We start from the raw sequence: 55614 nt of genomic DNA, 5'->3' as shown, positions 1-55614 counted from the left end.
AGAGGTCTAGCCCAACTCCAGGCTGGTGGTCCCGTGGATCCGCTCCTGGCGGACGGGCGGGACGGCGCCGGTGTACATCCGGGTGGACCGGGAGACGGGCACCAGGCCCCGTCCGATGACCCACTCCTGGGTGGCGGCGGCGGTTTCGGGCACATCGATGACGACCTCGGTGCCCGGGCCCGCGGCCGCGGCGAGCGCGTCGAAGAGCGCGGCGGCGTCCTCGGGGGTGTCGGCGAAGAGCGGGCCGATGCGGTGCCCGCTGCGGGCCGGGCGGATCACCCCGTAACCGGTGAGGGCCCCGTCGCGGAGCACGATGCGGACGGTGTGGCCGGGCGCGGTCAGCCAACGGGCGAGGAAGCCGTGCCGGTCGGCGGGGAAGCATGTCCGGTCGTAGGCGAGGACCGCGTCCCGATGGCCGGCGGTGAACGGCTCGGCGGCCGAGGCCCCGTCGGCCGGGGCGGGGCGCCCGGCGTAGCGGACGGATTCGTAGGCGGCGGTGAACCCGGCGCGCTCGTAGGTGGCCTTCTGGGCGGGGACGGCGTCGAGGCCGATGGTGCGGGTCCCGGCGTGCGGCACGGCGGCGCGCCAGGTGGCCAGGCCCAGGCCCTGCCCGCGGTGTTCGGGGTGGACGAGGTAGTAGCCGAGGAAGGCGTAGGTGTCGGAGTAGGTGACGACGGAGACGGCGGAGACGGTGCGGTCGCCGAGGCGACCGGTGAAGAATCCGGCCGGGTCGGTGGGGTGGAAGCACCCGGTGTCGGCGAGCCCGGGGTTCCACTCCTCGTCCGCCGCCCACTGCTCGACGAGCCGCCAGTCGTCCGACGAGGCGGCGGTGACGGTGAGTTCGCTTGACGGGGCGGAGGTGCCGGTGGAGGGCATCGGTGGCGTCCCTTCGGTCGGGGCCGGTGTGCGGCGGGGGTACGCGGCGGCCGTACGGCGCATCGCGTACCCCCGGGGGCCCGTGGTCGGACGGGGTGTCAGATGAGGTCCATGGCGGCGACCTCGTCGGGGCGACCGTAGCTGACCGGCCCCTGGAAGCGGCGGCGGGCGGTGGCGAACCACCAGACGGTGGCGATGACGAGGACCACCGCGAGGGCGATCGGCGCGTAGTTGAACGATGCCGCGGTGATCGGTGACGCCTGCGGCAGCATGAACAGCACATTGCTGATCACGATCCAGGTCACCGCGACGAAGGCGACGGGCTTGCCGAATCGCCCGAGGTTCCACGGGCCGGGCTGGAAGTCGTCGAGGCGCAGGCGGAGGAATATCGGCACACCGTACGCGAGGAAGAGGCCCACGACATTCACGCTGACGACAGCGGTGAACGCGGTGTGTGACCACCATCCCGGCAGCACCAGCACGAGCGGGCAGGCGGCGGCGAGCCATACCGCCTTGACGGGCGTGCGGGTGCGCGCGGAGACCGAATGCCACCAGCGGGAACCAGGCATCGCACCGTCGCGGGAGAAGGCGAAGATCTGCCGGGTATTGCTGGTCATGTTGGCGAGCCCGCAGAAGAGCATCGCGCCGATGACGATCAGCAGGAGCAGCTTGGCGGTGCCCGGCCCGAGCGCGTCGATGAGAATCTGCACGGGCGGCGCATCGGCGCTGGCCGCATGGCCGTAATCCTTGATCGCGTACACCAGTGCGAGCATGAGGATGAGGCCGGTGAGCGCGGAGTAGCTGATGGCGCGCATGATCCCGCGCGGGGCGTTGACGGTGGCCTTCACGGTCTCTTCCGACATGTGAAAGCTGCCGTCGAAGCCGGTGAACGTCCAGCTGGTGACCAGCAGTCCGAGCATTCCGCCGTAAAGGGCATGGGTGAAACCGGTGTTGTTGGCGAAATGGGTGACGAACGACGCCGGCTGGTGACTGTCGGGGATGATCATCAGCGCGGTGACGATCACCACCATGCCGATGAGCAGCCACCACACGGAAATACGGTTGAACACGGCAACCAGCCGCACGGTGTAGGTGTTGGCCAGCGCCTGGAGCAGCAGGATGACGGCGGTGATGCCGACGGTCTGCTGCGGGGTGGCGACGTAGGACGGCCACTGCATGGTGAGGAACGCCTGGATGAAGGTGGCGGCAGCGAAGTTGGTGGCCGCGGTGCCGCCGACCTGGCCGACGAAGTTGAGCCAGCCGGTGTACCAGGACCAGGCGCCGCGGTGGCGCTTGGCGAGCTTTCCGGCGGAGAAATAGAGAGCGCCGCTGGTGGGGTAGGCGGAGGCGATTTCACCCATCGCGGCGCCGACGAACAGCACCATGACCGAGACGCCGATCCAGCCGAACACCAGAATCCGCGGGCCGCCCGCGTTCATTCCGAATCCGAAGGAGGAGAAGATCCCGGAGATGATATTGATGATGGTGAAAGAGATCGCGAAATTGTCGAAGGCGCGGAATCTCCTGGTGAGTTTCCGTGGATATCCCATCGCATGCAGCGTGGCATCGTCATCGAGCGTCCCGGTATCCACCGGGCGGGGTGTTTCCGCGTGGGGCGGCGCAATGCGCTCGGACACAAACGTATCCTTTCTGACAGAGCTGATAGGGGGACTTCGGTGGGGGCGAACAGTCGCACTTTCGGCGCTATCGGTACACGTCGGACCTCACGCAGGTTTCCGCAGCGGAAGGAGAAATGCGCTCAGGCGGCCCCGGGGACCGGCAGACCGCACGAACGCCTGGCCTTCGTCAATTGTTCTTCGGGCGGCCCGAAAGCACTCCACGGCATACGGGCCGCATAGGGCCCCATCGCCGTGAAGACCTCGCGCGCCTCGAATTCACGCTTCGCCATGAACAGCGCATGCGCGAGATAGGAGAGGTCGACCACCGGCACGAAGCGGTAGTCGGCCACATGGGGGAACCAGTGGCGGTGGATGCTCAGCGCGGTGCTGGTCCACTGCGGCTGTTCCCAGGTGCGGTCGGCCAGCAGCGCGGTCGGGTTGTACTCGTCGACCAGCGCGACCAGCGGCAGCAGCCGCAGCGGCGAGGAGGCCGCGGCCCGCTGCCCGAGGAAGGCGGCAACGTCCCAGCTGGCGCTCGCCGAGCCGCCGTTGCGGCTGAAGAAGAAGGCGAGGAAGCGGTGGTGGGCCTCGCGGTGCCAGGGGTCGATGCGGAGGATGTGGGCGAAGAGGTACCACGGTCCGGCGGGCGCGGTGAGGAGGCCCTGCGGCGCCGGATCACGGGGGCGCTGAAAACGCGACAGCGCCAGCTGGCAGACCCAGGGCGTGGGGTCGTCGGGCAGCAGCTGGGTGGCGCGCTCCGCCGCCGTCCGCGCGATGCGCACCAGGGCTTCGTGCCGTCGGTCGTCGGTATCCGCCATGCGCAATGCCCGGATCATCGCGACCCGCGCCCACATGAGTGCGGCTTCCGGTCCGGGTTCTTCCGCTATCCAGCGTTCCGACAGGTCCGAGTCGGCGGCTTCCGATGCCAGCACCAACGACCGGTGTGCCCGGACCTCGAAATCCCCGCGAGCCTCTTTGAGTACCTCATGTGCGCTGAAGTACCGGCCGGCCCTGACATCCATACACGCCTGCGCCAACTGCCGGTCATTGGCCGCCGGACTCCACACGTACTGCCCTTCGAATGAGCCAGCCGCCATGAGCCCCTCCTGGTCCTGAAGGCGTCATCGTCCCCCGCTCACATTCCTTGCGCGCCTAATTAAGCCGGATCGTTTCCCCCGATCCGGCTGTGGCGGGGCACACCCTACTCACCTCCAAGTGAGAGCGAAAATAGTCGCCTGGAATATCGACTTCCGTACCTTTTGCCCCACCCATTCGAGGGGTTATCCCGCCACCCTTCGCACCATCGGACCGCCCTTCTTCACCATTCAATGACGGAGCTCGTCAACTGTTTGGCATATGCACTTCTTTTCATCATCTTCATATCTGATGATGTGTCAGACCAGGTCGTCGCCCTCGCGCCTCGCCCGTCGGCCCTCCCCGGGGAGCCTCGCGGGAGGGCCGCAGGTCAGGGCATCCCCCACACCCCGCGACCGCCGCCCCGTTGACCGGCGCGCGACCGATCCGCCGAGGAGGCACCCCCTTCGCCCCCTCCCGCACCACAACGGGCAGCGGGATTGCGCCAAATATGGCGCACGGGGTGGCATTCACCCGATCGCCGAATTGCCTTTCATTGACACTCACTTGGTGATTCTTTTACCTTCAGAGCGTGCGGTGGCGTACGCCCCCACGGGGCACGGGCGCCCCGGCCGCGCGCCGCCGCCCCGCGCCGGGCCGCGCACCCTTCCGCCCGTACGTCCGTTGACCGGTACACCCGACCACGACCGGCCCCGCAGGCCGGCCGAAACCGAGAGGCGATGATGCGCCGGGACAAGAACACGCCGGGCCGACGCCGTCCGGCCGTACGACCGATGACCACGCTCGCCGTGCTCCTCCTCTTCCTGCTGGGCGCCGCGGCGCCGACCGCCACCGCCGCGGTCGCGGCACCGGCGACCGCAACCACCGCGGCGGCACCGCCCGCCCTCACCTCGCCGAACTACACCAACGGTGAACTCGCCGAACGCGAGACGGAACGCGGCCACGGGGTGCGGCGCGGCCCCCGCCACGCCGCCCCGCCGCCGCCCCCGGATGCTCCGGCGGCCCGGGACCGCGCCCCGGCCGCCCGGGCACCCGCGACCGGCGGGCCCGGCGCGCCGCCGCGGACCGGCGACGGCAGACGGCAGCCGTCCGCACTCTCCGTCCTGCACTGCGTCTTCCGCTGCTGATGAGCACGCCACGGACCGACCGCACCACGCGTTCCCGCCGCCCTCGGGCGGCGTTCCACGGCCCACCCTCATCAGCAGGAGACCCCGTCCCCATGGACACCTTCATCCAGCACGCCCGGGGCCACAGTGCCCGTATCGCCGGCCTCCAGGAGGAGCGGGAGACGTACGGGCGGCTCGCCGCCGGTCAGTCGCCGCTCGCCCTCTTCATCACCTGCTCCGACTCCCGGGTCATCCCGTCGCTGATCACCGGCGCGCGCCCCGGGGAACTCTTCGAACTGCGCACGGCGGGCAACGCCGTGCCCCGCTACGCCCCCGGCCGGGCGGCCAGTTCCGAGGCCGCCACGATCGAGTACGCCATGCGGGTCCTGGAGGTCGCCGACATCGTCGTCTGCGGCCATTCGCACTGCGGCGCGGTCGGCGCGAAATGCCGTGGGGAGGACCTGACCGCGGCGCCGGACGTCCACGAATGGCTCAGCCAGGAACTGTCCGACTCGCTGCCCCACGACGTGGAACCGGCCGCGGCCAACGCCGTCCGCCGCCATGTCTGCGAACAGGTCGACCGGCTCCGCGCGTACCCGAGCGTGCGCGAACGGCTGGCGAACGGCTCCGTCGGGCTGCACGGCTGGTTCTACGAGGTGCACACCGGCCGGGTCACCGTGCACGACCCGGCGTCCGACTCGTTCCTCCCGCTGTGACCGCAGGTCCCCCCACCATGAATCGACTGCTCGTGAACCGACTCCCGTCCCTCCGGGCGGACCTCGCCGCGTCCCTCGTCGTCTTCCTCGTCGCCGTGCCGCTCTGTGTGGGCGTCGCGGTGGCCTCCGGTGTCCCCGCCGAACTGGGCCTGGTCACCGGCATCGTCGGCGGTCTGCTGACGGGCCTGCTGCCCGGCAGCAGCCTCCAGGTCAGCGGCCCGGCGGCCGGGCTGACCGTCCTCGTGTACGAGGCGGTGCAGGCGTACGGCCTGGGGGCGCTGGGCGCCCTCGTGCTGGCCGCCGGTGCGCTGCAACTGCTCATGGGCGCGCTGCGGTGGGGGCGGTGGTTCCGGGCCATCTCGGTCGCCGTCGTCCAGGGCATGCTGGCCGGTATCGGGCTGGTGCTGATCGCCGGGCAGCTCTACACCCTCACCGACGCCAAGGCGCCCGGTGACGGGCTCGCCAATCTCGCGGGGCTGCCCCGGCTGGCCTGGGAGACGGCCCGGGACGGCGGCGGCGCCACCGCCTTCGCGGTCGGTGCGGGCACCATCGCCGTGCTGGTGCTGTGGCCGCGCTGGAAGCGGGCGGCGCGGGTGCTCCCGGCGCCGCTGGCCGCGGTACTGCTCGCCACCGCCGCGGTGTTCGTGCTGGATCTGCCGGTGGCGCGGGTCGAGGTCAGCGGGCTGCTGGAGGCGGTGCAGCCACCCGGTCTCGCCGACATCGGGCGGCTGACCGAACCGCTGGTGCTGGGCTCGGTGGTGTCGTTCGCCCTGATCGCGTCGGCGGAGTCGCTGTTCAGCGCGGCGGCGGTGGACCGGCTGCACGACGGGCCGCGGACCGACTACGACAAGGAGCTGATGGCGCAGGGCGCGGGCAACGCGGTGTGCGGGGTGCTCGGCGCGCTGCCGATGACCGCGGTGATCGTGCGGAGCGCCGCCAATGTGCAGGCGGGCGCGCGGAGCAAGGCGTCGAGGGTGCTGCACGGGGGGTGGATCCTGCTGTTCGCGGCGGTGTTCCCGGCGGCGCTCGGCGTTGTGCCGGTCGCGGCGCTGGCGGGTGTGCTGGTGCACGCCGGGTGGAAGCTGATCCCGCTGCGCGAGCTGCGGCCGCTGTGGCGTGAGCACCGCGGTGAGGCGCTGGTGTTGCTGGTGACGGCGGTGTCGATCGTCACGGTCAACATGTTCGAGGGCGTGCTGATCGGTCTGCTGCTGGCCGTCGCCAAGACCGCGTGGGACACCTCGCAGGTGCACCTGGAGATCGAGGTGCCCGACGGGGACGTGCCGATCCGGGTGCGGGCCATGGGCAATGCGACGTTCCTGCGGCTGCCGAAGCTGCTGGACCAGCTCGCGGAGCTGCCCCAAGGCCGCGAGGTCGAGCTGGACCTGAGCGCGCTGCGCCATCTCGACCACGCCTGCGCCACCGCGCTGCACAGCTGGTCGGAGCAGCGCCGCCGGACCCGCTCGGAGCCGGTCCTGGCGTCGTGACGGGGCGTTAGCCGCCGCTGCCCCGGGCACGTCCCCACGGACGGTCCGGGGCAGCGGTCCGCTGCGCGGGCATGTGCGGTCCTCATCGGGTGTCGTCGGACGGCGGGCGGGGTGACCGTACGGGTGCGGCGGCGCCGCGTGGAAGAGCGCCTGCCGCGGCGGGACGGGGACGGCAACGGCCGTACGCCCGCGGGAAATCGGGTGTGCCGGACGGCGCGGGTCGGCGATCATGGGCGGCTGACCGCCGTCGGACGCCGAGGAGCCGCCCGCCATGCCTGTACCGCCCGACCCGACGACCCTCCACCCGATGCCCGGACAGCCGCGGGTGGTGCTGCTGAAGCCGCTGGTGACGTCCCCGCTGATCGAGGTCGGGGAGTTCACGTACTACGACGATCCGGAGGACGCGACCGCGTTCGAGACACGCAATGTGCTGTACCACTACGGGCCGGAGAAGCTGGTCATCGGCAAGTTCTGCGCGCTCGGCACCGGCGTGCGGTTCCTGATGAACGGCGCCAACCACCGGATGGACGGCCCCTCGACCTTCCCGTTCCCCACCATGGGCGGCGCCTGGGCCGACCACTTCGACCTGCTCACCGGCCTGCCCGACCGGGGCGACACCGTCGTCGGCCATGACGTCTGGTTCGGCCACGGCGCGACGGTGCTGCCCGGCGTCCGCATCGGCCACGGCGCGATCATCGGCGCCGGTTCGGTCGTCACCTCCGACGTCCCCGACTACGGCATCGTCGGCGGCAACCCGGCCCGCCTCCTGCGCACCCGCCACAGCGACGCGGACATCGCCCGCCTGCTGGCCGTCGCCTGGTGGGACTGGCCCGCCACACACCTCACCGCGCACGTCCGCACGCTGATGTCGGGGAGCGTCGGGGAGTTGGAGGCGGCGGCGCCCCGGGGGTGACCGCGCCGTGGACCGACGGCGCGACACGACTGCCCGGTTGGGGAGTGATCCGCGGGCCGCCGGTGTTGAGTGGGACGGGCCGCCGTGCGGCGGCGTGACGGCAACGACGAGGACGAGGAGCCATCGATGCCTCTTGAGGGCGAGTACGAGCCGAGCCCCACGCCATGGGTGCGCGAACAGGTCGAGCTGATCGAGAGCTCCGGCGGGCAGCAGGGCACGACCATGCGCGGGATGCCGGTGGTGTTGCTGACCACCCGGGGCGCGAGGAGCGGGAAGCTGCGCAAGACCCCGCTGATGCGGGTGGAGCACCACGGCCGGTACGCGGCGGTGGCGTCGCTGGGCGGCGCGCCCCGGCACCCGGTCTGGTACCACAACCTGGTCGCGGACCCCCGGCTGGAGCTGCAGGACGGCCCGATGCGGCAGGACATGACGGCGCGTGAGGTGCACGGCGCCGAGAAGGCCGAATGGTGGGCGCGGGCCGTGGCGGCGTTCCCGGACTACGCCGACTACCAGAAGAAGACGGACCGGACGATCCCGGTCTTCGTCCTGGAACCGGCCGAGCGCCCGCACTGACCGGCCGGGCCGACGGCGTCACAGGGCGACGAGGGAGACCTCCGTCGCCTTGACGCTCGTCCAGACGGCGACGCCGTCGGCCAGCCCCAGTTCGGCGGCGGCGCCCGGGGTGACCTCCGCGACGAGATCGGGCGTCTCCGGCGAGGCGATCTGTATCCGCAGTCTGCTGCCCGCGGCGGTGATCTCGCGTACGGTGCCGGGCCAGACGTTACGGGGGCTGCCCCCGGGCCGTTCGCGGTGGACGGAGACCGCCTCCGGCGCCAGGATCGCGAGCGCCGCGGTGCCTTCGGGGAGAGGGTCGGCGGCGATGACATGGCCGCCGCCGTCGAGGGCGAGGCCGTCGGCGGTGGCGGTGCCCGGCCAGGCGTTGCGGCCCAGCATCCGGGCGACCCACGGGGAGCGCGGGCTGCGGGTGACCTCGGCGGGCGGCGCGTCCTGGAGCGCCCGGCCACCGTCGAGGACCAGCACCCGGTCGGCGAGCGACACCGCCTCGACCGGGTCGTGGGTGACGATCAGACAGACGCCGCCGAAGCCCGCGAGGTGGCGGCGGAGGGTGTGGCGGACGTGGGCGCGGGTGGTCTGGTCGAGGGCGGCGAGCGGTTCGTCGAGGAGGAGCAGCCGGGGACGGGCCGCCAGCGCCCGGGCCAGGGCGACGCGTTGGGCCTGGCCGCCGGAGAGCTGGCCGGGGCGGCGGTGGGCCAGCGGGCCGACGCCGAGCCGGTCCAGCCACTCCTGGGCCGCGCGGCGGGCCGTGGCGCGCGGCACGCCGTGGGCGCGCAGTCCGTACGCGGTGTTGCTCAGGGCGCTCAGGTGCGGGAAGAGCGCGCCGTCCTGGGGGACCCAGGCGACGCCGCGGCGGTGCGGGGGCAGCGCGGTGGCGTCGCGGTCGCCGAGCCGCAGGCCGGCGCGGGCGCGCGGGGTGAGGCCGAGCAGGGCCCGCAGCAGGGTGGTCTTGCCCGCGCCGTTGGGGCCGACGACGGCGAGGGTGGTGCCGGGTGCGGCGTCGAGGGTGAGGGTGGTGAAGCCGGTGACGTCGGCGTGGAGGGCGTGCCGGTCCTCCGGTGCCGGGCCGGGGGTGTCGTGGCCGGGGATGTCGTGGCCGGCGCCGTGGCTCGGGTGCGTACGGCCGTCGGGGGTGGCGGTGGCGCCCGGCCGGTCGGCGGGGGCGGGGCGGCGGGGTGTGCGGCGGGCAGGCGTCCCGGCCCAGCGGCCGCGCAGGGCCACCAGGACGGCCATGGCGATGGCGAGCAGCAGCAGGGAGACCGAGGTGGCGGCCTCCGGGGAGTCCTGGAGCAGCAGATACACCTGGAGCGGCAGCGTCTGGGTGGTGCCGGGCAGGTTCCCGGCGAAGGTGATGGTGGCGCCGAATTCCCCGAGGGCCCGGGCCCAGGTCAGGGCGGCGCCCGCGGCGAGACCCGGCGCGATCATCGGGAGGGTGACGGTGGCGAAGACCCGTACCGGTGAGGCGCCGAGGGAGGCCGCGGTCTCCTCGTAGGCGGGGCGGAGTCCGGCGAGGGCGCCTTCGAGGCTGATGACCAGGAACGGCATGGCGACGAAGGTGGCGGCGACGACGGCGCCGGAGGTGTGGAACGGCAGGGTGAGCCCGAAGGTGTCCTCCAGCCACGGGCCGAGCACGCCGCGGCGGCCGAAGCCGAGGAGCAGCGCGACGCCGCCGACGGTCGGCGGCAGCACCATCGGCAGCAGCACCAGCGAACGCACCAGTGTCTTCCCGGGGAACGCGACGCGCGCCAGCAGCCAGGCGAGCGGCACCCCGAGCAGCAGGGACAGGCCCAACGCCCAGAAGGAGACCAGCAACGACAGCCGCAGCGCCTCGGTGACGCCGGGGCTGGTGAGGTGGGTGCCCAGCTCGCTCCAGGAGGTACGGGCGAGGACGCCCACGAGCGGCATCAGCAGGAACGCCACGGCCAGCAGCGCGGGCACCGCGAGGGCGACGGGCGTACGGGCCCCGGGCCGCCGGGACCGCGGAGGGCGGCGGGGTGTCATGGCGGCTCCTGTGACATGGCGGGTCGTGGGGGTTGGCGGACGGTGGCGGGGCGCTCGGGGCCTGGGGTGGTCCGGGCCGCGGCCGTACGGATGCGGGCGCGCGGGCCGGGGCGCCGGGACCTGCCGCGGCCCCGGCGCGCGGCGTCGGTCAGGGCTGCTGGAACCCGGCCTTGCGCAGGATCTGCTGGGCCTCGGGGGTGCCGAGCCACGTCACGAACGCGGCGGCGGCCGCGGTGTGCCGGGAGGACTTGAGGGTGGCGGCGGGGTAGTCGGCGACGGCGTTCTGCGCGTCGGGGAGGGTGATGGCGTCGACCTTGCCGGGTGCGGTCGCCGCATCCGTCCGGTAGACGATCCCGGCGTCCGCCTCGCCGAGTTCGACCTTGCTGAGCACGGCGCGGACGTTGGGCTCCTGGGAGACCGGCTTGACCGTCAGGTGCTGCTTGCCGAGCACCTGCTCGCTGTACCGCCCCACGGGCACCTCGGCTGCGGCGAGCACCACCTTCACACCGGAGCCGGTGAGGTCCTTCAGGCCGTGGATCTTCTTCGGATTGTCCTTGCCGACGGCGATGACCAGGCGGTTCCGGGCGATGACGGTCGGCTTGCCGGTGTCGGCGCGGAGCCCGTCCATGGTCTTGGTGTCGGCGGTGACCAACGCGTCGGCGGGAGCGCCCTGGCGGACCTGGGCGGCCAGTTCCTGCGAACCGGCGAAGGAGAAGTGCACCTTGGTGCCGGGGTGCGCGTGCTCGTACGCGGCGCCCGCCGTCGTGAAGACATCGGTGAGGGAGGCGGCGGCGAGCACCGTCAGATCGGTCCCGGCGGCGCCCTTGGTGTCCTTCTCCTTGTCGTTGCCGCAGGCGGCGAGCGGGACGAGCAGGGCGGCGGTCACGAGCGCGACGGTGGCGCGGCGGCGGGTCACGGCAGGCGGCATGAAGGGCTCCTTCGAAGCGGGGCGGGTCCGGGGCGCCCCGGACGGACGGGGACGGGCTGTGCGGCGCGGCGCGGCATCGCCGGGCGTGGCTCAGGCGCGGTCGATGTGGACGCTGGTGGCCTTGACCCGGGCGGTGGCCTCCGTACCGACCTCCAGGCCGAGTTCCTCGACGGCTTCCCGGGTGAGCAGGGAGACCAGGCGGTGCGGACCGGCCTGGATCTCCACCTGGGCCGCCACATCGCCGAGGGTGACGGCGGTGACGATGCCGGGGAAGGCGTTACGCGCGGAGGTGTGGGACCCCTCCTCGGCGGTGTCGCCGCGGCCGTTCTCGACGGCGAAAGCGGCTAGGTCCCGGCCGTTGATCATCCGGCGGCCGCTCTCGTCGCGATGGGTGGCGATCCGCCCGGCGTCGGCCCAGCGGCGCGCGGTGTCCGGGCTGACGCCCAGCAGCCGCGCGGCCCGGCCGATGGTGTAGGACTGCATATGCGGAAAGATATGCGGGATTCTCCCGCATCTGCAATCCCTTCGGGTCGACGACCAGGGCAGATGCGAGGTGCCTCGGAGATTCCGCCAGGCCCCGCGGGGCGGGCGCCTCCGGGCCGTTCGCCCGGGACCGTTCGGGGCCCGCCGCACTCTCCACCCGGCCTACCGTCGGTCGAACCGGCGCCGCGTCCCGTCGTCAGCAGGCAGGAAGGTTTCCAGATGCAGCCCCTCCAGGGCGGCATCGGTGGCGGTACTGAGGGTGGCGGAGGTGCTGAAGAAGCGGAGCGGGCTGCCGTCGGCGCCGATTTCGAGGGTGATGACCGGCCCCGCAGGAGGGGTGACCGTATCGGTTCCGCCGAGGTATCCGGCGATCTCCGCGGCCAGCTCGCGGTGGCGCCGGTCGTGGGTGCGCTCGGCGCGGTGGCTCACCTGGTGCAGCAGATGGCCGCCCCACTCCGCGAGATTGCCGATCCGGCGGGCCAGCCCGTCGGGATGGAGGCAGACCCGGACCACGTTGACCGGCGGCTCCAGCAGCTCCGGCGCGCAACCGGCCAGCAGCTGATCGACGGCGGCGTTGGCGTCGACGATGTCCCAGTGGTCGTCCAACAGGAGTGCGGGGTAGGGCAGATGGGCGTCGAGGAGCCGCCGCAGACCGTCCATCACGACCGCGAGCGAGGCGTCGTCCCACGGGCGGTCCTGATAGCGCGGTGCGTACCCGGCGGCCAGCAGGAGGCGATTGCGCTCCCGTAGCGGCACATCGAGGTTGTCGGAGAGGTGCATGAGCATCTCCGGTGTCGGGCGCGCCTTGCCGGTCTCCACCCGGCTGAGGTGCCGGGTGGAGACCCGCGAACGGTTGGAGAGTTCCTGCTGGCTGAACCTGCGGCGTTCGCGCCAGGTCCGCAACAGCGCGCCGACCGGCGGGGCTTCGACTGCAACGCTCATGCCCAGGAGCCTAAGCGGTGCGGTCCGGGCGGCCATGACCTCCGAGGTCATGGATCGGGCGGCGGCCCCGGGCCAGGATTCCGGGCATCAGCCGATCGAAACGAACGGGAGAAACACCATGAAGACCGTCGTTCAGCAGTACCTGGCCACCTGGAACACGTCCGGCGACGAGCGGGCGGCGCTGCTCGCCGCGCACTGGTCACCCGAGGCGACGTACACCGACCCGTTGGCCGAGGTCGCCGGCCATGAGGGGATCACCGCGGTCATCGACGGCGTCCAGGCGCAGTTCCCGGGGTTCGTGTTCACCCAGGTCGGCGAGGTCGACGCGCACCACCGTCAGGTGCGTTTCCGCTGGGGCCTGGGCCCGGAGGGCGCCGAGCCACTGGTGATCGGCTTCGATGTCCTGGTGCTGGACGCGTCGGGCCGGATCCAGGACGTCCACGGTTTTCTGGACAAGGTTCCTGCGTGAGGAGAGCCGCAACAGGTCCCGGTCACCGACCGCAGCAACAGTGAGTCTGACAACCGGTCCTGACGTGCGCTCACCCGATGTGCCCCGATCACCTCACCGGACCGACGGCCGCCGCCCTTCCCGAGAAGCAGGCCACCACGCCGCCCGTGGTGGCCTGCTTCGTTGCGAATGTCCGGGCCGGGGCGGGCGGGCGAGCGGGCCTGACAGGTCGTCGCCCGGACGGCGTCTTCCGGGACACCCGCGAGTGCGCCCGGGCAGCGAGCTGCTGTACGCGCTGTGCGGTGACGGGGCCGACGCCGGTGGCTGAGCGGCGGTCAGCCGTCCGCGAGGCCGAGTTCGCCGGGGCCCAGCGAGCGGAAGTGCCGGGCGACCTCGCCGTCGGTGACGTCCTTCAGACGCGCCGGTGACCAGCGGGGCGACCGGTCCTTGTCGACGATGCGGGCACGGATGCCCTCCACCAGGTCGGGCGAGGCGAGTGCCGCGGAGGCGATGCGGTAGTCCTGGTCGAGGACGCGTTCCAGCGAGCCGAGGCGGCGCACCCGGCGCAGCGCGGCGAGGGTGACCTTCAGGGAGGTCGGCGAGAGTTCCCGCAGGGACTGCGCGGCGCTCTTCGCCGCCGGCTCCCCGCTGTGCTCCAGCCGGTCGACGATCTCCTCGACGGTGCCGGCGGCGTAGCAGGCGTCGATCCAGCCGCGGTGGGCGGCGAGTTCGGCGGCGGGCGCGGGCTCGGCGTACCGGGCCACGGTCTCCGCCACGTCCCCGGTGGCGAGGCCGGCGGCGAGCTCCGGGAGGCGGGCGGCGGGCACGAAGTGGTCGGCGAGACCGCACAGCAGGGCGTCACCGGCGGTCATCGGGGCGCCGGTGAGGGCGAGATGGGTGCCGAGTTCACCGGGGGCGGCGGCCAGCAGATGGAGTCCGCCGACGTCGGGCACGAAGCCGATGGCGGTCTCCGGCATGGCGATGCGGGAGCGTTCGGTGACGATACGGACGGCGCCGTGCGCGGAGACGCCGACGCCGCCGCCCATCACGATGCCGTCCATGAACGCGACGAACGGCTTGGGGTAGCGGGCGATCTGCGCGTTGAGGCGGTACTCGTCGCGCCAGAAGGCGCGGGCGGCGGCACCATCGCCGTCACGGGCGTCGTCGTGGATGGCGCGGATGTCGCCGCCCGCGCACAGCCCGCGCTCCCCGGCCCCGGAGAGCACCACGGTGGCGACGCCGGGGTCCTCCCGCCAGTCGTCGAGCGCGGCCGACAGCTGCCGCACCATGCCGTGGGTGAGGGAGTTGAGCGCCCGGGGCCGGTTGAGGGTGAGGTGTCCGGCGCGGCCCTCGGTGCGGCGCAGTACGGAGTCGTCGGCGGCGGTCATCGGACGCCTCCGGTGCGCTGCGGGGTGGTGAACGGCATCTCTCGTCGGTCCTTCCAGCGGTACGGCGCCCGCGGGCCGCGGACGGTCGGTGACGCCCCCACTCCATCAGACGGCGCGCCTCCGCGGGCGGGTGCGGGACGGATTTCCGTACCCGACGGACGGCACCCGCGGGGGCCGTCCGTGGGCGCCGCCACCCGACTCCCCCACCACTTTCCCGCCCAAATCCGTCTCATTACCGCTGGGTTAAACTGCCGGGGCCGACAACGCACTGTTGTGCGGTCGCCACCCGTTCCGTGGTCGACGGTCGTACGCCCAGGACGACGGGAGGGACGGACATGCCGACCATCGCCTCGTCCGCCGTTGTTCCCGCCGCCGCGCACACCGCCCCCGGCGGCCGCCCGCGCACTCCCGTCCGCGCCGCGGTCCGGCCGCGCCGGGTCCGGCGGGCCTCCGCCCACGCTCACGGCTTCGTCCCGCACCGCAGGCCCCGCCTCGCCCCCTGCGCGCGCAGCGGCATTCCCGATATGCCCCGCGTCGGCTGACACCACGTCACCTCCTTCGGGGCCCGCTCCGCCTGGCCCCGGTCACCGGCGCCGGATGCTGCACAATGCCTGACCAGTGACGACCGGTCGTACCGGTCCGTCCGGCCAGGGGCCTCGCACGCCCGCACGCTGTACGCACCCCCGCAGGGAGCACCTCCATGGAGCCATCGGCCCACGTCGGCAAGACCGCCCTACCCGGGGTCGGCACCCGCTACGACCTCGACACGGACGGCGGACGACACGTCTCGGTCGTCGCCCACCAGGACGGCCGCCGCATTCTCGCCTTCCACGACCCGCAGGACGAGGACAGCTGCCAGGACTCCGTGGCGCTCACCCCCCAGGAGGCGAGCGCGCTGTCCAAGCTCCTCTTCCCCGACCCCGTCGCCCATCTCCACCAGCATCCGGAGATCGACCTGGTCACCGAGCACATCCCGGTCACCAAACGATCCCCGTACGCCGGGCGGACCCTGGGGGCCACCGCGGCCCGCACCCGCACCGGCGCGTCCATCGTCGCCGTTCTGCGGCGTACCGACGCCGTGCCCTCGCCCACCCCGGACTTCCGTTTCGCGATCGGCGACACCCTCGTCGTGGTCGGCACCCGGGAAGGCGTGGACGCCGTCGCCGCATTGATCACCGGAGGGTAACCGCCCGTGCACGACACCACCGCGCTGCTCATCGAACTCGGGGCCATCATCCTCGGCCTGGGCATACTCGGCCGGCTCGCGGGGCGGGTGGGATTCTCACCGATTCCGCTCTACCTGCTCGCCGGACTCGCCTTCGGCCACGGGGGGCTGCTGCCGCTCAACGCCAGTGAGGAATTCGTCTCCACCGGCGCCGAGATCGGCGTCATCCTGCTGCTGCTCCTGCTGGGCCTGGAGTACAGCGCCTCGGAGCTGGTCACCAACCTCAAGACGCAGTATCCCTCCGGGATCGTCGACTTCGTGCTGAACGCCGTGCCGGGCGCGGTGGCCGCACTGGTCCTGGGATGGGGGCCGGTGGCGGCGGTGGCGCTGGGCGGTGTCACCTGGATCTCGTCGTCGGGCGTGATCGCCAAGGTGCTCGGCGACCTCGGCCGGCTGGGCAACCGCGAGACGCCGGTGATCCTCGGCGTCCTCGTCATCGAGGACCTGGCGATGGCCGTCTACCTGCCGCTGCTCACCGCGCTGCTGGCCGGTCAGAGCCTGGCGGGCGGCAGCCTGACCCTGCTGATCTCGCTCGGCACGGTCGGCGCGGTCCTGTACGTGGCGCTGCGGCACGGCAGACTGATCAGCCGGGCGGTCTCCTCCGACAACCCGGAGATGCTGCTGCTGGTGGTGCTCGGCCTGACGGTGCTGGTCGCCGGGGTCGCGCAGCAGCTTCAGGTGTCGGCGGCGGTCGGCGCGTTCCTCGTCGGGATCGCGCTCTCCGGCGAGGTGGCCGAGGGCGCGCACCATCTGCTGGCGCCGATGCGCGACCTGTTCGCCGCGGTGTTCTTCGTCTTCTTCGGCCTCAACACCGATCCGGCGGCGATCCCGCCGGTGCTCGTCCCGGCGCTGATCCTGGCCGTGATCACCGCCGGTACCAAGATCGCCACCGGGTGGTTCGCGGCCCGCCGCGCCGGGGTGCGGACGGCGGGCCGCTGGCGGACCGGGGGCACGCTGGTGGCTCGCGGCGAGTTCTCGATCGTCATCGCCGGTCTTGCGGTCGGCGTGGAGCCCCGTATCGGCCCGCTGGCCACCGCGTACGTCCTGATCCTGGTGATCCTCGGGCCGCTGGCCGCCCGCTGGACGGAGCCGGTGGCGCGCCGCACGGCCCGGCTGCTGGGCCGCACCCCGGCCCCGGCGGGGGCGGCACCCGCGCCTGCCGCGCCGAGCCCGGAACCGGTCGCCGCCGAGGAGTCCCCGGCCGCCCCGGGGGACACCGCCCGCACCCGCGGCTGACGGGTCCCGCACACGACAACGGCCGGTGCCCGCGAGGGGCGCCGGCCGTCGGGCCGTCCGCACGGTCATCGGCCGTGCGCGCGGTGTCAGGTGCGCTGGCGGCCTCTGCCGGACACCGCGACGCAGACCAGCCCCAGCAGGCACGTCAGACCGCCGATCACGGCGTTGGTCCAGATCACACCCCGGCCCGGGCCGCTGCCGACGATCCAGGGCGCGATGATCATCCAGATACCCATCGCGCACATCGCCCAGCTCAGTCCGTACATCCGGGCGGGCCGGACCGTGAAGCCGAGGCCCAGCGTCGCGATGGCGATGCCCATGATGAGGTTGTGGGTCATCAGCGCCGGCTGGGACGCGGTGAAGTGCACGATCCACGGCGAGACCGCGCAGAACAGGCCGACGAGGAACACCGGTCCGTCCACGAGAGCCACGTCGTGCCCGCCGAGCACCCGGTCGTACCGGGCCTGCATCTCCGAAACATCGGGGTGACCTGCGAGGTCTCCCCTGCTGTGTGAGACGTCGGCCATGCGACTCGCCTCCTTCGTCCGCAAGCCTGGCCGTATCGCGTGGCAGGAACCACACATCTCCATTCTGCGCTTATCTCTCCTTTATGCGTAGCGGGACGGTAACCGCCTTTTGCCGGAGTATCCGGAGTGTGCGGAGTATGCGGCTTTCGCGGGAAGCGTCTCAGGGGCGGGCGAGGATGACGAGCTGCCCGGTCGCCCGGGTCACGCTCCCTACCGGTCGACCGCCTCCGGGGCGTCGGCCGCCCTCGGTACGGCTGGCACCTGATGGACGGAAGCGGCGCCCCGTGGCTCGGACGAGGGCGCCGCTTCCGGTGCCGCGAGCGGTGCCGCTTCCGGAGCCGCGAGGTAACGCCTGTGGGGTACGGCAGTCGGCGGGCGTCAGGTGCCCGCGTGCCGTCCCAGGTAGACGAGCAGCATCAGGAAGCCCGCCACGAGATGGCCCACGGCTATGTAGAGCAGGATCTGGCGGGTCGTGGGGTGCGACTTGCGCCGGGCGATCAACGCGAGAACGCGGGGCGGCGCCGACGGCCGGACCAGGGGACGGCCGATCGGACGGCCGGTGCGCCGCCCGGTCGGCACGGCACGCCGACGCACCCCGCACCGCGGCGCGGTCCGCCCGCCGGCCGGGCGCCACGGGCAGGGGCGCGGCCCCAGGGAGGCGACCGCGCCGTCGTCGTACGAATGGTGGTGCGGGCCGATGCACGGGCGCCGGCAGTCCGGGGTGCCGGTGACCGGCAGGCAGGTGCGCGAGTGGACCGCGCGCCACGGCGGCGGCCCCTTCCGTCGTGCGGCGCCGGGCACGGCGCTCACCCGGCGAGGCCGCCGGGCGGCCTGCCCCGGTCGCGGTGGCACGCCGCCTGCGCCCGGCGCGGCACCCGGGCGGACCACCGTGCGGCGCCGCCTCGGGCCACGCCCTGCGGCGCCGCGCCGACGGCGCGCGCCCGGCGCCGCGTCCCGCTCACCCCTGCTCCGCCCACAGTCGCTCCGCCCACTCCCGTTCCGCTCATGACGCCTCCTGGACGCGGGGCAGCTCGGCCGGTGCCCGCCCGGCGTCCGCCCGTCGCAGCTCGGCGAGGAGTTCGCCGCGGTCGGTCAGTACCACGGGAAGGGTCCGGCGGGCGGCCCCCAGCAGACCGGCCACATCGCCGCCGGCCAGCTCGTAGACGACCGTGGTGCCCGTGCGGGTGGCGGTGACGATGCCAGAGCGGCGCAACACCGCGAGCTGTTGGGAGAGCGCGGCCGGCTCGACGCCGATCGCACCGCGCAGCTTCCGCACCGGCAACGGGCCCTCCTGCAGCAGCTCCAGCACGCGGATGCGCACCGGGTGGCCGAGCACCCGGAAGAACGCGGCCTTCGCCTCGTAGAGCGGTATCCCGGCGTCGTTCATGCGCGCGCTCCCGCCGCGGCGGGGCGTCGCGTGGGGTGTGGTCGGTGCGGTGCCGCCGCGGAGCGCCGGGCATCCCGGGTCCGCTCCCCTGCCGCTCCGGCCCATCCGCCCACGCATGCCTCCACTCACGGTCCGCCGACAACCGCACCAACTGTTGAATTGCAGACTTCTGCAACTGTAGACGACATCCGGCCGCCCGTGGGCGGGCAGGGGACGATCGGGACACCTTTCCGACGGAGGACATCCCGCACATTGGGCATGCTCACGACACCTTCGAGGAGGCCGCGGGGGGACGCACCCCCGCACGCCGGAGGAATCCCCCCTCCCCCACCACCGGTCACCCGGGGGCGGACCGGCCGAAGATCGCCTTGACAGCATGTACGCCTTTTCCCGTCGTCCCGCTTCCCGTCGGCCGCCCGGGCCCGTACGGCGCCCGTGGCCGCGCTCCGCTCCACGGTCCGGGACGCGCCACCGGACCGTTCGCCGTACGTGGCGCCAGTGGGCCGCCTGCCCGGTGCGGGAGCATGTCAACCGCGGCGCGCGCGGGAACGTATCTTCTGGCCGTCACCGGCGCAGGCGCATCTGGGGTGGTCCGGGCGGCGCGCCCGCAACCCAGGGGCGGGTCGGCTGGTTGAGTCCGGTCATGGACGCCAAGCAGAACGCCGGTCCCCCCTTCCGGCGCCGCGCTCTCCCCCCGTCGTCACCCGCGGCTGCGACGCCGCAGGCCGGGCGCCGGGAGGAGGCCACGCCGATCTTCGACCAACTGCTGCGGGAGTGGCGGTCCGGTGCACCGCTCCCGGTCACCTGGCCCGCGGCCGACGCCCCGCCGCAGCCCGGGGACCGGCGCCCGCCCACCGCCGCGGCCGAGGAACGCATCATCCCCCGCTCCCGCCGCCACGACCCACCGCCGAAGGGCCCCGGCAGCAGGCGCACCGAGGTCTGAGGCCCCGGGCGACGCGTCGCCAACTGCCGCCCGCCAAGGACGCGTCGCGGTGGTGGCTCTCCCGTATGTGTCGCTCCGGCGGGAGGCTCCCGGGGCGCCCGGCCGGCCCGTCAGCGGCGCGCGCCCGCCGTGGCAGGCGCGCGCCCGGCCGTCATGCGGACAGCTGCGCCTCGACGGCGGCAACGACCTCCGGGGCGTCCGGTTCGGTCTGCGGGGCGAAGCGCGCCACGACCGAGCCGTCCGGGGCGATCAGGAACTTCTCGAAGTTCCAGCGGATGTCGCCGGTGTATCCCTCCGCGTCCGGCGCGTCGGTCAGCTGCGCGTAAAGGGCATGCCGCGCGGCGCCGTTGACGTCGATCTTCTCGGTCATCGGGAAGGTGACGCCGTACGTCGCCGAGCAGAACTGCGCGATCTCCTCGGCGGTGCCGGGTTCCTGGCCCATGAACTGGTTGCAGGGCACGCCGAGGACGGTGAAGTCACGCGGCGCGTACTGGGCGTGCAGCCGCTCCAGCGCGGCGTACTGCGGGGTGAGGCCGCACTGGGAGGCGACATTGACGAGGAGTACGGCCTTGCCGCGGTACTGGGCCAGATCGGCGGGGCCGCCCTGGAGGGCGTCGATTTTCACTGTGTGAACAGACATGACAAGGGAGCGTAGTCCGCCGCGGCCCGGGAACCCCGGCACGCACCGCGCTCGTCACCGGGCCGCCGGGGCGCTACCGTCCCGGCGCCGCCGTATCCAGGAGGTCGAAGGCATCAGCCAGACCGGTCAGTTCGAGCAGACGGCTCACCGCGTCGCCCGGGGTGAGCCCGGTCAGCCGCAGCCTGCCGGACGCGTACCGCACCCGGTGGCGGGCGCGGCACAGCAGCGACAGGCCGGAGCAGTCGATGAAGGTCACCGCCCGCAGGTCCAGTACCAGGTCGGGGCGGCGGGTGCCGGTCAGGTCGTCCAGCGTCGCGGCGAGTGCGCGGGCGGCCAGGAGGTCCAGTTCGCCGTGGAGTACGACGATGGTGACGCCGTCCGTCGTGTCGGTCCGGCCGAGGTACGGCCAGGTGGGAGTGTGGTCGTCCTTCATCGCCCGTCCCTCTTCCGTGCCGGGGCGCGTTTTTTCGCCACCCGCAGGCGGCGAAGGCGTGCGGAGGATGTGGGGGTGCCACCGCGGACCGGGCGGTTCCGGCCGCCGGTGGCGCTCGCTGTCGCCGCGGCGCCGGGCGGCGGAGTGAACCGCGCGCCGCGTGTGGCGGGTGTACGGATGCGCCGCGGGTGTCTACGGACTACCCGTTCGACACGGTGTCAAGTCCCGGCCCACGCCCGGCTGGACGAGGTTGGCGCGATCCGGCCGCACCGCACCGGGGGCCGGGCAGGGCCTTCCGACGGGCGACGACCGCCCACCGCCCTTGACCTCAATAAAGCTTGAGGTTCTAGGTTTTCGTCAGGGCGCCGCCACACCGCGGCGCCCTGACATACCGATGACGGGAGACCGCGATGGACATGGAAGTGACCGCCTGGCACGCGCTGCACGGCACGGTGTACGCACAGGAGGGCACCCGGCGCCTCTCGCGCGCCACACTGCGCCGGATCGCCGCCTTCGCCCGGCCGCACCGCCGCCGCCTGGTGTGGTTCCTCGTGCTGAGCACCGTCATCGCGGCGGGGGCGGTGGTGACGCCGCTGCTGGCCGGGCGGGTCGTCGACGCGATCGTGCACCACGGGTCCACCGGCCTCGTCCTCGGCATCGCCGCGCTGATCGCGGTGATCGCGCTCGCCGAGGCGGGCCTGGGGCTGCTCACCCGGTGGCTGTCGGCGAGCATCGGCGAGGGGCTGATCCTGGACCTGCGCACCACCGTGTACGACCACGTCCAGCGGATGCCGGTCGCCTTCTTCACCCGGACCCGTACCGGCGCCCTCGTCAGCCGTCTCAACAACGATGTGATCGGCGCGCAGCGGGCGTTCAGCGACACCCTCTCCGGCGTCGTCAGCAATCTCGTGACCCTGCTGCTGACCCTCGTGGTGATGCTCGGCCTGTCCTGGCAGATCACGCTGATCGCGCTGGTGCTGCTGCCGGTGTTCGTGCTGCCCGCCCGCCGGGTGGGGCGGCGGCTGGCCGCGCTGCGCCGGGAGGGTGCCGACCACAACGCGGCGATGGGCACCCGGATGACGGAGCGGTTCTCCGCGCCCGGCGCCACCCTCGTCAAGCTCCTGGGGCGGCCGTCCCGGGAGTCTGCGGAGTTCGGCGCGCGGGCTGCCCGGGTACGTGACATCGGCGTGCGCACCGCGATGGTCCAGACGTACTTCGTCACCGCCCTGACCCTCGTCTCCGCTCTGGCGCTCGCCGTCGTCTACGGGCTCGGCGGCCTCCTGGCGCTGCGCGGCAGCCTGGAGCCCGGCGCGGTCGTCTCCCTCGCGCTGCTGCTGACCCGTCTCTACGCCCCGCTGACCGCGCTGTCCGGTGCGCACATCGAGGTGATGAGCGCGCTGGTCAGCTTCGAGCGGGTCTTCGAAGTGCTCGACCTGGAACCGCTGATCGCGCAGAAGCCGGACGCCCGCGCGGTACCCGAGGGCCCGGTGTCCGTCGAGTTCGACGCCGTACGCTTCGCCTACCCGTCCGCCGACAAGGTGTCGCTGGCCTCCCTGGAGGAGGTCGCCGCCCTCGACACCCGGGGCGGCGAACGCGTGCTGCACGACATCTCCTTCCGCGCCGAACCGGGCCGCATGGTCGCCCTCGTCGGCTCCTCCGGCGCCGGGAAGTCGACCATTGCGCACCTCCTGCCGCGGCTGTACGACGCCGACGCCGGGGCGGTGCGGATCGGCGGGGTCGACGTCCGGGACCTGACCGCGGAATCGCTGCGCGACACGCTCGGCATGGTCACCCAGGACGGCCATCTCTTCCACGAAACGATCCGGGAGAACCTGCTGCTCGCCCGGGACGGCGCCGCCGACGACGAGCTGTGGGACGCGCTGCGCCGGGCCCGGCTGGCGGAGCTGGTCCGGTCGCTGCCGGACGGTCTGGACACCGTCGTCGGAGAGCGCGGCTACCGCCTCTCCGGCGGCGAACGCCAGCGCCTGACCATCGCCCGGCTGCTGCTCGCCCGGCCACGCGTGGTGATCCTGGACGAGGCCACCGCGCATCTGGACAACAGCTCGGAGGCGGCGGTGCAGGAAGCCCTCACCGAGGCGCTGGCGGGCCGCACCTCCGTGGTCATCGCGCACCGCCTCTCGACGGTCCGCGCCGCCGACGAGATCCTGGTGGTCGAGGGCGGACGCATCGTCGAGCGGGGCACGCACGAGACGCTGCTCGCCGCGGACGGCCGCTACGCCGAGCTGTACCGCACACAGTTCGCCGACGGCTCCGGCGGGCCGGAGGCCACGGGCTCCGCCGGGGCATCCTCCCTGGTGGGCTGAGCGGACCGGCCGAACCACGAGCGCCGCGCCCGCTGTCCGGGGCGCGGCGTTCGTGGCCCGGGAACGCGGCGTTCGTGGCCCGGGAACGCGGCGTTCGTGGCCCGGGAACGCGGCGTTCGTGGCCCGGGAACGCGGCGTTCGGCGTCCGGGCCCGCGGCGTTCGGCCGCTCAGCCGTCCACGGGCCCCCGGATCGGTGGGAGTCGCGGCCGTCCCCTGTCCGTGCCGGGCCGAAGCGCGCAGACTGGCCGCGTCGCCCGCAACCGGAACGGGCCCGGACGGCATCGCCGGAGGGGAAACGCATGGCCACACCCGGTGCCACCACCACCGCGCCGACCGACTCGGCGGCCGCTCGCCGCTCCCGGTCCCGGTGGCTGCGGGCCGTCGCCGCGCTGCTCTGCGGCGCGCTCCCGGCCCTCGCCTTCCCCGCCCCGTCCCTGTGGTGGACCGCGTACGTCTCCCTCGTACCGTGGCTGTTGCTGCTGCGGACCGCGCCGACGAACCGGCGGGCGGCGCTGGAGGGGTGGCTCGGCGGCATCGGGTTCATGGTGGCGGTGCACCACTGGCTGCTGCCGAGCCTCCATGTGTTCCTGGTGGTACTGGCGATGCTGCTGGGCGCGTTGTGGGCGCCGTGGGGGCCGCTGGTGCGGACGCTGCTGGGCGGCTCGCCGCGCCCGCTCCGGTGCCTGGCCGCCCTGGCGCTGGTGCCGTCCGGCTGGCTGATGGTCGAACTGGTCAGGTCCTGGGAACAGTTGGGCGGTCCGTGGGGCCTGCTCGGCGCCGGTCAGTGGCAGGTGCCGCCCGCGCTGCGGCTCGCCTCCGTGGGCGGAATCTGGCTGGTCAGCCTGCTGATCGTCTGGGTGAACACCGCGCTGGCACAGCTGATCGCGCTCCGCCGGGCCCGCCCGGTCGCCGTCGCCGCGCTGCTGGTCTGCGCGCTGACGGTGACCGTCGGCTGGTACGCCGCACCCGTGCCGCGGCCCGGCGGTACCGCGCGGATCGCGATCGTCCAGCCGGGCCCGGACGGCGGCCCCGGCGCACGTCTGGCGCGGAGCGAGGCGCTGACCCGGCAGCTGGCGGGCCGGGGCGTACGCCTCGTGGTCTGGGGCGAGAGCAGTCTGACCCGCGATCCGACGGACGATCCGCGGCTGGCCGGGCGGCTCGCCGCGCTGCCCCGGAGCACCGGCGCCGATCTGCTGGCCGGGGTGGACGCGCCGCGCGCCGGACGGCCCGGCGTCTACAAGAGCGCGGTGCTGGTGGGGCCGGGCGGTCCGACCGGCGACCGGTACGCCAAGATGCGGCTGGTGCCGTTCGGCGAGACCATTCCGGCCCGGCCGCTGCTGGGCTGGGCGACCCGTGTGGGCAAGGCGGCGGCCACCGACCGGATGCGCGGCACCCACCAGGTGGTGATGCCCCTACCCGCCGCGCACGGCCTGCGGATCGGGCCGCTGGTCTGCTTCGAGACGGCGTTCCCGGACATGAGCCGGAGCCTGGCCGCCGACGGCGCGCGGATGCTGGTCGCGCAGTCGTCGACCTCGTCGTTCCAGGGCAGCTGGGCCCCGGCGCAGCACGCCTCGCTCGGTGCGCTGCGGGCCGCCGAGACCTGGCGCCCGATGGTGCACGCCACGCTCACCGGCGTCAGCGCGGTCTACGGGCCCCGGGGCGAACCGGTCGGTGAGCGGCTGTCCACCGACCGCAGCGCCGCGGCCGTCTACGACGTGCCGCTCGCGCACGGCACCAGCCCGTACACCCGGCTGGGCGACTGGCCGGTGTACGCGGCCGTGGCGGCGCTGCTCCTGGCGGGCGCGCCGGTGGCGGCGCGGCGGGTCAGGCTCCGGTGGTCCGCGCGAGCGCGTCGGTGACGACCCGTTCGCACAGCTCATGGGTGCGCAGCGCGTCCAGCGCGGACGGGCGCTCCCCGGCACGTACGGCGTCGAGGAAGGCCAGCGCGGCCTGTTCGATCCCGCGCTGGCGGGCGACCGGCACCCAGTCCCCGCGGCGCCGCACCGTCGGATCGCCGTGGTGGTCGATGACATCACCGAGGTTGACGACCTGCCGGCGGGCGTCACCACCGGAGACGTCGAGGACTTCTTCGGCCGACCCGCTGCGCCGGTTCATGGTGCCGATGGCCGTGAATCCGTCGCCGGAGAGCTGCAGGACGACGTGTTCCATCAGCCCGTCACGGATCCGGGCGCGGACGTCGATGTGCCCGGCCTCGCCCGGGGCCAGGAAGCGCAGCGTGTCGACAACGTGGATGAAGTCGTCGAGCACCAGGGTCCGCGGGTCCTCGGGCATCCCGACGCGGTTCTTCTGCAGCAGGATCAGCTCGCGGGGGTGCGCACGGCAGTCGGCGTACCCGGGGGCGTGGCGGCGGTTGAAGCCGACGGCGAGGCCGACGCCGCGCTCCTCGGCGAGGTGGACGAGACGGCGGGAGTCGGCCAGCTCGTACGCAAGCGGTTTGTCGACGTAGGTCGGCACCCCGGCGTCGAGGAGCCGGGCGACGATCTCCGGGTGCGCGGCGGTCGGGGCGTGCACGAACGCGGCGTCGAGCCCCGCGGCGAGGAGCGCGTCCAGATCGGCGTGGCGCTGCGCGACGGGAATCCGATGGGCGTCGGCGACCTGCCGGAGGGTGGCCGGGGTGCGGGTCTGGAGATGCAGTTCCACGCCGGGCCGGGCGGCGAGGACCGGCAGATATGCCTTCCGGGCGATGTCTCCGAGCCCTATGCAGCCGACCTTCATATGCACTCCCGATGCCGGACGGCCCGCCCTTCGCCCGGCCGTCTGTGAGAGGAGTTTACGGAGGGTGCGGGAAGCCGAAGGCTGGGGGCGGGAGGGGGCCGTCCCGGAGCGGCGGCCCGGCCCGGCGGTGGCGGGCGAGAGGCTGGGGCGGTCCGGCGAAGGGCGGGGCACTCCGGCCGCGATGCGGGACCGGACCCGGTCCTCGAAGGGGCGGGAGCGTGGCCCGGCCCGGCGGCGGTTCCGGCGGGCCTGCGGCTCCACGCGTCGCCCCGGGGCGCGCGCGATCACCCCTGCGGGGACTTCCCACGCCCGTACGGGCCGGGCAAAGCTGCAAGGATGCACCGTTTGTCCGCTCTCGTGGTCCTCTCGGTGGTGGTCGCGGCGACCACCACCGGCTGCGTGACGCTCCCTTCCCGGCCGGCCCCCACGGGCCATCACCCCACACCACCCCCCCCCCCCCGGCCGCGGCCCCCGCCCCCCCCGGCGGCGCCCCCCGGGGCCGCCGGGGGCGGGGCCCCCCCCCCGCGCCCCCCCCCGGCCCCATCACCCCACACCACCCGCCCCCCCCCGCCGCCCCCATCCGGCCGCGCCGCTGCCCCCGCAGGGCCGGATCGGGCCGGTGACCACGCAGCCGGCCCCCCGGCAGTCCGACGCCGCCCGCCGGGCCGTACCGCCGCCCGGCAGGTCCCCGCACCACGGCGGCGGAGCGCACGGCGGCACGGGCGGCGGCGTACGGCCGCCGCCCCCGCCCGCGGGCGCACCCACCCGGGAACGCGCGCCCGCACCCTCCGCGCCCTACCGGTTGCCGCGCCTCGGCGACAACCTGCCGGCCGGGGCGGAACTGTGCGCCCTGGGACGGAAGTACGGCCGCTGGCAACGGGACGGCGCAGCGCTGCGGATCTGCCGGCAGGCGTACGGCTGACGCGCGGCCGGGCGTGGTGAAGGCCGGGCACACCCCGGTCGGGCCCGGCTGCGGCGAGGGCCCGGTCAGCTCCGGCCCGGGCCGTCGTCCAGCCGTGCCCCGAGGCGGTCGATGTCGGCGTACAGGGTCTGGCGGTGGGCACCGTCGGGCAGGGCGGCGGCCCAGGTCCGGGCGCGCGACAGGTGGGCCCTGGCGTCCCCGGGGCGGCCGAGCGCGGCGTAGTCGGCGACCAGGCTCAGATGCAGCGCAGGGAAGAGCGCCCGGAGCGCGGCCAACGGGCTGTCGGTGCTGATGGCCTGGGGCTCGTCGTCTTGGCTCGGGGCGTTGTCCCCGTCCGGGCCGTCGTCGCCGCCGGGTCCGTCATCCTCGCCCGGGCTCTCATCCCTGCTCGGGCCATCGCCCCGGCCGTGACTCCCGTCGCTGCGCGGGCCGTCGCCCCCGCTCGGGCTCTCGTCACCGCTCAGGCCGTCCGGCCTGCCCCGGGCCCCCGCGCCGGATGGCCCGGCGGCCTCACCCGAGGCGTCGGAACCCTCGGCGCGGTCAACGCGGCCGGCACGCCGCTCCCCCTCCGGCCCACCCCCGTCACCGCACCGTCCGGCGCACGGCTCGCCCCCGCCGCTCCCCTGCATCCGCGGCCGCCCACCCGTGACAAACCCCTCCGCCGCCTCCAACGCCGTGAGGTCCCAGGCGAGGCGATCCCGCGGCGTGTCCTGGGTGGCGGCGAGGTAGTGGGCGAGGGTGCAGCGGTGGAGGGTGTCGGCGGACGGGCCGAGCTCGTGCCAGAGGGCGGCGAGGCGGTTGCGGGCCTCTTCCCGGTCTCCGGCGCGGTGCAGCATGACCGCTTGGCCGATCCGGGTCGGGACGCCGCCTCCGGCCGTCCGCTCCTGCTGCCGCTCCGTCACGCTCGCTCCCACATCGGTCCGCCGCGGCCTCGCCACCCGCCGCTGCTTCCCGACGCTAACCGCCGGGCGCCGCCCCCGCGCGGTGTGGGCGCCACGCCCGGACGCCCACGGGAGCCGCACAGAGCGCGCCATGTGCCGGGCGCCGGGCCCCGCTCAGCCCAGGTCGGGGATGCGCCAGTCGATCGGGGCGTGGCCCTGGGCGGCGACCGCCTCGTTGATCTGGGTGAACGGGCGGGAGCCGAAGAATTTCTTGGCGGAGAGCGGCGAGGGGTGCGCGCCCTGCACCACCGCATGGCGGTCCTGGTCGATCAGCGGCAGCTTCTTCTTCGCGTAATTGCCCCACAGGACGAAGACCGCCGGGTCGGGGCGGGCGTCGACGGCGCGGATCACGGCGTCGGTGATCTTCTCCCAGCCCTTGCCCTTATGGGAATTGGCCTCGCCCTCGCGGACGGTGAGCACGGCGTTGAGCAGCAGGACGCCCTGGCGGGCCCACGGCATCAGATAGCCGTTGTCCGGCACGGGGTGGCCCAGCTCCTCCTTCATCTCCTTGTAGATGTTCCGCAGCGACGGCGGGGTCTTGACGCCGGGCCGCACCGAGAAGCACAGGCCGTGGCCCTGCCCGGCGCCGTGGTACGGGTCCTGGCCGAGAACGAGGACCTTCACCCGGTCGTACGGCGTGGCCTCCAGCGCCGCGAAGACCTCGTCGCGCGGCGGGTAGACCGGCCCCTGGGCCCGCTCCTGCACCACAAAGTCGGCCAGCTCCTTGACGTAGGGCTTCGCCAGCTCTTCGCCGAGGGCGCCGCGCCAGGACTCGGGCAGCGTGTCGGTGACCACGTGAACAACCTCCGGTGTGCGTTCCGTATCTCGCACTCCAGAACCTACCGGCGACCACTGACAACGCGGCGATGCGCGGTCACCGGCCCACGGCGAACGGCGTCCCGGGACCGTCGCCCCGGCCGTGTGAACAGGGAAAAAGTGCGGGGGGGGGGGGGGCCCGGGGCGGGCCGGGCCGCGCGCCCGGGGGGGGGGGGGGGTGGGGCGCGCCCGCCCGCCCCCCGTCGGGCCCCCCCCCCCCCCCCCCCCTGTTTTATCCATTCTTCTTGGGGGGGGGCGCGCCCGCGCCCGCGCCCCCCCCCCCCGCCGCTGAGGTGGCCGGATGTCCCGGCCGTCACCCCGACCGCACCCCGGCGTTCACACCCCGGCGTTGAGGAGGAGCCCTCCGTCGACGACGAGGGTCTGGCCGGTGATCCAGCCCGACGCGTCGGAGAGCAGGAACGCGGCGGCGCCCCCGATGTCCTCCGGCACGCCCAGCCGTCCCATGGGGTAGGAGGCCACGACCTCCTCCTCGCGGTTCTCGTAGAGCGCCGCGGCGAACTTCGTCTTGATCACCGCGGGCGCGATGGAGTTGACCCGGACCACGGGCGCGAATTCGTGCGCGAGCTGCAGCGAGAGGTTGACCATCGCCGCCTTGCTCATGCCGTACGCACCGATGAACGGCGAGGCGCCGATACCGGCCATGGAGGCGATGTTGACGATCGCGCCGCCGTTCTCCTTCTGCCAGGCGTGCCAGGTGCGCTGCGCGAAGCCGAGTGCGGAGATCACGTTGGTCTCGAAGACCTTGCGGGCGACGCCGAGGTCGAGGTCGGCGATCGGTCCGAAGACCGGGTTCGTACCGGCGTTGTTGACGAGGTAGTCGATGCGGCCGAAGGTCTCCCTTGCCCGCTCGACGGCGACGGCCTGATGGGCCTCGTCGTGTGCCTTGCCCGCGACGCCGATCACGCGCTCCGCACCGAGCCGCTCGACGGCCTCCTTGAGGGCGTCCTCGTTGCGGCCGGTGATGACGACCCGGTCCCCGCGGGCCACCAGCGCCTCGGCGATGCCGTAGCCGATGCCGCGGCTGGCGCCGGTGACCAGTGCCACCTTGCCGGAGAGTGCGGGGAGCGCGCTGTGCTGCTCGGTCATGTGTGGTTCTCCCGGTGGGGTGGTGCGGTCAGTTGAGCGGGCCGCCGGCGACGTACATGACCTGGCCGGAGACGAACCCGGCCGCGTCGCCGGTGAAGAAGGCGATGGCGTTGGCGATGTCCGCCGGTTCGCCGACGCGCCGCACCGGGATCTGGGTGGCGGCCGCCGCCTGGAAGTCCTCGAAGCCCATGCCGACGCGTTCGGCGGTGGCGGCGGTCATGTCGGTGGCGATGAAGCCGGGGGCGACGGCGTTGGCGGTGATGCCGAACTTCCCGAGCTCGATGGCGAGGGTCTTGGTGAAGCCCTGGAGACCGGCCTTGGCGGCGGAGTAGTTGGCCTGGCCGCGGTTGCCGAGCGCGGAGCTGGAGGAGAGGTTGACGACGCGGCCGAACCCGGCGTCCACCATGTGCTTCTGGCAGGCGCGCGCCATCAGGAACGCGCCCCGCAGGTGGACGTTCATGACGGTGTCCCAGTCGGTGTCGCTCATCTTGAACAGCAGGTTGTCGCGGAGGACACCGGCGTTGTTGACGAGGACGGTGGGCGCGCCCAGTTCGGCGGCGACCCGCTCCACTGCCGCCTCGACCTGTCCGGCGTCCGAGACGTCGCAGCCCACGGCGAGGGCCCGGCCACCGGCCGCGGTGATGGTGTCGACGGTGTCCTTGCAGGCCGCCTCGTCGAGGTCGAGTACGGCGACGGCGCGGCCCTCGGCGGCCAGCCGGACGGCGGTGGCGGCGCCGATGCCGCGGGCCGCGCCCGTCACGATGGCGACGCGCTGCTCGGTGGTGGACATGCGGGTTCTCCCTAGCCTCGAAACCAGCCTCGACAAGCGGTGCGCCACACCGTTCCCGTAGTGAGCAACCGCTTAGTATCTCCAGCACCGGTGACGCTAGAAGCCCGGCCATCCCCTGTCAACGCCCATCGCCGCGCCGTTACGCAGCTCACCCGCGCGCGGCCGCCCCCGGCATGCGGGAAGCCGGAGCGCGGCCCGTGGCCCCGCTCCGGCTTCCCGCTCCGTCCCTCTCGCGGCTCAGCGCACCAGCAGCTCCAGCAGCCGCCCGGCCTCACCGGTGGGATCGCAGGTCAGACCGGTGTGCACCGGGCCCGGCTGGACGACGGTGCTGCGCGGCGCGATGAGCCACCGGAAGCGGCGGCCGGCGTCGTCCCCCGCCGCCTGGCCTGCCTGCGCGCCACCGCGGCAGACGCCCTCGACGGCCCCCAGGGCGGCGCGTACGCCCTCCACATCGGCGGCCGGGTCGAGGGCGAGCAACCGTGCCTCGTCCAGATGGGTGCGGGCCTCGACGAAGCGGCGGGCGTGGCAGTAGACGATCACCCCGGCGTTGATCATCTCGCCGCGTTCGACGCGGGGCACCACCTTGAGGAGCGCGTACTCGAAGACATCGCGCCCGTTGTGCAGTCCGCTCACTTCACTGCCCTCCGCCGGGGCTTGCCGGTCAGCCACTCCGGCGCCCGGGACGGTCCGCCCGAGGTGCGTTCCCCCAGGGTGATGTGGTCGCCGATCACCTCGGCGCGGGCCAGCAGCGCCCGGACGTACGCGGCGCGCACCTCGTCCGGCGACGCGAAGCCGGGCTCGTCGACCAGCCACTCGTCGGGGACGTCCGCGGCGACCTCGGTGAGCAGGTCCTCGGTGATCTGCGGCGCGAACTCCGCGGCGGCCGCGGCGAGATCGGGCGCGAAGGTGGCCAGCACGTGGTCGGTCGCGTCGTACGGCTTGACCGCGGACTTCTCCGCGCCGGGCCAGTTGTGGTGCCAGATCATCGTGGCGCCGTGGTCGATCAGCCACAGCTTGCCGTGCCAGACCAGGAGGTTCGGGTTCCGCCAGGACCGGTCGACGTTGTTGATCAGCGCGTCGAACCACACCACGCGCCCCGCCTCGCGCGCGCCCACCTCGAACGCGAGCGGGTCGAAGCCGAGGGACCCGGGCAGGTAGTCCATCCCGAGGTTGAGCCCGCCGCTCGCCTTGAGCAGCTCCTGGACCTCCTGGTCGGGCTCGCTCAGGCCGATCACCGGGTCGAGCTGCATCCGCACCAGCTCCGGCACCCGCAACCCCAGCCGCCGCGCCAACCGCCCACAGATGATCTCCGCGATCAGCGTCTTCCGACCCTGCCCCGCACCAGTGAATTTCATGACATACGTGCCGAGATCGTCGGCTTCGACGATCCCTGGCAGCGATCCCCCCTCTCGCAGGGGTGTCACATATCGGGTCGCAATGACTTCTGTCAGCATTTCCCCAGGCTATACGGCCCTCTGGCCTTAGGAATCACGACGGACCGACAAGACCCTCCGACCCGGCGGTCCGCTCTGAATCCCCTGGGGAGAATCTGGGGAGTTTCGGCCGGCGAGCCGGTTCCTGCGCCCAGTTGGTGAGGGCCAGTGCGACCGCGGCGCGCTCGCGACGCTCTCTGCTTGTGGCCACGATGGTGCGCAGCTGCTCGGCGGCCTGGGGTATCCGGTCAGGGAGCTCCGGGGTTTTGAGCAGCTGGCCGACGGCAGGGGAATATGCATGGCCAGACGAATGGATGTTGATCAGTTCGTGGTCCGCAGCGTGTCGCGATCGGGCTTCGGGAGCCACCAGTTGGCGCTCGGGTGGCGGTGCCAGTGGTGGGTCCGGGCGTAGGTGTGGATGAGTTCCAGGGCTCGGTTGATGGCAGGGGGCGCGGTGGTGGTGTTCCAGACGGCGTGCCAGGCGTAGAGCGGGACGGGGTCGGTCAGGGGTCGGGCGGTGAGGCCGTCGGGGAGGTACGAGGTGGTGAGGCCGAAGGCCGGGTGGCGGAGCGCTTGGACGGCGGCCAGAGCGGAGGTGCGGCCGTGCCCGCGTATGCGTGTCGCCACCTTCAGGCCGAAGGCGGCAACGGCCTGGTCGACCCAGTCGCGCCACTCGGCGGACTCGTCCGCCGAGTGGACCAGGAGCGGGTGATCGACGAGGGCGGCGAAGGGAACCTCGTCCCAGTCGGCGAGGGGGTGGTCAGCGGGGACAATGACGCCGATGGGATCCAGCCCCACGGGCATGGTGGCGAGGGCGGCCCCGAGGGGACGACCGAGGCCGAAGGGGCGACCGAAGGCCAGGTCGAGGTCGCCGGTGAGCAGGCGGGGCAGTGCCGCGGCCATGCCGTGGCACTGGAGCACCTCGAACGGCAGGTCAGGGCTCTGGGTGCGCAGGTGGTGGATCAAGAGCGTGGAGGGCAGGCCCTCGGTGACGACATCGATGCGCAGGGGTGTGCACGTGTGGGTGATCTCGTCGACCAGGCGCTCGGCGTCGACGAGGAGGCGTCGGCCATGTTCGACGAAGGTCTCGCCGGCGGGTGTGAGAGCGACGTGGCGGCGGTCGCGGGTGAACAGCGGGACGCCGAGTCGCTTCTCCAGGTTCCTGATCTGGGCGGAGAGGGTCTGCTGGGCGATGGTGAGCCTGCTCGCGGCCCGGCCGAAGTGGAGTTCGTCGGCGAGGGTGACGGCGTAGCGCACTTGGCGCAGGTCGAGGTCCACATCCCCACCGTAACAGTCTGAGACTGTCACGTGTCCGATGAAGAGTGTTGGACCGGCGGCACGGTGTGGTCGTTGACTAGTGGCATGACAGGCGCCAGAAGGGCGCGAACCGAAGGAGTTGTCCGGCGTTCGGTCGCTATATCGAAGGCAGGTGATGTGGCGGGGCAGTGGCCGCGCACGCCTTCGGTCCCCTCGAAGTGCTGCGAGCGGTCGGGCCGCGTCGCCGCCGCACCTGGCACGGGTGTGGCAGGGCGGGCCTCTGCCCGGCCTCGCCGCCACACCACGCTCACCTCTGACTCATTCACCCGACGGGGCGCTTGGCATTCGCCGGCGCCCATGGAGAAGTCGCTGTATGTTCGCGAAACACGTTCAGGGCCGGATCTCCCGCCAGGCCCATGCCCGGGTGCCGGAGGGCACCTTCGAGGAGCACCACGGCCGTCAGGGGTTCGAGGGTGATGTCTCTCAGCTCTACCACGCCCACCCGACCACGGACTGGCTGCGGGTGGAGGGCCCGATCCGGCCACGGGGCATCCGGCTCACCGACGTTCCCGCCGCCGACGAGCACGACGACCGCGCCCTGCCGACGCCGCTGATGTTCAACGAGGACATCACGGTCTCGGTGTCGAAGCGGACGGCGCCGATGCCGTACTACTTCCGCAACACCGACGGCGACACCCTGTTGCTGGTCCAGTCGGGCAGCGGCGCCCTCGTCACCGACTACGGCACCCTCGCGTACGGGCCGCTGGAGTACCTCGTGATCCCGAGGGGCACCAACTACCGGGTCGTCCCCGACCTCGGCGCCGAGCAGCACGTCACCTACGTGGTGGAGACGCGGGAGCCGATCACGCTCCCCGAGCGGGGGCTGCTGGGGCACTTCCTGCCCTTCGACCGCGGTGTCCTCGACGTCCCCAGGCTCGACGCCGGCATCACCGCCCCCTCCGCGCAGAACCGGGCCGGCGAGTGGGAGGTGCTCGTCAAGCGCGCGGGCGAACTGTCGTCGATCTTCTACGCCTTCGACCCCGCCGACGTGGAAGGCTGGACCGGCACCCTGGCCCCCTTCCGCCTGCGTCTGGCGGACATCCGCCCGCTCGCCTGCGAACGCCTCGAAATGCCGCCGGTGGCGCACGCCACCTTCCAGGCCGGGCAGAACTGGTTCGTCACCATGGCCCCCCGGCCCACCCAGACCGCGGACGACGCGGACATGGCGCAGCCGGCCCATCGCAACGTCGACTACGACGAGCTGTTCGTCTTCCTCGGCACCGGCGACGGTGGCCAGGTCGGCCCGTCGGCAGGACTGGCGAGCGTCACACCAGCCGGTATGAACCACGGCCCCGACCAGGTCCGCCACGCCAACCCGCGCACCCGGCTGCCGTTCTACGTATGGAACGTCGACACCGTCCGCCCCCTGCGCTACACCGAAGCCTTCGAAACGGTCGAGATCCCCGACTTCGCCCGCCACGAGAGCTACCGCGGCTGACCCCAGCCGCCCCCCTGCCCGCGTCCCCTTCCCCCTGGCAAGGAGGAAGGGGACGCCACCGAGTTCTGGAGCACCATCCGTCATGAGTCGTGTCCTGGCCATCTCCGGCTCCCTGCGAGCCGCCTCCTACCACACCCAGCTCCTCAGCTGCCTGCAGCCGCTGGCCCCCGAAGGCATGCACATCGAACTGTTCCCGGGGCTGGGCGATCTGCCGCACTTCAGCGAGGACCTGGAGACGGATCCGCCTGCGCCCGTGCGGGAGCTGTGGCAAGCCATCGCAGACGCAGACGGTCTGATCATCGCCACCCCCGAATACAATGGTGCGATCCCCGGCGCGCTGAAGAACGCTCTCGACTGGGCATCGCGGCCCCGCGGCGCGAGTGTCCTGCCCGGACACGTCTCCATGGTCCTCTCGGCCTCGCCCGGCCTCTTCGGTGGTATCCGCGCCCAGGCCCAACTACGCGAGATGTTCGCCCTGCTCAACGTCTACGTCGTCGGCGGACCTCAGGTCGCCGTTCCCGCCGTCCACACCCGCCTCGACCCCACTGCCGAACCCGAGCAGCGCCTGACCGATCCGGTCACCCGCGCCATGCTCACCTCGCTTCTGCACGGCCTGGAAGAAGCCATCGACCACCAGGCCGGAGGCCGTCTGGTCAGGCCCCTGCACCACCTGCAGAGCCAGCGAGCCGTCTGACCAGCGGAGCTTTGCCGGACTCTGCCAGGATCGCGGGCTTCCGGCCGGCGACGCAGTAGCGGACCATCCCGCACGAGACGTCCGCCCCTTGCTTCTCGACCAGCCGGTGAAAGATCCGGGTGACCATGCACCGCTGCTTCCGCGGCGCATTCCAGATCCGATCGCAGGATCTCGTCGATCAGCTGCTTGAACGGATCCAGGGCGGAGGTCCGGGGCGGGAGCTCGTAGCGCGGCTCCGGCCAGGCCGACCGAGCCCAACGCTTTGCGCGCCGTCCGCCACGTCACGCCATTGCTTGCGCTAAAGCTCCCGCATCGGCAGGCCACCGCGATGGCCACGCCTGATCACCGCGTACCACTCGACCTTCGACATCCGCGGCATGACCAGCACCTTTCACCAGGAGCACCTCGACGCTGCCCTGGCAAGAATCCCGGTGCCTCCCAGGCGCCGGGGAACCAAACTGCGGTGCACTGCTGTAGCTGAAGGTCTCCTCGCGCCACCGGGGCAGCGGAGTCGGGTCGGCAACGCACTGGGTGACGGCGGCGAGCAGGGCGACGGGGGTATCCGTGCTAGCCGTTGCGTACCAGGCGGGCCGGTCGATGGACTCTCCCGCCCACAGCTGCCAGCGGGCGTCGCGGGTGGTCAATTCGGCTTCCGGGGCGAGGTGACCCTTGACGAACTCCATGCCGGCGAGCTCGTCCGGAGCGTGGAGTGCGAAGACGCCCCAGCGGGGGTGGTCGATTTTCCAGCCCTGTGAGAGGAGAGGGGCGACGGCCTGGAAAGGATCACGCTCTTCGGTTCCGGCGATCGGTCTGGCGAGGTAGGCGCCCGGTCCGCGCTCGTACGCCGTGGCGAGAGCGGTGGTGAAGGCGGTCACGAACCGTTGACTGAACTAACTCAGTTGTTTTCGCAGGTCAGATGGCCTTTCTGCTTGCTTCCGTGGATGCTTGAACGTGATCCCGAGAGGGAGTTAGAGGCCAAGCGGATAGGCGGAGCAATGCCGTGGCGAAAACGCAGTTCGCGTGCACACGTGCGTGCGAGCATGAGTCCATGTGGTCACGACTGCCATTCGGGGACGAGCTGCGGTCCGAGCTGGGCTCACCTCGTCGGGCTCGCCGACTGGGAAGCAGCCCGCGATCTCGCGTATGGCGGGCCGAACTGTCCGGCACACCCGTGGTGGTCAAGCAGCTCATCGACGCTCCAGAGGCGGCCGAGAGGTATGCCCGCGAAGTAGCGGCGCTGAAGCTCGCGTCCCGGGTTGACCCACCCGTGGTGCCGATGCTTCTTGGCACCGATCCGGACGAACGTGTCCTGGTCCTTGAGCACTTGGATCACCAGCCGCCCCACGAGGGCTGGGTGGTTGACTACGCCACCGCACTGGCCCGACTCCATGCGGCCACCAGCACCGACGACACAGGCACACTCCCCGCCTGGTCCGGCCCAACCCAAGGCGACATCGACTCCTTCCTCGGACTTGCCTGGACGCTCGGCGTCGCGGTTCCGACCGGAGTCCGAACCGAGCTGGACGACCTCGTAAACCGCCTGGCCGCCACACAGGGCCATGCCCTGCTGCATGGCGACCCCTGCCCCGGCAACGACATGCACACCAGCAGCGGGGTCAGGTTCATCGACTTTGAGCAGGCCGCGCTGGGCAACGGACTCGTGGAACTCGCCTACCTGCGCATCGGTTTCCCGACCTGCTGGTGCGTCACGGCCCCAGCACAGCCCCTGCTGCATGCAGCAGAGACCGCCTATCGCGCGACCTGGTGCGACGCGACGCGCACCGATGCCCAAGATGATCTCACCGATGCATGTGCTGCCTGGCTGCTACGAGGCGACGCACTGGTCCAGCGAGCCGAACGTGGAACCGTCGACCACTTGGCCGAGATTCCGAACCGGGACTGGAAATGGGGCACCGCAACGGCCCGGCAGCGACTCGTCCACCGTCTCGGAATCGTCAGCCAGATGACCGCTGACGGCAGTGAGCTCAACGGCCTGGGACAACTCGCCGCGGCCATCAAGGGAGCCATGCTCACCCGATGGCCCGCGCTTCAACCACTGCCCCTGCAAAGGCCGTAAGGGCGCCAGCCCGCAACTTGGCCTACGACGTGGCCTCGAACCACAAACCATAGAGTTGCGATGCTCTGTGATCACTGGGGAGACCTGTGCCCGCGCTGCCCTCATGGCTGACCGAACCCCTCTGGGACCAATTCGCGGTCCTGCTGCCCGAGCGGCCGGAGTTCCACCCGGACCATCCGCTTGGCTGCCACCGCCGACGCATCAGCGACCGGGTCATCTTCGACAAGATGCTGCAGCTGCTGCGCTTCGGCTGTTCTTACGAGGCGATCGCCGACACAACCTGCTCGGCCACCACGATCCGAAGCCGCCGCGACGAGTGGATACGACAGGGCGTCTTCGCCCGGCTCAAGTAGATCGCGCTGGACTCCTACGACCGGATCGTCGGCCTCGTCCTCGACCAGATAGCCGTCGACGGCTCCATCACCAACGCTCCCGGAGGCGGCGAGGTGGCCGGGCGTTCCCCGGTCGACCGCGGCAAACAGGGCCTGAAACGCTCGGGCATGACGGACGGATACGGCATTCCCCTGGGTCGTGTCCTGGCCGGCGCCAACCGCCACGACTCCCCGCTCCTCGCCCTAACCCTAGACCGCCTGAACGACCTGGGCCCGCTGCGACGACATCACCGTGCACCTGGACGCCGGCTACGACTCGGACAAGACCCGCACTCTGCTCCACGAACGCGGCCTGCACGGCCGCATCGCGCACAAGGGCGAGAAGGCGCGATCCGTGGGGACGTCGGGCACCTGGACCAAGTCAGGACCTGGTTCGGCCGACCCCTATGGGACATGGAGCCCGCCGACGCCGACGCGTACTTCGGGAAGGTGCTGCGTGGTTCGCCGAGCGGTACCCGGCTGGCCCGGTCGCAGGCGCTGACGACGTACTTCATGTTCTTGGAGCTGCGGCACAAGGTCGAACTCCACCGGATGACCGGCCGGGTCGTCGAGTGCCCGATCGACGAGATGAACCGACCGCGCGGGGCCAAGGACGCCCAGCTACGGATCCCGCCGACCGAGCCGGAGGTCGGAACCCTGTTCGCAGACTGGGGCGGCGACCTGGCCACCTGCCGCAAGTTCGCCCCTACCGCCAGGAACTACACCGCCTCGAAGCTGATGTCCCAGGTCGGCCTACGGGTGAGCGAGGCATGCAAGCTCGACTTGGCCGACATCAAGTGGGACCTGGGCCGCTTCGGCAAGCTCCATGTCCGCCACGGCAAGGGCGCCCGCGGCTCGGGCCCACGCGAGCGGATGGTGCCGCTGATCAACGGCGCCGACCGCACGCTGCGGTGGTTCATTGAGGATGTCCGGGGCCAGTTCGACGACGACCACACCCGCCCTGGCGCCCCTCTGTTCCCCTCCGAGCGCAAGAACACCGATGGCTCGGCGCGCCGGGTTGGCGACGACGCCTTGCGTAACGGACTCGACAACGCGGTCGAGGCTCATCTTCCGAGGTGGACGAACAAGTTGACGCCGCATGTCCTGCGGCATTTCTGCGCGTCCCAGCTCTATGGAAACGGGCTGGACCTGCTCGCAATTCAGGAGGTTCTGGGGCATTCCTGGATCGCCACGACGATGCGATACGTCAACCCTCGGGAATTGCATCAGACGGGCGAGAAGTCGCAGGTCACCAGCTTGCGGCGGGGGCTCGACGGCCTCCAGCGCTACCGCGAACTGGCAGCCTGAGCAGGCATGTTGCCGAGGTGATCCCGCTTGATGCATGATCTGCTCTCCAGAAGGGAGGGTCTGGAGTGGTGCATAAGCAGAAGGTGGCCCTGGCGGGGTCCGCCCGTATGGAGCTCGTCTCCGGGGTGGTCCAGTTGCGTCCCGAGGACGCGATGTTCGATGCGATGCTGCGGGGCTGGCGAGCTCAGCAGAAGTCGCGCGGGCTGAAGGACGAGACGATCGCCCCCAGGGAACGGCTGGTCCGCCGCTTCCTTGAGTTCGCGAACGACTACCCGTGGCAGTGGACGCCGGCCCACCTGGACGAGTGGTCGGCATCATTGACGAGCGAGAAACATCTGGCGCCGTCCACGATCCGCAGCTACCAGGGCACGGTTCGACTGTTCACCGACCTCCTCATCGACGCCCGATACGGCTGGGGCCCGGCATGCGAAGAAGCGTTCGGCACCTTTCCGGTGGCGATCTGTCACGAGTGGAATACCCTCCCTCACCTGCAGAATTACGAAGGCGATCCGGAGGCGAGGCCGTTCTCCAGGGAAGAGCTGCAGCGTTTCCTCGACTATGCGGACGACCAGGTCGTTCGCGCCGTGAAGTCGAAGCGCAAGGGGGCCCTCGCCGCCTACCGGGACGCCACACTTTTCAAGGTCATCTACGGGTGGGGGCTTCGGCGGACCGAGACGTCCAAGCTCGATGTGGTCGACTTCGGACGGAACCCGCAGGCCCGGCAGTTCGGCCGGTACGGCACGCTCAACGTCCGTTACGGCAAGGCGAAGAAGGGCCAACAGCCGCGGCGGCGGAACGTGCTGTCGGTGATGGACTGGGCCGTCGAAGCTGTCGCCGACTACGTCGAGAACGTCCGGCCCCGCTTCGGGTTTCCCGACCACCCGGCCCTGTGGATCACCGAGCGTGGGGGCCGCTTGCAGCCCGGGTCGATCAACGACCGTTTCGAGGCATACCGGGATGCCCTGGGGCTGCACAAAGAGTTGACCCCGCACGGACTTCGCCATTCGTACGTCACGCATCTGACCGAGGACGGGGTGGACCGGCGGTTCATCCAGCAGCAGGTTGGCCATGAGTGCGACAGTTCCCTGGCCATCTACACGCACGTCAGCGACGACTTCATGAACACTTCCCTGCACAAGGCACTGGCGCCGGCATTCGCCGGGGCCTGACAGGAGGGATCCGGAGATGGCCGCCAAGCTCGACTACCACTGGCACCTGCGCAAAGTTATGGCCGACCGCGGGATGTTCTCCACCACCGACCTCATCCCTCCGCTCGCCGAACGCGGCATCAGCCTGTCGTCGAGCCAGGTCTACCGGCTCGTCGTCGAGCGACCGGAGCGGCTGAGCCTGAAGATCCTCATGGCCTTGCTCGACATCCTCGACTGCACCATGGACGACGTCATCGAGCCCATCGCGACCGCCGGGGCTGTGAAGAAGCCGAAGAAGGCAGCCGTCGGCGGCGGCACGGCATCCGGTTCGGAAGGACTCGGCGGGCTGCGGCCAAAGCGGGCCCGGATCAAGGGGTCGACCGGGCATGACCACCGCTGACCATCTTGCCCGTGCCGTCGCGGACCCGATCGGTCTGATCGTCGAGCTCGTCGTCGACGTTGAGAAGGAACTCGACACCGAGACCATCCGGGCCGTGGGCACCGCGGTCGCGGGCGGCCGCGCGAAGTCACGGCGCCTGGCGGAAGCCCTGGCGATGCGGCCCGCCGTTCTGACCGACGGCCGGTCCCCAGCGCCCCGAGCCATCGGTGACCTGCTCATCGAGCTCCGCAAGGCCGGCACCTCAGCGGTCGCGGCGCCGGTCTGCGTCGAGTGCGGCAAGCACCTGCGAACCTTCCAGCGCCAGGGCCAGGACTGGTACTGCTCGGTCTGCGGACAGGAGACCGCTGAATGCACGGCCTGCGGGAACGTCCGGCGTGTCGGCTTCCGGGACCGCAAGGGCCTGCCTCGCTGCAAGATGTGTCCCGACACCGACGACCGTGATCCCGTCACGGTCGTCCACGAACTGATCACCATGATCGCCCCTGGCGGCGACCACGAGGTGATCGCCGAAGCCCTCCGTCGCACGGCACCCCACCGTCCCCACTATCGGCAGCGACTGGTCTGGGCCCTGGAAGAGAACCCCCGACTGCTGACCGGGGAGGGCCATCTGTCGCCGCACCGCGCCATCCTCAAGTTCATCGACCTTCTGCTTGAGGCAGGCGTCGCCGGGATCGTCCGGCCCGCCTGCCCCCGCTGCCGCCGGGTGGTCCGCATCGACAAGCCGCTGGATGGGCAGCGGGTCTGCCGCAACTGCATCGCCAAGTCCCGCATCGAAGAATGCGTACGCTGCGGAGCCCGGCGCGAGCCAGCCATCCGCGACGCCGAGGGGCGGCCGCTGTGTCCGAATTGCCTGGTCACCGACCCGACGAACGTCGAGGTCTGCATCGGCTGCGGCAAACGCCGACGAGTACAGAACCGCACCTCCGCCGGCCCTCTCTGCCCCAACTGTTGCCCCCTGCCCATCCTGGTCTGCTCCATCTGCGGTCGCACCGCAGATGGCACCCACTCCCGTCTGACCGGTCTGCCCCGTTACGGCGGCTGCGACAGACGTCAAGCACGCTGCACCTCCTGCGGGAGGCTCCGGAACATCCACTCCGGCACCGCCGAAGCCCCCATCTGCGGCCCCTGCACCGCGCCGGACGCCGAGCTCTGGCGCCCTTGTCCCACCTGCGGGGAAGCAGAACGACTGCGATCCTCTGGTCCGTGCCCTCGCTGCACGCTCAGGCAGCGGCTCCACGAGCTCCTCGCCAACGGCTCGGGCTTCATACCCCCGAAGCTTCAAGCCCTCCATGAGGCCCTGGCCAGCACCGAACGAGCCTCCACCGCACTGCGCTGGCTCTCCGGCGGCATCGTCTCCACCGTCCTGTCCGACCTCGGTTCCGGCAACCGCCCCCTCACCCACGAAGCCCTGGACGAACTCCCCGAAGGCAAGGTCGTCGAACACATCCGCAGCGTCCTCGTCGCCAGCGCCGCCCTGCCCAAGCGGGACGAGCAGATGGTCCGTCTCGAACGACACGTCAAGGACCTTGTCTCCTCCCATGCGACGGCCGAGGGACGGAAAATCCTGCACCGGTACGCGACTTGGCACCTCCTGCGCCGGCTTCGCCGTCGCAGCCGCGGCAAGGAGACCACGTACTACCAGCTTCAGGTCGCGCGGCAGCACCTGCGGGCGGGCGTCTACCTCCTGAACTGGCTCGAAGGCCAGAACTTGACCCTTGCCACCTGCCAGCAGGCCGACCTCGAACGCTGGACGACCAGCGACGACGCCTGTCTTCGCCAGGAGGCAGGCCACTTCGTGCGCTGGGCCCTGGCCCAGAAGATCGCCCGCGATCTCACCTTCCCGGCCGAGCGATGGAACGGCCCCTCCCAGCCGATGGACGACGAGGCCCGCTGGGCCACCGCCCGACGCCTGCTGCACGACGACGCCCTCAAGCCCGAAGACCGCCTCGCCGGCCTGCTGTTGCTCCTCTATGCCCAGTCGCCCGCTGCGATCTCCCGTCTCACCGTCGACCACATCGAGGAGACGGACGGAGGCGTCCGCATCCGTCTCGGCGCCGTCCCGGTCGAGCTGCCCGCACCCGTCGCTGAACTGGCCCTCCAACAGGTCGAGGTTCGCCGCAGCCATGCCGTCCTCGGCCGGACAGACTCGCCCTGGCTCTTCCCCGGTGGCCAGCCCGGCCGCCCGATCAGCGCCTGGGCCATGGGCGAACGGCTGCGCAAACTCGGCATCCGGCTCGCGGAAGCACGCTCAACTGCGTTGTTCCAGCTCGCCACCGAGCTGCCCGCCGCGGTCCTCGCCTGCACCCTCGGCATCGACATCACCGTCGCCGTCAAATGGCAGCGAGCCGCCGCCGGCGACTGGGCCACCTACGCCGCCGACGTCGCCAATCGGCGCCCGCAACCACCCCGTTCAGAAGGGCCATGATGACCAGCAGTCCGAAGGCATCGTCGAACGCGGACGAGCACGGCAGTCCCGAATTCCCGCAGCTCGAACAGGCGATCATCCTCATCACCGGCATCCAGGCTTCTGGAAAATCGACGGTCGCGCAGGCACTGGCCGAGCGGCTGCCGCGCTCCGTGCACGTGCGCGGCGACCAGTTCCGCCGCATGGTGGTCAACGGCCGCGCCGACATGACCTCCGCCCCCAGTGACGAGGCCATCCGCCAGTTGCGGTTCCGTCACCAGATGACCGCACACACCAGCGACGACTACTTCCGAGCCGGCTTCACCGTGGTCGCACAAGACGTCATCCTCGGCGAGCACCTCGCCCAGACCGTCGCGCAGATCCACAGCACTCCGCTGCTGGTCGTCGTCCTCGCGCCGGAACCCGACACCGTCCTGCAGCGCGAGGCCGTCAGAACCAAGAACGCCTACGACACGCTGACCGTCCACATGCTCGACAAGACCCTTCGCGAGGAGACCGCACACCTCGGCCTCTGGATCGACACGTCGTTTCAGACTCCCGCCGAGACTGTGGACGAGATCCTTGCACGCGCCTGGACCGAGGCCCGCATCGGGGAGCCAACAGCTTGATCCAGCAGGCATTCCGGGAGTTCCAATACCCGACTGCACCGTTACCGGTCGACCGGGACGAGGTGATCGAACACGTTCGAGCACACCATGCCCGCCGGACCAACGCCGCGGAGCGGGTTCCCCCGCCTCCAGCGGCCGGTTACAACCCTGAATCCCTCAACAACCTCTTCGGGACTGCCTGGTGACACTTGCAGAGACGATGTCCGTCGCGACGCATGTCGCACCTCCCACGTCCCTGAGCCTGGCCGGGGAAGCCTTGAGGGCCGTCGCCCTGCGTTTCCCGCCCAGACCTGCCGAGGACAAATGGGCGGCCACGGCAGACACGCAGGCCGACATCCTGACTCGTCTGCAGCAGCCTCCCTTGCGGCCGGCGGACGTGAGGCACCACCGAGCCCGGACCCGCGGAGCTCGCCAGATCTTGCAGTGGCTGGGCACCTTCCCGGGGGCCACTTGGCAGCAGCGGTGGAACGCCAGCCCCGCCAGCACGCCTCCTGGCAACGACTGGGCGCGGCTGGCACCCGGCTGGATCGGAACCGCCGCCGGCCCCTCGCAACGGCAGACCTTGTCCGGCGGGCTGCTGAGTCTGATCTGCGCAGACGTCATCAGGCCGGCCCTCCCCTGGCTGCTTTCGCGAACCTCGGCCAACATGACCAGCCTTCGGATCGGGCTCATCCCTACCCGTGACCCGGAAGGATTCGCCCAGCTTGAGGCGGTGATCGAACCTGCCACGTGGTCCTCCAACGTCGGGCGCCATGCCCTGCACGCCCTGGTCAAGATCGTTGCCGCCAAGGGCGGCACCTTGGCCGACATCACCGTCGGCGACGGTGTGGAGTATCTCGCCGCGCTCAAAGCAGCGAACGACAGATCCACCGGCTACACCCTCTTCTATGCCTGGCTAAAGGAGTTGGGCACCCTCCCTGCAGAAGCACCCAGCTCGCTGCGCTACCTGGCCAACACCAGCGGGCAGGTGTCGATGGAACAGCTCATCGACCGCTTCGGCGTCCGCTGCCGCCCCATCAGAGATCTTTTGGTGGACTACCTCAAAGAGCGGCAGCCCGGTCTCGACTACACGTCCCTGAACAATTTGTCCCGGCACTTGGCCAGCAACTTCTGGGGCGACCTGGAACAGCATCATCCGGGAATCGATTCCCTCCACCTGGCACCCGAGGTGAGCGCGGCCTGGAAGCAGAGATGCCGGACCCGCATCGAACGGCGCCGCCAGCCAGACGGCACAGTGCGTGAAGTGGTGACCGCGCGCGTCAACATCGCCAGCATCATGATCTCTGTCCGGGCGTTCTATCTCGACATCGCCCAGTGGGCCATCGACGAGCCAGCGCGCTGGGGGCCGTGGGCGGTGCCGAGCCCGATCAAGGACGCAGATGTCGCCGTCGTGAAGGACAACAAGCGGCGCAAAGCCCGGATGGACCACCGGACGCGGGAACGGCTCCCAGCTCTGCCGGCCGTCGCCCGAGCGGCTTCATCATGCCTGAACGAGGCCAAAGCCCGACTCCAGACCCTGATGGACACCTCACCAGGCGACCAATTCACCTTCGCGGGCGACACCTTCACGCGAGCAGCGAAGGACGGAACGACCTGGGCAGTGAACATGACCACCGGCCGGCGCATCGACCTGGGCCTCGCGGAGAGCCGCGCGTTCTGGGCCTGGGCAATGGTCGAGTTTCTTCAGCACACCGGAGTTCGCATCGAGGAAATGCTGGAGGCCAGCCATCACAGCCTGATCCAATACAGGCTGCCCACGACCGGCGAGATTGTCCCCCTCCTGCAGATTGCGCCCTCCAAAACTGACGAGGAACGTGTCATCCTGGTCAGTCCAGAACTCGCCGACGTACTGAGCGCGATCATCGCCCGTATTCGCGAACCGCGCACCGGTGCCGTCCCCTACGTCTCCAGCTATGACATGGCTGAGAAGACCTGGAACCCCCAGATGCCACTGCTCTTCCAGTGGCGCCGCAGTGGCGAGAGCTCCCGCCTCTCACCCAAGTTCCTGCGCGAAGCCCTCCAGGAAGTACTGGCGTCCACGAATCTCACCGACTCGGCCGGGCAGCCCTTGGATTTCTCGCCCCATGACTTCCGGCGGATCTTCATCACCGACGCCATCCGCAGCGGCCTTCCCCCGCACATCGCGCAGGTCATCGCGGGGCACACCAACATCAACACAACCATGGGATACAACGCCATCTACCCCAGCGAGGCGATCGAGGCCCGTCGAGCGTTCATCGCACGACGCCGAGCACTACGTCCCAGCGAGGAGTACCGAACCCCGACCAACGAGGAATGGGACGCCTTCCTCGGGCACTTCGAGCGACGCAAACTCTCGATCGGAATCTGCGCTCGCGCATTCGGCACTCCCTGCATCCACGAACACGCGTGCATTCGATGCTCCATGCTCCGGCCGGATCCGGCTCAGAGACACCGTCTCGTCGAGATTCGCGACAACCTGATTGCCCGAATCACCGAAGCCGAACAGGAGGGATGGCTCGGTGAGATCGAGGGACTGCAAGTCAGCCTGGCCAGCGCAGAGGAGAAGATCACCCAGCTTGACGCAGAGCAGGTCCGTCAACACCAAGTGATCGATCTCGGCATGCCCAGCTTCAGCCAGATCGCGACACGGATCAGTACGGCAGGAGGGCCATCAAGTTTAACCAACTGACCAAACTCAGGAGCAATCGGTGGACGTCAGCTACTTCGATGCCCACGGGCACGCTCCGCTGCGCGTGGCCCTGCTGCTGGTCGCGGTGGAGCATCCTGCTCACCGCACTGGCGGGCAGCGCGCGGATCATGCAGTTGCGCGCGACCGCCCGCAAGCACTGCCGGGCCGACCACAGGGCTGTGAAGGCCGGAGCCACGGACTCGTCGAAGGCCCGGCGGTAGCCCGGACTACCGGGAGCCCGCCACAGGCTGCCGCTTGTAGAAGGACTCCTCCAGGTAGGCGGCCTCGTGCGGCTGGTAGGGCTCCTCCAAGTAGGCGGCCTCGTCTTCGTCGAGTTCGACGTCCACCGCGGCGACCGCGTCGGCCAGCTGGGCCGGCTTGGTGACCCCGACGATGGGCGAGGTCACCGCCGGGTTGCGCATGACCCAGGCCAGGGCGACCTGGGCCGGGGACAGACCCCGCTTGCCCGCGATCTCGTGGACACGCTCGGCCACCGACTGGTCCTCGTCGCGGTAGAGGATCTTGCCGCCCGGGTCGGTCTCGGCACGCGCCGTGGCGGTGTCCCGGGCCCGCGTCAGCCTGCCCCGCGCCAGCGGGCTCCACGGGATCACGCCGATGCCCTGGTCGGCGCAGAGCGGGATCATCTCCCGCTCTGCTTCCCGGTGGATGAGGTTGTAGTGGTCCTGCATCGACACGAACCGGGTCCAGCCGTTCAGATCAGCCAGGTACAGGGCCTTGGCGAACTGCCAGGCGTACATGGAAGAGGCTCCGATGTAGCGGACCTTCCCGGACTTGACCGCGTCGTGCAGCGCCTCGAGGGTTTCCTCGATCGGAGTGTCGTAGTCCCAGCGGTGGATCTGGTACAGGTCGATGTAGTCGGTCCCCAGTCGCTTCAGGGAGGCATCGAGCTCGGCGAAGATCGCTTTGCGGGACAGCCCCGCGCCGTTCGGGCCGGGGCGCATCCGCATCCAGACCTTGGTGGAGAGAACAACCTCCTCGCGCCGGGTGAAGTCCTTGACCGCCTGACCGACAATCTCCTCGCTGCTTCCGGCGCTGTACCCATTGGCCGTGTCGAGGAAGTTGACGCCGCCCTCGAGGGCCTGCTTGATGATGTCCCGGCTGGCGTCCGCGCCCAGCGACCAGGGCTCGCCGCCCCGGTCCGGCTCGCCGAAGCTCATACAGCCGAGGGTGATGGCGGAGACTTCCAGTCCGGTCGTTCCGAGTTTGATGTATCGCATGCTTCCGAACCTAGGAGTTGGAGTGCGCTCTCACGCAAATACGTCTCGGTCCGGAATTCGGAGGCGTGTGGCATGTGCGCCCTGTCTGATTTCGACCGTTTCGGCCAGACATACCAGAGAACCCAGTGGTAGCGAGTAACAAACCGGGCGGCGGTATCGCGGCGCTCGCGACGGCGCCCCTACCCGCGGCATCTCTTAGTTCAGAGAAAGTCCGAACCCGTAACTCCGGCAGGTCAGCGGGCTGACGTCCCCCAGCATCAGATCCCGCAAGTAGACACTGACCGGCTCGACCTCGCAGCCGTCAGCATCCACTACGACGAACGGAAGGTCGGGCGTCGCCCCGTGACCACAGCGCCGACCTCGGGAACCGAGCGCTTCCCCGTCATCAGGGCACCTCTCACGTCCTCCACCACACCACACCCCTGAAAAGACCCAGACGATCCGCCTGGGCCACGACTGGGACATGGTGCAGTTAACAGGTCTATGGCTGCTGGGCACGGCATGGGAGAAGGCGACGGAGGCCGAAGTCGCAGTCCTTCCGGGATGGCTTCGGTCGGCCCGCAATCCCCAGCGTCAGCGGCGCTCGCCCCAGAGCAGCGCGGCGGTAGCCGTGAATATCCCTACAGGCAAGGCGAGTCTCGGCCCGGGGTACGCACCCCGAACGATCAACCATGCGTTGTCGGTCGTCAGCGGGTTCTACGAGTTCCACGGGCATCAAGGCCGAGGACCGGTCGTGAACCCAGTCCCGGCCTCGCCACAGCGCCGGCGGGTGCTCGGCCACCGCAGCCCCCTGGAACCCGCGCCCGTACTGGGCAGGGCCCGGCTTCGGCAGAAGGTCGCCGACCGGCCGCCGCGGTCCATCCCGGACCTGCTCTGGGACGAGCTGTTCGCCGCCATGGGCTGCGAGCGCGACCGGGCTCTGCTCGACTTCTACGTCTCCAGCGGCGCAAGGGCGGAAGAACTCCTCGGGGTGGGCCTGGAGGACATCGACTGGTCCGGCCAGAAGATCTACGTCATCTCCAAGGGCACCCGCGCCCGCGAGGCGGTGCCCGCTTCCCCGGCAGCGTTCCAGAGGCTGGCCAGCTACCTTGATCAGCGCGGCACTCCTCCACCAGGCGAGCCGGTCTGGCGGACCCGGCACGGACGGAACCGGCCACTGAGCTACTGGGCGATGCGACGAGTCATCCAGCGGGCCAACGCCAAGCTCGGGACGGACTGGTCGCTGCACGACATGCGGCACACCGCCGCCTACCGCATGGCCAACGGCGGCACGCTCAAGCGGGAAGAGGTCCAGGCCGTACTTCGGCACGCAAACATCCAGACCACCAACCGGTACCTGACCGTCCGCGTCGAGGCACTCTTCGACGTGATGGCCGCGCACTACGCCAAGCCGCGCACACCCACCCACTACGCGGTCGGCTACGACCCGTCCGACATCGCGGCGGTGTTCGGTACCTGAGATGACGACCTCCCTGCCGGCCACGGGCCGCACGCATCGACACGAGTACGCCGACAAGGAACTGAGCTTTCCCAGCCGCTTCGTCTCCGGCTCCCTGGATGCGGCACCCGCGGTCGCGGCCACCCTCCCTCGGCCTCACGGGGATCTGAGCACGGCGTCCGCGCAGAGCATCGCTGAAGTCGTACGCGACATCGGAGAGATGTCCGCCAACACCCTCAGCAAGCGGGTCCAGGTGACACGGACGATGCTCGACTACCTGAGTTCCTTCCGGGAGCCACCTGGCAAGAACGCTGGGACGCCTGCCCGATCGCGCCCGGCGGCGTCAACTCCAGCGACCTCGGCCAGGAGCTCGGCTTCGGCCGGGATCTGAACACCGGCAGCTGGGATCGATGTTCTGGCGCAAGGTCGAGCAGATCAACCCCGCCCAAGCCGACCTGCGCCTCACCTCGGAGACCTATGCAGCCTGGCGCCAAGCGATCACCGTCCGGGACGACGGCAAGCCCCGCCGGCGACAGGACGACATCATCATCACCGTCCGCAGCCTCTACCTCGACCTGCACACCTGGGCCGCGCAGGAACCCGAACGATGGGCCCGCTGGGTCGTCCCCTGCCCCATCCCGCCCGGAGAACTACGAGGTCTGGGCAAGCGCCGGCGCCGCCACGATGAGCGCACGGCTGACCGAACCCGCCGGCGCCAGCCTCTTCTGCCGGTCCTCGCCGAGCACGTCCAGAACCGCTACGACCACGCCCGCAGACTGCTGGAACAGGCGACGAGCACACCTGATGGCGTCAGCTTCGTCTTGGACGGCAGGACCTACCGGCGGACCGTGACCGAGTCCGACCGAAAGATCGCACGCCACGAAACTCCGCCCATCAAGGTCACCGACGATGCAACCGGCCGGCTCATCCACATCACGACCGATGAGGAGACGGCGTTCTGGGACTGGGCCAGCATCGAGGTGCTGCGGCACTCCGGCATCCGTATCGAGGAGTTGTGCGAGCTCAGCCACCTCAGCATCCGGCAATACCAGCGCCCCAGCGGCGAAGTCGTCGGCCTGCTGGTCATCGCACCGTCCAAGACGGACCGCGAGCGCGTCATCCCCATGTCGCCCGAGCTGTTCCACGTTATCGCCTGCCTCATCCGCCGCCACACCCGCGACGGACAACCGATCCCGCTGGTCAGCCGCTACGACCCGCACGACAAACTCTGGAGCACACCTTTGCCGTTTCTGTTCCAGCGCCGCATCGGTGCGAACCGCGGGGTGATCGGCACCAACACCATCCTTAACCTCGCGCTTTCACGAGGCGGCCTGTCCATAGGCTGATCAGAAACACGGAAAGTACCCTTGACCTGCAACGATAGGACGTGCTGAGGGCCCTGTTGACACCGCCGCCCAGCTGGCCCTGGCCCAGCTCCCGAAGAAGTACCGGCGCGGGCGGCAGACCCTGATCCGCACCGCAGCGCGAAAACGGTCCACCGACTTCGTCGGCGGACCGTCACGAAACTTCGAGGCTAAAGGACCTTGGCCAGGAATGCCTTGATGCGGTCGTTGTCGTTGGCCGGCGAGAAGAACTCCTCGGGCGGCAGGTCCGCGGCGATCCGGCCGCCGTCGATGAATACGACGCGGTCGGCAACCTTCCGCGCGAATCCCATCTCGTGTGTGACCACGACCATGGTCATGCCGTCCTTGGCCAGACCGCTCATGACCTCGAGGACGTCGTGGACTACCTCAGGATCCAGCGCGGACGTGGGTTCATCAAAGAGCATCAGCTGCGGGTCCATGGCCACAGCCCGTGCGATGGCGACGCGCTGCTTCTGGCCTCCAGAGAGCCGGTTGGGGAAGACGTCCGCCCGGTGGCTCATGCCGACCCGTCCGAGCAAGGCGCGGCCGCGCTTCTCGGCCTCCTCGCGGCTGCGCCCGAGCACATTCATCTGCGGCAGCACGACGTTGCGCAGCGCGGTCATGTGCGGGAACAGGTTGAACTGCTGGAAGACCATACCCATACGGGCACGCAGCTGGTTGAGGTTGGACTGCGTCGCACTGAGCTCGTCGCCGGCGAAGACGACACGCCCCGTAGTCGGCGTCTCAAGCAGGTTCAGGCAGCGCAGGAAGGTCGACTTGCCGCCGCCGCTGGGGCCGATGACGGCGACGACCTGGCCCGGCTCGACGGTGAAGTCGATGCCGCGCAGCACCTCGTGGTCGCCATACGCCTTGGTGATGCCGTGGGTTTCCAGGAGTGCCATCAGACATACACCGCCATCTTCTTCTCGATCGCCTGGGTCGCGGATCCGATGAGGTTGGTCAGGACGTAGTAGAGGAGGCCGATGAACAGGTAGACGGTCAGCGCGTCGAACGTGCGGGAGATGATCGTCTGGCCGACGAGGAAGAGTTCACCGATGGTGATGAAGGAGACCAGCGCGGAGTTCTTGGTCAGCGACACGAACTCGTTGCCCAGCGGGGGCAGCATTCGCAGGAACGCCTGGGGGACGACGACATAGCGCATGGCCGCACCGTGGGACATGCCGCAAGAACGGGCGGCCTCGATCTGGCCGCGGTCCACCGCCTGCACGGCGCCGCGGAAGATCTCGGTGACGTAGGAGCCGCTGTAGAGGCCGAGGGCGAACACGCCGGCGACCATGGGTGGCAGTTGCAGTCCGAGCTGGGGCAGGCCGAAGTAGATGAAGAACAGCTGGACGACAAACGGGGTGCCGCGGATCACGGAGACGTAGGCGTTGCCCAGCCAGCGCACCGGAAGGATCTTGCTGAGCTTGGCGAGGCCGCCGAGCATGCCGAGGGTCAGGCTGAGGCAGAGCGACAGCAGAATGACCATGATGCTGACCAGAAGGCCGTGCCAGATCTGATCCCAGGAGTCCACGATCGTCGCGGGGTTGAGGAGCGGGTGGTCCTTCTGGGCCTTGGCGCCACCCTTGGCAGCGAACCACTTGCCGGTCAGCTTCGCGTACGAGCCATCGGTCTTCATGTCCTTGAGCGCGGAGTCGAACGCGGTGGTCACCGCGGAATCCGACTTCGGGAACGCGTATCCGTAGTTCTCGCCGGTCAACCGCTTGCCGACCTGCTTCAGGCCGCCTTGCTGGGCGATGAAGTATCGACCGCCTGGCGCGCCGGTGACGACGGCGTCGGCCTGGCCGAGCTTCACGGAGGAGAACATCTGCTCGTTGGTCTGCACGGTCACGAGCTGGGCGCGGGGCTGGTGCTCCTTGAGCCACTCCACAGACTTGGTGCCGACCTGCACCGCGACCTTCTTACCGGCCAGGTCGTTCAGCGTGTGCACCGAGTTGTTGTGGTCGGAGACAAACATCGCAAGGCCGCCGGGGTAGTAGACATCCGTGAAGTCCACGACCTTGGCCCGCTCGTCACTGATGTAGATCGCCGAGGCGCCGACGTCAATCTGGTGGGCCTGCAGCGCCGGGACGATGTTGCCGAACGGCATCTGCGTGAACGTGACCTTCCTGATGCCCACACGCTTGGCCAGTTCCCGGACCAACTCGACGTCGAAGCCGATCTTGCCGCCCTTGGCGTCGGTGAACTCGAAGGGCGGGAACGTCGCGTCGGTACCCACTCGCAGGGTCGCCTGGCCGGAGCGGAGACGGTCGAGCTTCTGGGTACCCTCCTTCTGAGCCTCCTTGCCCCCCTGATCGGCGGCGGCGGGCAAGGCGCCGACCAGCAGAAGAACGGACGAGAGGAGCCCGGCCAGGACGGCCATGACCCTTCGTCCTATGGGTGCTCTTACCATGTTCAACTCCATTGGACCTGTATGCGGGACGGATCTACGGGTGCTGCGACTCTTCCGGTTTGCCGCGAGCCAGGTGGGCGCACGGGCGTTCGGGACGTGCTGGTCTCTGTTGGGGCCGGTCCGTACGCGGCGCCCGGTGGGCTGCCGCCGGGATGTGGGACTGCTGGGTCAGCCGGCGGCGACGGCGTCCGGACCGGTGGGCGCGGTGGCGCGGCTCCGGGCGCGGTGGGAGCCGACGGTGAGGGTGTGGACGAGCCGGGCGGCGAGCCCGGCGGTGCGGTAGTCAATGTCGTAGGCCGGGTTCAGTTCGACGACGTCCACCAGCGTGAGTTTCGGGCTGGCGGCGACCACCTTGCAGATCTCGACGATGACGGTCGGTGGTACGCCGACCGAGGCGGGCGCACTGACGCCGGGGGCGGACGCGGCGGGTAGCACATCGAGGTCAATGCTCAGGTGCAGGACGTCGACAGAGTCGACGAAGTGCGCCACGAAGGCGAGCACGTCGGAAAGATGGCGCTCCTGGCACTCTTCGTCCGTCCGGTACACCACGTTCAGGGCATTCGCGGCGTCGAAGAGGGCGGCAGTGTTGCTCGGCTCGCTGATGCCCACCACCGCGTACGTGAAGGGCGCGCCGCGGTCGGCCTCAAGGCCGGCAATCTGCCGGAAGGGGGTGCCGGAGGTGGCGCGTGATGCCTCGCGCAGATCGAAGTGCGCGTCGAGGTTGAGGATCCCGAGCCGCCGCCCGTCCAGGGCACCGCTGTTGGCGAGCCCCTGGTAGGAGCCGTACGCGGTCTCGTGACCGCCGCCCAGCACCAGTGGGGTATGTCCGGCGCGGACCAGGGAGGAGACGGCGGCGGCGAGCCGGTCGTGGCCGTCCTCCAGATCGTCTCCCACGACCATGACGTCACCCGCGTCGTGGACGACGATACCGGCGTCCAGGGCCTTGGAGGCCAGGGCCCGGCGGATCTCCCCCGGGCCGTCGGCAGCGCCCTGGCGGCCTCCGTTGCGGCGCACCCCTTCATCGCTGCGGAAGCCGATCACGGCCGCGCCTGGGGTGGTGGCGTCGTCCGCGTTGACCGCGGAATGCCAGCGTCTGTGCGCCGGGCCGATACCGTCGACACGGCCGGCCCAAGCGGGGCGGGCGGTCACGTCGGGGGTTGCGACCGTGGCTGACACGTTGGCGGAAGTCGTCTCCATGGCCCATTCGTTGGCTGAGGGCGCAACCGTGGCGGTGCTGGGGTGCGTGTTCATGGTGTGCAGTCCGAACTCATGACGGTGATGTGATGCAGGGCAGGACGCTGGATCGCGTCAGCCGGTGGCGTGCGGCGCGGGCACGCAGCGGGAACCGGCGCGGGGCGTGGGCAGGTCGGGCGTCATGACTGGAGTTCGTCGAAGCGACTGATGTCCTGAGCCGCGGCGTGGGTAAGGGTGAGCAGCGTCTGATGGTTGCGGCGCACCCGGAATTCGGGCGCCATGGTGCTGACGGTTCCGGTCACCTGGCCGAGCCGGTCGAAGACGGGCACGCTGACGCCCCAGACGCCCTCGTCGACGGCCCCGGTGCTCACGGCGTACCCGCGGTCGCGGACGCGTTTGAGTTCCAGTTGGAGCGCCGCGACGCGTTCGGCGGTGAGCCGGTGGGCCTCGCTGACCGCGGCGACGCGCTCGTCGGGAAGGTGGGCGAGTATCGCCTGCGCGCTGGCTCCGAAGGTCAGCGGCTTGGTCAGGCCCGGGGAGAAGCTGCACTTGATCACCCGCGACCCCTCGGCGGCCTCGACGCACAGCACGTGATGGCCACTGGGGACGAGGAGGGCAGCCAGCTCCTGGGTGTCGGCGGCCAGCCGGGTCAGTCGGCGCTTCACCTCGCCGCCGCTGAGCGTCTCGCGACGGTAGTTCTCGGCCATCTGTACGGCGAGAGAGCCGGCGCAGTACCGGCCGCGGGTGCGGGTGGGACTGACGAGGCCGAGCTGCACGAGATGGTTCAAGTGCCGGTAGACCGCGCTGATGGGAATCGCGGTACACCGAGACAGATCCTGGGCGGTCACCGTCGTCTGCTCGGCAAGCGCGACCAAGATCGCGCCGGTGCGGTGGCCCGGTCCCTGAGCGGTCTTTCTCGATGTCACCTGCCGAACATTAGTGCTGCGTTTCAGCCACGCAAGGGCCTTCCACCCACTGGACGGGAATTTCCCTGTCGATCAGTGGGAAGTACCCGCACCCTCATGAGGCTTGTACCCCATTTCATCTTAATTTGCGTCTAAGTATCAGAGATTAAAACGCGCCAACCTCGGCGACGATATGCATTCAGGACCTGAACAGGCCGAATGCGAACCGGTTTCGGGTCGCCACCCGCCTCTTCCGCGAACTGATTGCTGGAGGCCGCCGCGCTGACCGAACGCGGGCCTTCACCGCGCAGGAGAGCCGCCTGCTCCCGGCGCCGTCACGGGCCCGGGGTGACCGGCGCGCAGCGGCGTCGTTGAGCACGACATCGCGTGCATGAACATCCGACCCCCGCGGATACGCGAGCGAGGCGGGAGCCCCAGGTGCGGGGGCGGGCGCGGGGGGTTGCGATGCTGCGGGGCTGTGCGCGGGGGTGGGAGGTGTCGCGGCGCCCGGCGTACCCCCGGGCGGCCTCGGCGAGCGCCCACTCGTCGCGGGCGGACAGGGTGAGCAG

At 71.0% G+C, this 55614-nt stretch carries 52 protein-coding genes and 3 pseudogenes; 28 read left to right on the top strand and 27 right to left on the bottom strand.

What is annotated here, in order from left to right:
• Positions 1–6: 6 nt before the first annotated feature.
• The 3 genes from ACFWWQ_RS12845 to ACFWWQ_RS12835 all read right to left on the bottom strand — a co-directional run bounded on the left by ACFWWQ_RS12845 (position 7) and on the right by ACFWWQ_RS12835 (position 3592).
• Positions 7–876: a GNAT family N-acetyltransferase gene (locus ACFWWQ_RS12845; protein WP_384594606.1), complete on the bottom strand. Its 870-nt coding sequence runs from the start codon at positions 874–876 to the stop codon at positions 7–9.
• Between the two features lie 98 nt (positions 877–974).
• Positions 975–2426 carry an amino acid permease gene (locus ACFWWQ_RS12840; RefSeq protein ID WP_384594603.1) on the bottom strand — a complete coding sequence of 484 codons (1452 nt, stop codon included), beginning with the start codon at positions 2424–2426 and terminating at the stop codon, positions 975–977.
• 209 nt (positions 2427–2635) lie between these two features.
• Positions 2636–3592, bottom strand: a complete 957-nt coding sequence (locus tag ACFWWQ_RS12835) for a hypothetical protein (protein WP_384594600.1) — start codon at positions 3590–3592, stop codon at positions 2636–2638.
• Positions 3593–4363: 771 nt separating this feature from the next.
• Here ACFWWQ_RS12835 and ACFWWQ_RS12830 point away from each other — a divergent pair.
• The 5 genes from ACFWWQ_RS12830 (at position 4364) to ACFWWQ_RS12810 (ending at position 8382) form a co-directional block, all read left to right on the top strand.
• Positions 4364–4717 (top strand): hypothetical protein, encoded by a 354-nt coding sequence (locus ACFWWQ_RS12830; protein WP_384594597.1) that lies wholly within the window; start codon positions 4364–4366, stop codon positions 4715–4717.
• Positions 4718–4809: 92 nt separating this feature from the next.
• Positions 4810–5412 carry a carbonic anhydrase gene (locus tag ACFWWQ_RS12825; RefSeq protein WP_384594594.1) on the top strand — a complete coding sequence of 201 codons (603 nt, stop codon included), beginning with the start codon at positions 4810–4812 and terminating at the stop codon, positions 5410–5412.
• A 17-nt stretch (positions 5413–5429) separates the two neighbouring features.
• Positions 5430–6896: a SulP family inorganic anion transporter gene (locus tag ACFWWQ_RS12820; protein ID WP_384594591.1), complete on the top strand. Its 1467-nt coding sequence runs from the start codon at positions 5430–5432 to the stop codon at positions 6894–6896.
• A gap of 271 nt (positions 6897–7167) precedes the next feature.
• A complete protein-coding gene (locus tag ACFWWQ_RS12815; RefSeq protein ID WP_384594588.1) occupies positions 7168–7809 on the top strand; it encodes a CatB-related O-acetyltransferase in 642 nt (213 codons plus the stop codon).
• A gap of 126 nt (positions 7810–7935) precedes the next feature.
• Complete coding sequence (locus ACFWWQ_RS12810; protein ID WP_384594586.1) at positions 7936–8382, top strand: nitroreductase family deazaflavin-dependent oxidoreductase; 447 nt, start codon at positions 7936–7938, stop codon at positions 8380–8382.
• An 18-nt stretch (positions 8383–8400) separates the two neighbouring features.
• Here ACFWWQ_RS12810 and ACFWWQ_RS12805 read toward each other — a convergent pair whose 3' ends face one another.
• From ACFWWQ_RS12805 to ACFWWQ_RS12790, 4 genes are all read right to left on the bottom strand, one after another.
• A complete protein-coding gene (locus tag ACFWWQ_RS12805) occupies positions 8401–10386 on the bottom strand; it encodes an ABC transporter permease (RefSeq protein WP_384594583.1) in 1986 nt (661 codons plus the stop codon).
• A 148-nt stretch (positions 10387–10534) separates the two neighbouring features.
• Positions 10535–11314, bottom strand: a complete 780-nt coding sequence (gene modA / locus ACFWWQ_RS12800) for a molybdate ABC transporter substrate-binding protein (RefSeq protein WP_384594580.1) — start codon at positions 11312–11314, stop codon at positions 10535–10537.
• Between the two features lie 90 nt (positions 11315–11404).
• Positions 11405–11797, bottom strand: coding sequence for a molybdopterin-binding protein (locus ACFWWQ_RS12795; protein WP_384594577.1), 393 nt, complete (start codon positions 11795–11797; stop codon positions 11405–11407).
• 162 nt (positions 11798–11959) lie between these two features.
• Complete coding sequence (locus ACFWWQ_RS12790; protein WP_384594574.1) at positions 11960–12739, bottom strand: helix-turn-helix domain-containing protein; 780 nt, start codon at positions 12737–12739, stop codon at positions 11960–11962.
• Positions 12740–12857: 118 nt separating this feature from the next.
• Here ACFWWQ_RS12790 and ACFWWQ_RS12785 point away from each other — a divergent pair, with 118 nt between their 5' ends.
• A complete protein-coding gene (locus ACFWWQ_RS12785; RefSeq protein WP_384594571.1) occupies positions 12858–13208 on the top strand; it encodes a nuclear transport factor 2 family protein in 351 nt (116 codons plus the stop codon).
• Positions 13209–13522: 314 nt separating this feature from the next.
• Here ACFWWQ_RS12785 and ACFWWQ_RS12780 read toward each other — a convergent pair whose 3' ends face one another.
• Positions 13523–14575, bottom strand: a complete 1053-nt coding sequence (locus tag ACFWWQ_RS12780; RefSeq protein ID WP_384594568.1) for an enoyl-CoA hydratase/isomerase family protein — start codon at positions 14573–14575, stop codon at positions 13523–13525.
• A gap of 335 nt (positions 14576–14910) precedes the next feature.
• On the opposite strand from ACFWWQ_RS12780, the gene ACFWWQ_RS12775 reads away from it, so the two are divergent.
• The 3 genes from ACFWWQ_RS12775 to ACFWWQ_RS12765 all read left to right on the top strand — a co-directional run bounded on the left by ACFWWQ_RS12775 (position 14911) and on the right by ACFWWQ_RS12765 (position 17036).
• The gene (locus ACFWWQ_RS12775; RefSeq protein WP_384594565.1) at positions 14911–15117 is read left to right on the top strand and encodes a hypothetical protein; all 207 of its coding nucleotides are present in this window, start codon (positions 14911–14913) and stop codon (positions 15115–15117) included.
• Between the two features lie 158 nt (positions 15118–15275).
• Positions 15276–15761 (top strand): cation:proton antiporter regulatory subunit, encoded by a 486-nt coding sequence (locus tag ACFWWQ_RS12770; protein ID WP_384594562.1) that lies wholly within the window; start codon positions 15276–15278, stop codon positions 15759–15761.
• Between the two features lie 6 nt (positions 15762–15767).
• Complete coding sequence (locus tag ACFWWQ_RS12765) at positions 15768–17036, top strand: cation:proton antiporter (RefSeq protein ID WP_384594559.1); 1269 nt, start codon at positions 15768–15770, stop codon at positions 17034–17036.
• An 86-nt stretch (positions 17037–17122) separates the two neighbouring features.
• Here ACFWWQ_RS12765 and ACFWWQ_RS12760 read toward each other — a convergent pair whose 3' ends face one another.
• The 3 genes from ACFWWQ_RS12760 to ACFWWQ_RS12750 all read right to left on the bottom strand — a co-directional run bounded on the left by ACFWWQ_RS12760 (position 17123) and on the right by ACFWWQ_RS12750 (position 18950).
• The gene (locus ACFWWQ_RS12760) at positions 17123–17563 is read right to left on the bottom strand and encodes an SPW repeat protein (protein WP_384594556.1); all 441 of its coding nucleotides are present in this window, start codon (positions 17561–17563) and stop codon (positions 17123–17125) included.
• A gap of 378 nt (positions 17564–17941) precedes the next feature.
• Positions 17942–18373, bottom strand: a complete 432-nt coding sequence (locus tag ACFWWQ_RS12755; RefSeq protein WP_384594553.1) for a DUF6126 family protein — start codon at positions 18371–18373, stop codon at positions 17942–17944.
• A 193-nt stretch (positions 18374–18566) separates the two neighbouring features.
• Entirely contained in the window at positions 18567–18950 is a 384-nt protein-coding gene (locus tag ACFWWQ_RS12750) for an ArsR/SmtB family transcription factor (RefSeq protein ID WP_384594550.1), read from the bottom strand.
• 643 nt (positions 18951–19593) lie between these two features.
• On the opposite strand from ACFWWQ_RS12750, the gene ACFWWQ_RS12745 reads away from it, so the two are divergent.
• A complete protein-coding gene (locus ACFWWQ_RS12745; RefSeq protein ID WP_384594547.1) occupies positions 19594–19893 on the top strand; it encodes a hypothetical protein in 300 nt (99 codons plus the stop codon).
• Positions 19894–20044: 151 nt separating this feature from the next.
• On the opposite strand, the gene ACFWWQ_RS12740 is transcribed toward ACFWWQ_RS12745, so the two are convergent.
• Together ACFWWQ_RS12740 and ACFWWQ_RS12735 are read right to left on the bottom strand one after the other, a co-directional pair.
• A complete protein-coding gene (locus ACFWWQ_RS12740; RefSeq protein WP_384594544.1) occupies positions 20045–20533 on the bottom strand; it encodes a glutathione peroxidase in 489 nt (162 codons plus the stop codon).
• 73 nt (positions 20534–20606) lie between these two features.
• Positions 20607–20966 carry an STAS domain-containing protein gene (locus tag ACFWWQ_RS12735; protein WP_384594541.1) on the bottom strand — a complete coding sequence of 120 codons (360 nt, stop codon included), beginning with the start codon at positions 20964–20966 and terminating at the stop codon, positions 20607–20609.
• 410 nt (positions 20967–21376) lie between these two features.
• Between ACFWWQ_RS12735 and ACFWWQ_RS12730 the strand changes: the two genes are divergently transcribed.
• Both ACFWWQ_RS12730 and lnt read left to right on the top strand, forming a co-directional pair.
• Complete coding sequence (locus ACFWWQ_RS12730) at positions 21377–23290, top strand: ABC transporter ATP-binding protein (RefSeq protein WP_384594538.1); 1914 nt, start codon at positions 21377–21379, stop codon at positions 23288–23290.
• Between the two features lie 300 nt (positions 23291–23590).
• Positions 23591–25150: an apolipoprotein N-acyltransferase gene (gene lnt / locus ACFWWQ_RS12725; RefSeq protein WP_384594535.1), complete on the top strand. Its 1560-nt coding sequence runs from the start codon at positions 23591–23593 to the stop codon at positions 25148–25150.
• Here the strand turns inward: lnt and ACFWWQ_RS12720 are convergent.
• A complete protein-coding gene (locus ACFWWQ_RS12720; RefSeq protein ID WP_384594532.1) occupies positions 25116–26027 on the bottom strand; it encodes a Gfo/Idh/MocA family protein in 912 nt (303 codons plus the stop codon). The two genes, lnt and ACFWWQ_RS12720, sit on opposite strands and share 35 nt — an antisense overlap.
• A 619-nt stretch (positions 26028–26646) precedes the next feature.
• Here ACFWWQ_RS12720 and ACFWWQ_RS12715 point away from each other — a divergent pair.
• Positions 26647–26949, top strand: a complete 303-nt coding sequence (locus tag ACFWWQ_RS12715; protein ID WP_384594529.1) for a hypothetical protein — start codon at positions 26647–26649, stop codon at positions 26947–26949.
• Positions 26950–27014: 65 nt separating this feature from the next.
• On the opposite strand, the gene ACFWWQ_RS12710 is transcribed toward ACFWWQ_RS12715, so the two are convergent.
• From ACFWWQ_RS12710 to ACFWWQ_RS12680, 7 genes are all read right to left on the bottom strand, one after another.
• On the bottom strand, positions 27015–27851 hold the full coding sequence (locus ACFWWQ_RS12710; protein WP_384594526.1) for a hypothetical protein: 837 nt from the start codon (positions 27849–27851) through the stop codon (positions 27015–27017).
• Between the two features lie 153 nt (positions 27852–28004).
• Positions 28005–28685 carry a uracil-DNA glycosylase gene (locus tag ACFWWQ_RS12705; protein WP_384594523.1) on the bottom strand — a complete coding sequence of 227 codons (681 nt, stop codon included), beginning with the start codon at positions 28683–28685 and terminating at the stop codon, positions 28005–28007.
• Between the two features lie 357 nt (positions 28686–29042).
• Positions 29043–29813 carry an SDR family oxidoreductase gene (locus ACFWWQ_RS12700; protein WP_384594520.1) on the bottom strand — a complete coding sequence of 257 codons (771 nt, stop codon included), beginning with the start codon at positions 29811–29813 and terminating at the stop codon, positions 29043–29045.
• Between the two features lie 28 nt (positions 29814–29841).
• Complete coding sequence (gene fabG / locus ACFWWQ_RS12695; RefSeq protein ID WP_384594517.1) at positions 29842–30603, bottom strand: 3-oxoacyl-ACP reductase FabG; 762 nt, start codon at positions 30601–30603, stop codon at positions 29842–29844.
• Positions 30604–30840: 237 nt separating this feature from the next.
• Positions 30841–31236, bottom strand: coding sequence for a DUF3037 domain-containing protein (locus ACFWWQ_RS12690; RefSeq protein ID WP_384594514.1), 396 nt, complete (start codon positions 31234–31236; stop codon positions 30841–30843).
• Positions 31233–32057: a HipA family kinase gene (locus tag ACFWWQ_RS12685; protein ID WP_384594511.1), complete on the bottom strand. Its 825-nt coding sequence runs from the start codon at positions 32055–32057 to the stop codon at positions 31233–31235. Before ACFWWQ_RS12685 ends, ACFWWQ_RS12690 begins: the two co-directional genes overlap by 4 nt.
• Before the next feature lie 300 nt (positions 32058–32357).
• Complete coding sequence (locus ACFWWQ_RS12680; RefSeq protein ID WP_384594508.1) at positions 32358–33314, bottom strand: LysR family transcriptional regulator; 957 nt, start codon at positions 33312–33314, stop codon at positions 32358–32360.
• 352 nt (positions 33315–33666) lie between these two features.
• On the opposite strand from ACFWWQ_RS12680, the gene ACFWWQ_RS12675 reads away from it, so the two are divergent.
• Entirely contained in the window at positions 33667–34791 is a 1125-nt protein-coding gene (locus ACFWWQ_RS12675) for a homogentisate 1,2-dioxygenase (protein ID WP_384594505.1), read from the top strand.
• 82 nt (positions 34792–34873) lie between these two features.
• Entirely contained in the window at positions 34874–35485 is a 612-nt protein-coding gene (locus tag ACFWWQ_RS12670) for an NADPH-dependent FMN reductase (RefSeq protein WP_384594502.1), read from the top strand.
• Positions 35486–35958: 473 nt separating this feature from the next.
• Here ACFWWQ_RS12670 and ACFWWQ_RS12665 read toward each other — a convergent pair.
• A pseudogene (locus ACFWWQ_RS12665) lies at positions 35959–36363 on the bottom strand (DUF317 domain-containing protein); the annotation flags it as partial.
• Between the two features lie 170 nt (positions 36364–36533).
• Between ACFWWQ_RS12665 and ACFWWQ_RS12660 the strand changes: the two are divergent.
• The 9 genes and pseudogenes from ACFWWQ_RS12660 to ACFWWQ_RS12620 all read left to right on the top strand — a co-directional run bounded on the left by ACFWWQ_RS12660 (position 36534) and on the right by ACFWWQ_RS12620 (position 46714).
• Positions 36534–37562 (top strand): phosphotransferase, encoded by a 1029-nt coding sequence (locus ACFWWQ_RS12660; protein WP_384594499.1) that lies wholly within the window; start codon positions 36534–36536, stop codon positions 37560–37562.
• A gap of 86 nt (positions 37563–37648) precedes the next feature.
• Positions 37649–38294: pseudogene (locus tag ACFWWQ_RS12655) on the top strand (IS5 family transposase); the annotation flags it as partial.
• Between the two features lie 53 nt (positions 38295–38347).
• Positions 38348–39241, top strand: coding sequence for a tyrosine-type recombinase/integrase (locus ACFWWQ_RS12650; RefSeq protein ID WP_384594496.1), 894 nt, complete (start codon positions 38348–38350; stop codon positions 39239–39241).
• Positions 39242–39306: 65 nt separating this feature from the next.
• Positions 39307–40410 carry a tyrosine-type recombinase/integrase gene (locus ACFWWQ_RS12645; protein WP_384594493.1) on the top strand — a complete coding sequence of 368 codons (1104 nt, stop codon included), beginning with the start codon at positions 39307–39309 and terminating at the stop codon, positions 40408–40410.
• Between the two features lie 16 nt (positions 40411–40426).
• Complete coding sequence (locus ACFWWQ_RS12640; protein WP_384594490.1) at positions 40427–40789, top strand: helix-turn-helix domain-containing protein; 363 nt, start codon at positions 40427–40429, stop codon at positions 40787–40789.
• Positions 40776–43214, top strand: coding sequence for a site-specific integrase (locus ACFWWQ_RS12635; protein WP_384594487.1), 2439 nt, complete (start codon positions 40776–40778; stop codon positions 43212–43214). The genes ACFWWQ_RS12640 and ACFWWQ_RS12635 overlap by 14 nt, the downstream gene beginning before the upstream one ends.
• Entirely contained in the window at positions 43214–43822 is a 609-nt protein-coding gene (locus tag ACFWWQ_RS12630; RefSeq protein WP_384594484.1) for an AAA family ATPase, read from the top strand. Before ACFWWQ_RS12635 ends, ACFWWQ_RS12630 begins: the two co-directional genes overlap by 1 nt.
• Positions 43823–44240: 418 nt before the next feature.
• Complete coding sequence (locus ACFWWQ_RS12625) at positions 44241–46493, top strand: tyrosine-type recombinase/integrase (RefSeq protein WP_384594481.1); 2253 nt, start codon at positions 44241–44243, stop codon at positions 46491–46493.
• 38 nt (positions 46494–46531) lie between these two features.
• Positions 46532–46714, top strand: a complete 183-nt coding sequence (locus tag ACFWWQ_RS12620) for a hypothetical protein (protein WP_384594478.1) — start codon at positions 46532–46534, stop codon at positions 46712–46714.
• 6 nt (positions 46715–46720) lie between these two features.
• On the opposite strand, the gene ACFWWQ_RS12615 is transcribed toward ACFWWQ_RS12620, so the two are convergent.
• Positions 46721–47731, bottom strand: coding sequence for an aldo/keto reductase (locus tag ACFWWQ_RS12615; protein WP_384594475.1), 1011 nt, complete (start codon positions 47729–47731; stop codon positions 46721–46723).
• Positions 47732–48464: 733 nt separating this feature from the next.
• On the opposite strand from ACFWWQ_RS12615, the gene ACFWWQ_RS12610 reads away from it, so the two are divergent.
• From ACFWWQ_RS12610 to ACFWWQ_RS12595, 4 genes and pseudogenes are all read left to right on the top strand, one after another.
• A complete protein-coding gene (locus ACFWWQ_RS12610) occupies positions 48465–49190 on the top strand; it encodes a tyrosine-type recombinase/integrase (protein ID WP_384594472.1) in 726 nt (241 codons plus the stop codon).
• Position 49191: 1 nt separating this feature from the next.
• Positions 49192–49560, top strand: coding sequence for a hypothetical protein (locus ACFWWQ_RS12605; RefSeq protein WP_384594469.1), 369 nt, complete (start codon positions 49192–49194; stop codon positions 49558–49560).
• Between the two features lie 19 nt (positions 49561–49579).
• A complete protein-coding gene (locus ACFWWQ_RS12600; protein ID WP_384594466.1) occupies positions 49580–50515 on the top strand; it encodes a hypothetical protein in 936 nt (311 codons plus the stop codon).
• 61 nt (positions 50516–50576) lie between these two features.
• Positions 50577–50729 (top strand): annotated as a pseudogene (locus ACFWWQ_RS12595) (IS1380 family transposase); the annotation flags it as partial.
• Here ACFWWQ_RS12595 and ACFWWQ_RS12590 read toward each other — a convergent pair.
• The 4 genes from ACFWWQ_RS12590 to ACFWWQ_RS12575 form a co-directional block, all read right to left on the bottom strand.
• The gene (locus tag ACFWWQ_RS12590; protein WP_143943544.1) at positions 50704–51435 is read right to left on the bottom strand and encodes an amino acid ABC transporter ATP-binding protein; all 732 of its coding nucleotides are present in this window, start codon (positions 51433–51435) and stop codon (positions 50704–50706) included. The pseudogene ACFWWQ_RS12595 and the gene ACFWWQ_RS12590 overlap by 26 nt on opposite strands.
• Positions 51435–52946: an ABC transporter substrate-binding protein/permease gene (locus ACFWWQ_RS12585; RefSeq protein ID WP_384594462.1), complete on the bottom strand. Its 1512-nt coding sequence runs from the start codon at positions 52944–52946 to the stop codon at positions 51435–51437. Before ACFWWQ_RS12585 ends, ACFWWQ_RS12590 begins: the two co-directional genes overlap by 1 nt.
• Before the next feature lie 168 nt (positions 52947–53114).
• Complete coding sequence (hutG, locus tag ACFWWQ_RS12580) at positions 53115–54143, bottom strand: formimidoylglutamase (RefSeq protein ID WP_384594459.1); 1029 nt, start codon at positions 54141–54143, stop codon at positions 53115–53117.
• 176 nt (positions 54144–54319) lie between these two features.
• Positions 54320–55066 (bottom strand): IclR family transcriptional regulator, encoded by a 747-nt coding sequence (locus tag ACFWWQ_RS12575; protein WP_384594456.1) that lies wholly within the window; start codon positions 55064–55066, stop codon positions 54320–54322.
• Positions 55067–55614 lie beyond the last annotated feature (548 nt).

This window comes from Streptomyces sp. NPDC059080 (genome assembly GCF_042739975.1).
GTDB classification, from domain to species: Bacteria; Actinomycetota; Actinomycetes; order Streptomycetales; family Streptomycetaceae; genus Streptomyces; species Streptomyces benahoarensis.
The sequence above is the reverse complement of the archived record's forward strand: the minus strand, read 5'-3'. Positions and strand labels throughout refer to the sequence as shown.

Excerpts from the sequence above, each read along its gene's own strand:
- ACFWWQ_RS12605 (WP_384594469.1), top strand. The coding sequence starts at position 49,192 with ATGACGACCTCCCTGCCGGCCACGGGCCGCACGCATCGACACGAGTAC.
- lnt (WP_384594535.1), top strand. The coding sequence starts at position 23,591 with ATGGCCACACCCGGTGCCACCACCACCGCGCCGACCGACTCGGCGGCC.
- ACFWWQ_RS12585 (WP_384594462.1), bottom strand. The coding sequence starts at position 52,946 with ATGGTAAGAGCACCCATAGGACGAAGGGTCATGGCCGTCCTGGCCGGG.
- ACFWWQ_RS12790 (WP_384594574.1), bottom strand. The coding sequence starts at position 12,739 with ATGAGCGTTGCAGTCGAAGCCCCGCCGGTCGGCGCGCTGTTGCGGACC.
- ACFWWQ_RS12780 (WP_384594568.1), bottom strand. The coding sequence starts at position 14,575 with ATGACCGCCGCCGACGACTCCGTACTGCGCCGCACCGAGGGCCGCGCC.
- ACFWWQ_RS12845 (WP_384594606.1), bottom strand. The coding sequence starts at position 876 with ATGCCCTCCACCGGCACCTCCGCCCCGTCAAGCGAACTCACCGTCACC.
- ACFWWQ_RS12670 (WP_384594502.1), top strand. The coding sequence starts at position 34,874 with ATGAGTCGTGTCCTGGCCATCTCCGGCTCCCTGCGAGCCGCCTCCTAC.
- ACFWWQ_RS12630 (WP_384594484.1), top strand. The coding sequence starts at position 43,214 with ATGACCAGCAGTCCGAAGGCATCGTCGAACGCGGACGAGCACGGCAGT.
- ACFWWQ_RS12730 (WP_384594538.1), top strand. The coding sequence starts at position 21,377 with ATGGACATGGAAGTGACCGCCTGGCACGCGCTGCACGGCACGGTGTAC.
- ACFWWQ_RS12590 (WP_143943544.1), bottom strand. The coding sequence starts at position 51,435 with ATGGCACTCCTGGAAACCCACGGCATCACCAAGGCGTATGGCGACCAC.
- ACFWWQ_RS12750 (WP_384594550.1), bottom strand. The coding sequence starts at position 18,950 with ATGAACGACGCCGGGATACCGCTCTACGAGGCGAAGGCCGCGTTCTTC.
- ACFWWQ_RS12810 (WP_384594586.1), top strand. The coding sequence starts at position 7,936 with ATGCCTCTTGAGGGCGAGTACGAGCCGAGCCCCACGCCATGGGTGCGC.
- ACFWWQ_RS12815 (WP_384594588.1), top strand. The coding sequence starts at position 7,168 with ATGCCTGTACCGCCCGACCCGACGACCCTCCACCCGATGCCCGGACAG.
- ACFWWQ_RS12745 (WP_384594547.1), top strand. The coding sequence starts at position 19,594 with ATGGACGCCAAGCAGAACGCCGGTCCCCCCTTCCGGCGCCGCGCTCTC.
- ACFWWQ_RS12775 (WP_384594565.1), top strand. The coding sequence starts at position 14,911 with ATGCCGACCATCGCCTCGTCCGCCGTTGTTCCCGCCGCCGCGCACACC.
- ACFWWQ_RS12770 (WP_384594562.1), top strand. The coding sequence starts at position 15,276 with ATGGAGCCATCGGCCCACGTCGGCAAGACCGCCCTACCCGGGGTCGGC.
- ACFWWQ_RS12740 (WP_384594544.1), bottom strand. The coding sequence starts at position 20,533 with ATGTCTGTTCACACAGTGAAAATCGACGCCCTCCAGGGCGGCCCCGCC.
- ACFWWQ_RS12640 (WP_384594490.1), top strand. The coding sequence starts at position 40,427 with ATGGCCGCCAAGCTCGACTACCACTGGCACCTGCGCAAAGTTATGGCC.
- ACFWWQ_RS12620 (WP_384594478.1), top strand. The coding sequence starts at position 46,532 with ATGCCCACGGGCACGCTCCGCTGCGCGTGGCCCTGCTGCTGGTCGCGG.
- ACFWWQ_RS12760 (WP_384594556.1), bottom strand. The coding sequence starts at position 17,563 with ATGGCCGACGTCTCACACAGCAGGGGAGACCTCGCAGGTCACCCCGAT.
- ACFWWQ_RS12735 (WP_384594541.1), bottom strand. The coding sequence starts at position 20,966 with ATGAAGGACGACCACACTCCCACCTGGCCGTACCTCGGCCGGACCGAC.
- ACFWWQ_RS12675 (WP_384594505.1), top strand. The coding sequence starts at position 33,667 with ATGTTCGCGAAACACGTTCAGGGCCGGATCTCCCGCCAGGCCCATGCC.
- ACFWWQ_RS12635 (WP_384594487.1), top strand. The coding sequence starts at position 40,776 with ATGACCACCGCTGACCATCTTGCCCGTGCCGTCGCGGACCCGATCGGT.
- ACFWWQ_RS12830 (WP_384594597.1), top strand. The coding sequence starts at position 4,364 with ATGACCACGCTCGCCGTGCTCCTCCTCTTCCTGCTGGGCGCCGCGGCG.
- ACFWWQ_RS12785 (WP_384594571.1), top strand. The coding sequence starts at position 12,858 with ATGAAGACCGTCGTTCAGCAGTACCTGGCCACCTGGAACACGTCCGGC.
- ACFWWQ_RS12660 (WP_384594499.1), top strand. The coding sequence starts at position 36,534 with ATGTGGTCACGACTGCCATTCGGGGACGAGCTGCGGTCCGAGCTGGGC.
- fabG (WP_384594517.1), bottom strand. The coding sequence starts at position 30,603 with ATGTCCACCACCGAGCAGCGCGTCGCCATCGTGACGGGCGCGGCCCGC.
- ACFWWQ_RS12805 (WP_384594583.1), bottom strand. The coding sequence starts at position 10,386 with ATGACACCCCGCCGCCCTCCGCGGTCCCGGCGGCCCGGGGCCCGTACG.
- ACFWWQ_RS12720 (WP_384594532.1), bottom strand. The coding sequence starts at position 26,027 with ATGAAGGTCGGCTGCATAGGGCTCGGAGACATCGCCCGGAAGGCATAT.
- ACFWWQ_RS12825 (WP_384594594.1), top strand. The coding sequence starts at position 4,810 with ATGGACACCTTCATCCAGCACGCCCGGGGCCACAGTGCCCGTATCGCC.
- ACFWWQ_RS12685 (WP_384594511.1), bottom strand. The coding sequence starts at position 32,057 with ATGCTGACAGAAGTCATTGCGACCCGATATGTGACACCCCTGCGAGAG.
- ACFWWQ_RS12700 (WP_384594520.1), bottom strand. The coding sequence starts at position 29,813 with ATGACCGAGCAGCACAGCGCGCTCCCCGCACTCTCCGGCAAGGTGGCA.
- ACFWWQ_RS12835 (WP_384594600.1), bottom strand. The coding sequence starts at position 3,592 with ATGGCGGCTGGCTCATTCGAAGGGCAGTACGTGTGGAGTCCGGCGGCC.
- ACFWWQ_RS12615 (WP_384594475.1), bottom strand. The coding sequence starts at position 47,731 with ATGCGATACATCAAACTCGGAACGACCGGACTGGAAGTCTCCGCCATC.
- ACFWWQ_RS12820 (WP_384594591.1), top strand. The coding sequence starts at position 5,430 with ATGAATCGACTGCTCGTGAACCGACTCCCGTCCCTCCGGGCGGACCTC.
- ACFWWQ_RS12600 (WP_384594466.1), top strand. The coding sequence starts at position 49,580 with ATGTTCTGGCGCAAGGTCGAGCAGATCAACCCCGCCCAAGCCGACCTG.
- ACFWWQ_RS12795 (WP_384594577.1), bottom strand. The coding sequence starts at position 11,797 with ATGCAGTCCTACACCATCGGCCGGGCCGCGCGGCTGCTGGGCGTCAGC.
- modA (WP_384594580.1), bottom strand. The coding sequence starts at position 11,314 with ATGCCGCCTGCCGTGACCCGCCGCCGCGCCACCGTCGCGCTCGTGACC.
- hutG (WP_384594459.1), bottom strand. The coding sequence starts at position 54,143 with ATGGAGACGACTTCCGCCAACGTGTCAGCCACGGTCGCAACCCCCGAC.
- ACFWWQ_RS12650 (WP_384594496.1), top strand. The coding sequence starts at position 38,348 with ATGGAGCCCGCCGACGCCGACGCGTACTTCGGGAAGGTGCTGCGTGGT.
- ACFWWQ_RS12840 (WP_384594603.1), bottom strand. The coding sequence starts at position 2,426 with ATGGGATATCCACGGAAACTCACCAGGAGATTCCGCGCCTTCGACAAT.